This window comes from Maribacter sp. MS6 (assembly GCF_056839185.1).
In genome coordinates, this window is the sequence record NZ_CM166389.1 from 1 (window position 1) to 57505 (window position 57505).

60 protein-coding genes and 1 riboswitch (1 of these 61 cut by a window edge) are annotated in these 57505 nt (G+C 38.3%); of the genes, 32 read left to right on the forward strand and 28 right to left on the reverse strand.

The features are described 5' to 3' along the window. The 3 genes from dnaA to MS6x_RS00015 are packed head-to-tail and all read left to right on the forward strand — an operon-like array spanning position 1 to position 2615. On the forward strand, positions 1 to 1425 hold the full coding sequence (gene dnaA / locus MS6x_RS00005) for a chromosomal replication initiator protein DnaA (protein ID WP_482604526.1): 1425 nt from the start codon (positions 1 to 3) through the stop codon (positions 1423 to 1425). Between the two features lie 7 nt (positions 1426 to 1432). After that, on the forward strand, positions 1433 to 1882 hold the full coding sequence (locus tag MS6x_RS00010; RefSeq protein ID WP_482604528.1) for a low molecular weight protein-tyrosine-phosphatase: 450 nt from the start codon (positions 1433 to 1435) through the stop codon (positions 1880 to 1882). Between the two features lie 22 nt (positions 1883 to 1904). Beyond that, positions 1905 to 2615, forward strand: coding sequence for an SAM-dependent methyltransferase (locus MS6x_RS00015; RefSeq protein ID WP_482604530.1), 711 nt, complete (start codon positions 1905 to 1907; stop codon positions 2613 to 2615). Between the two features lie 52 nt (positions 2616 to 2667). Here MS6x_RS00015 and MS6x_RS00020 read toward each other — a convergent pair whose 3' ends face one another. The 4 genes from MS6x_RS00020 to dapF form a co-directional block, all read right to left on the reverse strand. Beyond that, on the reverse strand, positions 2668 to 3297 hold the full coding sequence (locus MS6x_RS00020) for a hypothetical protein (RefSeq protein ID WP_482604532.1): 630 nt from the start codon (positions 3295 to 3297) through the stop codon (positions 2668 to 2670). Between the two features lie 143 nt (positions 3298 to 3440). Further along, positions 3441 to 4484: an endolytic transglycosylase MltG gene (gene mltG, locus MS6x_RS00025; protein WP_482604534.1), complete on the reverse strand. Its 1044-nt coding sequence runs from the start codon at positions 4482 to 4484 to the stop codon at positions 3441 to 3443. Next, positions 4484 to 5008, reverse strand: coding sequence for a GNAT family N-acetyltransferase (locus tag MS6x_RS00030; protein WP_482604536.1), 525 nt, complete (start codon positions 5006 to 5008; stop codon positions 4484 to 4486). The genes mltG and MS6x_RS00030 overlap by 1 nt, the downstream gene beginning before the upstream one ends. After that, positions 4996 to 5778, reverse strand: coding sequence for a diaminopimelate epimerase (dapF, locus tag MS6x_RS00035; protein ID WP_482604538.1), 783 nt, complete (start codon positions 5776 to 5778; stop codon positions 4996 to 4998). Before dapF ends, MS6x_RS00030 begins: the two co-directional genes overlap by 13 nt. A gap of 131 nt (positions 5779 to 5909) precedes the next feature. On the opposite strand from dapF, the gene MS6x_RS00040 reads away from it, so the two are divergent. The 10 genes from MS6x_RS00040 to MS6x_RS00085 all read left to right on the forward strand — a co-directional run bounded on the left by MS6x_RS00040 (position 5910) and on the right by MS6x_RS00085 (position 17756). After that, positions 5910 to 7307, forward strand: a complete 1398-nt coding sequence (locus tag MS6x_RS00040; RefSeq protein ID WP_482604540.1) for a S1C family serine protease — start codon at positions 5910 to 5912, stop codon at positions 7305 to 7307. A 123-nt stretch (positions 7308 to 7430) separates the two neighbouring features. After that, a complete protein-coding gene (locus tag MS6x_RS00045) occupies positions 7431 to 8879 on the forward strand; it encodes a glyceraldehyde-3-phosphate dehydrogenase (RefSeq protein WP_482604541.1) in 1449 nt (482 codons plus the stop codon). Between the two features lie 140 nt (positions 8880 to 9019). Beyond that, positions 9020 to 9634, forward strand: a complete 615-nt coding sequence (locus tag MS6x_RS00050; protein WP_482604543.1) for a tRNA (guanine-N1)-methyltransferase — start codon at positions 9020 to 9022, stop codon at positions 9632 to 9634. Positions 9635 to 9669: 35 nt separating this feature from the next. Further along, a complete protein-coding gene (locus MS6x_RS00055) occupies positions 9670 to 10113 on the forward strand; it encodes a GNAT family N-acetyltransferase (protein WP_482604544.1) in 444 nt (147 codons plus the stop codon). 17 nt (positions 10114 to 10130) lie between these two features. Next, entirely contained in the window at positions 10131 to 10805 is a 675-nt protein-coding gene (gene trmD, locus MS6x_RS00060; RefSeq protein WP_482604546.1) for a tRNA (guanosine(37)-N1)-methyltransferase TrmD, read from the forward strand. Positions 10806 to 10948: 143 nt separating this feature from the next. Next, a complete protein-coding gene (gene rplS, locus MS6x_RS00065) occupies positions 10949 to 11299 on the forward strand; it encodes a 50S ribosomal protein L19 (RefSeq protein WP_482604548.1) in 351 nt (116 codons plus the stop codon). Between the two features lie 636 nt (positions 11300 to 11935). Next, entirely contained in the window at positions 11936 to 14155 is a 2220-nt protein-coding gene (locus MS6x_RS00070; RefSeq protein WP_482604550.1) for an NADP-dependent isocitrate dehydrogenase, read from the forward strand. A gap of 117 nt (positions 14156 to 14272) precedes the next feature. Further along, a complete protein-coding gene (locus MS6x_RS00075; RefSeq protein ID WP_482604552.1) occupies positions 14273 to 16648 on the forward strand; it encodes a TonB-dependent receptor in 2376 nt (791 codons plus the stop codon). 4 nt (positions 16649 to 16652) lie between these two features. Continuing rightward, positions 16653 to 17489 (forward strand): DUF4249 family protein, encoded by an 837-nt coding sequence (locus MS6x_RS00080; protein ID WP_482604554.1) that lies wholly within the window; start codon positions 16653 to 16655, stop codon positions 17487 to 17489. 33 nt (positions 17490 to 17522) lie between these two features. Beyond that, entirely contained in the window at positions 17523 to 17756 is a 234-nt protein-coding gene (locus tag MS6x_RS00085) for a DUF6095 family protein (protein ID WP_482604556.1), read from the forward strand. Here MS6x_RS00085 and MS6x_RS00090 read toward each other — a convergent pair. Then, positions 17753 to 18448, reverse strand: a complete 696-nt coding sequence (locus MS6x_RS00090) for a DUF4294 domain-containing protein (protein ID WP_482604558.1) — start codon at positions 18446 to 18448, stop codon at positions 17753 to 17755. The two genes, MS6x_RS00085 and MS6x_RS00090, sit on opposite strands and share 4 nt — an antisense overlap. 104 nt (positions 18449 to 18552) lie before the next feature. Here MS6x_RS00090 and MS6x_RS00095 point away from each other — a divergent pair, with 104 nt between their 5' ends. Beyond that, positions 18553 to 19641 carry a M42 family metallopeptidase gene (locus tag MS6x_RS00095; protein WP_482604560.1) on the forward strand — a complete coding sequence of 363 codons (1089 nt, stop codon included), beginning with the start codon at positions 18553 to 18555 and terminating at the stop codon, positions 19639 to 19641. A gap of 36 nt (positions 19642 to 19677) precedes the next feature. Continuing rightward, positions 19678 to 20226, forward strand: a complete 549-nt coding sequence (locus MS6x_RS00100; protein ID WP_482604562.1) for an NUDIX hydrolase — start codon at positions 19678 to 19680, stop codon at positions 20224 to 20226. Here MS6x_RS00100 and hisS read toward each other — a convergent pair. The 5 genes from hisS to rpsF form a co-directional block, all read right to left on the reverse strand. Beyond that, entirely contained in the window at positions 20221 to 21597 is a 1377-nt protein-coding gene (gene hisS, locus MS6x_RS00105) for a histidine--tRNA ligase (RefSeq protein WP_482604564.1), read from the reverse strand. The genes MS6x_RS00100 and hisS overlap by 6 nt on opposite strands. A 194-nt stretch (positions 21598 to 21791) precedes the next feature. After that, positions 21792 to 22265: a DUF6495 family protein gene (locus tag MS6x_RS00110; protein WP_482604566.1), complete on the reverse strand. Its 474-nt coding sequence runs from the start codon at positions 22263 to 22265 to the stop codon at positions 21792 to 21794. Between the two features lie 63 nt (positions 22266 to 22328). Then, positions 22329 to 22781 carry a 50S ribosomal protein L9 gene (gene rplI, locus MS6x_RS00115; RefSeq protein WP_482604568.1) on the reverse strand — a complete coding sequence of 151 codons (453 nt, stop codon included), beginning with the start codon at positions 22779 to 22781 and terminating at the stop codon, positions 22329 to 22331. Positions 22782 to 22795: 14 nt separating this feature from the next. Continuing rightward, positions 22796 to 23092 carry a 30S ribosomal protein S18 gene (rpsR, locus tag MS6x_RS00120; protein ID WP_027075749.1) on the reverse strand — a complete coding sequence of 99 codons (297 nt, stop codon included), beginning with the start codon at positions 23090 to 23092 and terminating at the stop codon, positions 22796 to 22798. 5 nt (positions 23093 to 23097) lie between these two features. Continuing rightward, entirely contained in the window at positions 23098 to 23442 is a 345-nt protein-coding gene (gene rpsF, locus MS6x_RS00125) for a 30S ribosomal protein S6 (protein ID WP_482604570.1), read from the reverse strand. A gap of 234 nt (positions 23443 to 23676) precedes the next feature. On the opposite strand from rpsF, the gene MS6x_RS00130 reads away from it, so the two are divergent. Beyond that, entirely contained in the window at positions 23677 to 24369 is a 693-nt protein-coding gene (locus MS6x_RS00130) for a LytR/AlgR family response regulator transcription factor (RefSeq protein ID WP_379934159.1), read from the forward strand. Positions 24370 to 24428: 59 nt separating this feature from the next. Here MS6x_RS00130 and priA read toward each other — a convergent pair whose 3' ends face one another. The 4 genes from priA to nadC are packed head-to-tail and all read right to left on the reverse strand — an operon-like array spanning position 24429 to position 29156. After that, on the reverse strand, positions 24429 to 26885 hold the full coding sequence (gene priA, locus MS6x_RS00135; protein ID WP_482604572.1) for a replication restart helicase PriA: 2457 nt from the start codon (positions 26883 to 26885) through the stop codon (positions 24429 to 24431). 1 nt (position 26886) lies between these two features. Then, positions 26887 to 27330 (reverse strand): DUF2147 domain-containing protein, encoded by a 444-nt coding sequence (locus MS6x_RS00140; RefSeq protein ID WP_482604573.1) that lies wholly within the window; start codon positions 27328 to 27330, stop codon positions 26887 to 26889. Continuing rightward, on the reverse strand, positions 27327 to 28298 hold the full coding sequence (locus tag MS6x_RS00145) for a YihY/virulence factor BrkB family protein (RefSeq protein ID WP_482604575.1): 972 nt from the start codon (positions 28296 to 28298) through the stop codon (positions 27327 to 27329). Before MS6x_RS00145 ends, MS6x_RS00140 begins: the two co-directional genes overlap by 4 nt. Continuing rightward, positions 28299 to 29156 (reverse strand): carboxylating nicotinate-nucleotide diphosphorylase, encoded by an 858-nt coding sequence (nadC, locus tag MS6x_RS00150; protein WP_482604577.1) that lies wholly within the window; start codon positions 29154 to 29156, stop codon positions 28299 to 28301. It lies immediately after the preceding gene. A gap of 155 nt (positions 29157 to 29311) precedes the next feature. Here nadC and rlmH point away from each other — a divergent pair, with 155 nt between their 5' ends. After that, entirely contained in the window at positions 29312 to 29785 is a 474-nt protein-coding gene (gene rlmH, locus MS6x_RS00155; protein ID WP_482604579.1) for a 23S rRNA (pseudouridine(1915)-N(3))-methyltransferase RlmH, read from the forward strand. An 88-nt stretch (positions 29786 to 29873) separates the two neighbouring features. On the opposite strand, the gene serA is transcribed toward rlmH, so the two are convergent. The 4 genes from serA to MS6x_RS00175 form a co-directional block, all read right to left on the reverse strand. Continuing rightward, on the reverse strand, positions 29874 to 31766 hold the full coding sequence (gene serA / locus MS6x_RS00160; protein ID WP_482604581.1) for a phosphoglycerate dehydrogenase: 1893 nt from the start codon (positions 31764 to 31766) through the stop codon (positions 29874 to 29876). 184 nt (positions 31767 to 31950) lie between these two features. Next, on the reverse strand, positions 31951 to 32664 hold the full coding sequence (locus MS6x_RS00165) for a DUF3307 domain-containing protein (RefSeq protein WP_482604583.1): 714 nt from the start codon (positions 32662 to 32664) through the stop codon (positions 31951 to 31953). A gap of 3 nt (positions 32665 to 32667) precedes the next feature. Further along, positions 32668 to 33273 carry a SatD family protein gene (locus MS6x_RS00170; RefSeq protein ID WP_482604585.1) on the reverse strand — a complete coding sequence of 202 codons (606 nt, stop codon included), beginning with the start codon at positions 33271 to 33273 and terminating at the stop codon, positions 32668 to 32670. An 86-nt stretch (positions 33274 to 33359) separates the two neighbouring features. Beyond that, on the reverse strand, positions 33360 to 33791 hold the full coding sequence (locus tag MS6x_RS00175; protein ID WP_482604587.1) for a methyltransferase family protein: 432 nt from the start codon (positions 33789 to 33791) through the stop codon (positions 33360 to 33362). An 81-nt stretch (positions 33792 to 33872) separates the two neighbouring features. Here MS6x_RS00175 and MS6x_RS00180 point away from each other — a divergent pair, with 81 nt between their 5' ends. The 6 genes from MS6x_RS00180 (at position 33873) to MS6x_RS00205 (ending at position 40536) form a co-directional block, all read left to right on the forward strand. After that, on the forward strand, positions 33873 to 34448 hold the full coding sequence (locus tag MS6x_RS00180; protein ID WP_482604589.1) for a non-canonical purine NTP diphosphatase: 576 nt from the start codon (positions 33873 to 33875) through the stop codon (positions 34446 to 34448). Continuing rightward, on the forward strand, positions 34448 to 35092 hold the full coding sequence (locus MS6x_RS00185) for a DUF4337 domain-containing protein (RefSeq protein ID WP_482604590.1): 645 nt from the start codon (positions 34448 to 34450) through the stop codon (positions 35090 to 35092). The genes MS6x_RS00180 and MS6x_RS00185 overlap by 1 nt, the downstream gene beginning before the upstream one ends. A gap of 158 nt (positions 35093 to 35250) precedes the next feature. After that, positions 35251 to 37062, forward strand: a complete 1812-nt coding sequence (locus tag MS6x_RS00190) for a DEAD/DEAH box helicase (RefSeq protein ID WP_482604592.1) — start codon at positions 35251 to 35253, stop codon at positions 37060 to 37062. 78 nt (positions 37063 to 37140) lie between these two features. Further along, positions 37141 to 37911, forward strand: coding sequence for a carboxypeptidase-like regulatory domain-containing protein (locus tag MS6x_RS00195; protein WP_482604594.1), 771 nt, complete (start codon positions 37141 to 37143; stop codon positions 37909 to 37911). Between the two features lie 51 nt (positions 37912 to 37962). After that, complete coding sequence (locus MS6x_RS00200) at positions 37963 to 39654, forward strand: alpha-amylase family glycosyl hydrolase (RefSeq protein ID WP_482604595.1); 1692 nt, start codon at positions 37963 to 37965, stop codon at positions 39652 to 39654. Positions 39655 to 39708: 54 nt separating this feature from the next. Continuing rightward, positions 39709 to 40536 carry a metallophosphoesterase gene (locus MS6x_RS00205; RefSeq protein WP_482604597.1) on the forward strand — a complete coding sequence of 276 codons (828 nt, stop codon included), beginning with the start codon at positions 39709 to 39711 and terminating at the stop codon, positions 40534 to 40536. A 297-nt stretch (positions 40537 to 40833) separates the two neighbouring features. Here the strand turns inward: MS6x_RS00205 and MS6x_RS00210 are convergent, their stop codons facing one another. Then, complete coding sequence (locus MS6x_RS00210; protein ID WP_482604599.1) at positions 40834 to 41490, reverse strand: TrmH family RNA methyltransferase; 657 nt, start codon at positions 41488 to 41490, stop codon at positions 40834 to 40836. 46 nt (positions 41491 to 41536) lie between these two features. Here MS6x_RS00210 and MS6x_RS00215 point away from each other — a divergent pair, with 46 nt between their 5' ends. From MS6x_RS00215 to purB, 3 genes are all read left to right on the forward strand, one after another. Then, entirely contained in the window at positions 41537 to 42235 is a 699-nt protein-coding gene (locus tag MS6x_RS00215; protein WP_482604600.1) for an SIR2 family NAD-dependent protein deacylase, read from the forward strand. 77 nt (positions 42236 to 42312) lie between these two features. Beyond that, positions 42313 to 42873 (forward strand): adenylosuccinate lyase, encoded by a 561-nt coding sequence (locus MS6x_RS00220; protein ID WP_482604602.1) that lies wholly within the window; start codon positions 42313 to 42315, stop codon positions 42871 to 42873. A 113-nt stretch (positions 42874 to 42986) separates the two neighbouring features. Beyond that, positions 42987 to 44330, forward strand: coding sequence for an adenylosuccinate lyase (purB, locus tag MS6x_RS00225; RefSeq protein ID WP_482604603.1), 1344 nt, complete (start codon positions 42987 to 42989; stop codon positions 44328 to 44330). Between the two features lie 99 nt (positions 44331 to 44429). Here purB and MS6x_RS00230 read toward each other — a convergent pair whose 3' ends face one another. From MS6x_RS00230 to MS6x_RS00260, 7 genes are all read right to left on the reverse strand, one after another. Further along, positions 44430 to 45239 carry a mechanosensitive ion channel family protein gene (locus tag MS6x_RS00230; protein WP_482604605.1) on the reverse strand — a complete coding sequence of 270 codons (810 nt, stop codon included), beginning with the start codon at positions 45237 to 45239 and terminating at the stop codon, positions 44430 to 44432. A gap of 155 nt (positions 45240 to 45394) precedes the next feature. After that, entirely contained in the window at positions 45395 to 45934 is a 540-nt protein-coding gene (locus MS6x_RS00235; RefSeq protein ID WP_482604607.1) for a DUF4252 domain-containing protein, read from the reverse strand. An 88-nt stretch (positions 45935 to 46022) separates the two neighbouring features. Then, positions 46023 to 46562 (reverse strand): DUF4252 domain-containing protein, encoded by a 540-nt coding sequence (locus tag MS6x_RS00240; RefSeq protein ID WP_482604609.1) that lies wholly within the window; start codon positions 46560 to 46562, stop codon positions 46023 to 46025. Positions 46563 to 46667: 105 nt separating this feature from the next. Continuing rightward, the gene (locus MS6x_RS00245; protein WP_482604611.1) at positions 46668 to 47222 is read right to left on the reverse strand and encodes a DUF4252 domain-containing protein; all 555 of its coding nucleotides are present in this window, start codon (positions 47220 to 47222) and stop codon (positions 46668 to 46670) included. Between the two features lie 13 nt (positions 47223 to 47235). Then, a complete protein-coding gene (locus tag MS6x_RS00250) occupies positions 47236 to 47427 on the reverse strand; it encodes a hypothetical protein (RefSeq protein WP_482604613.1) in 192 nt (63 codons plus the stop codon). 27 nt (positions 47428 to 47454) lie between these two features. Further along, positions 47455 to 47670 (reverse strand): hypothetical protein, encoded by a 216-nt coding sequence (locus tag MS6x_RS00255; RefSeq protein ID WP_482604615.1) that lies wholly within the window; start codon positions 47668 to 47670, stop codon positions 47455 to 47457. After that, positions 47657 to 48166: an RNA polymerase sigma factor gene (locus tag MS6x_RS00260; RefSeq protein ID WP_482604617.1), complete on the reverse strand. Its 510-nt coding sequence runs from the start codon at positions 48164 to 48166 to the stop codon at positions 47657 to 47659. Before MS6x_RS00260 ends, MS6x_RS00255 begins: the two co-directional genes overlap by 14 nt. Before the next feature lie 214 nt (positions 48167 to 48380). On the opposite strand from MS6x_RS00260, the gene MS6x_RS00265 reads away from it, so the two are divergent. Both MS6x_RS00265 and MS6x_RS00270 read left to right on the forward strand, forming a co-directional pair. Continuing rightward, entirely contained in the window at positions 48381 to 49922 is a 1542-nt protein-coding gene (locus tag MS6x_RS00265; protein ID WP_482604619.1) for a S41 family peptidase, read from the forward strand. 56 nt (positions 49923 to 49978) lie between these two features. Next, positions 49979 to 51436 carry a S41 family peptidase gene (locus MS6x_RS00270; RefSeq protein WP_482604621.1) on the forward strand — a complete coding sequence of 486 codons (1458 nt, stop codon included), beginning with the start codon at positions 49979 to 49981 and terminating at the stop codon, positions 51434 to 51436. A 70-nt stretch (positions 51437 to 51506) separates the two neighbouring features. On the opposite strand, the gene MS6x_RS00275 is transcribed toward MS6x_RS00270, so the two are convergent. Further along, complete coding sequence (locus MS6x_RS00275) at positions 51507 to 53393, reverse strand: TonB-dependent receptor plug domain-containing protein (RefSeq protein ID WP_482604622.1); 1887 nt, start codon at positions 53391 to 53393, stop codon at positions 51507 to 51509. Positions 53394 to 53458: 65 nt separating this feature from the next. Continuing rightward, positions 53459 to 53757, reverse strand: a riboswitch (cobalamin riboswitch). A gap of 35 nt (positions 53758 to 53792) precedes the next feature. Next, positions 53793 to 53918: a hypothetical protein gene (locus MS6x_RS00280; RefSeq protein WP_482604623.1), complete on the reverse strand. Its 126-nt coding sequence runs from the start codon at positions 53916 to 53918 to the stop codon at positions 53793 to 53795. Positions 53919 to 54022: 104 nt separating this feature from the next. Between MS6x_RS00280 and MS6x_RS00285 the strand changes: the two genes are divergently transcribed. The 4 genes from MS6x_RS00285 to MS6x_RS00300 all read left to right on the forward strand — a co-directional run. Further along, on the forward strand, positions 54023 to 55171 hold the full coding sequence (locus MS6x_RS00285) for an ABC transporter substrate-binding protein (protein ID WP_482604625.1): 1149 nt from the start codon (positions 54023 to 54025) through the stop codon (positions 55169 to 55171). Continuing rightward, positions 55168 to 56202 carry a FecCD family ABC transporter permease gene (locus tag MS6x_RS00290; protein WP_482604627.1) on the forward strand — a complete coding sequence of 345 codons (1035 nt, stop codon included), beginning with the start codon at positions 55168 to 55170 and terminating at the stop codon, positions 56200 to 56202. Before MS6x_RS00285 ends, MS6x_RS00290 begins: the two co-directional genes overlap by 4 nt. A 1-nt stretch (position 56203) precedes the next feature. Continuing rightward, complete coding sequence (locus MS6x_RS00295; protein ID WP_482604629.1) at positions 56204 to 56980, forward strand: ABC transporter ATP-binding protein; 777 nt, start codon at positions 56204 to 56206, stop codon at positions 56978 to 56980. A 164-nt stretch (positions 56981 to 57144) separates the two neighbouring features. Next, on the forward strand, positions 57145 to 57505 hold the 5' portion of the coding sequence (locus MS6x_RS00300; RefSeq protein WP_482604631.1) for a DNA recombination protein RmuC. 962 nt of this gene lie beyond the right edge of the window; only the first 361 of its 1323 coding nucleotides appear in the window; it begins with the start codon at positions 57145 to 57147; its stop codon lies off the right edge, out of view.

Below are 57505 nucleotides of genomic sequence, written 5' to 3' on the forward strand. Positions count from 1 at the left end.
ATGAATGTTACTGCTAATTCCGTCTGGAAAAATTGTATGGTATTTATACAGGATAATATCCAACCGCAGGCATTTAAAACTTGGTTCGAACCTATTAAACCAGTAAAGCTTACAGAAAATGCTCTGAGCATTCAAGTCCCGAGCAAGTTCTTTTATGAATGGTTAGAAGAACATTATGTTAAACTATTAAAAGTTGCCCTTACCAAGGAATTGGGTGAGTCGGCAAAATTGGTCTATATCATTCGTATGGAGAACACGTACGGAAATAAGGAGCCCTTTACTGAAAAAATCCCTAGTTCCAATCGTGGGAATATGGTACCACAAGAAATGGATGTTCCTGTTAAATCTAAAAATCCGGAACTACGCAATCCTTTTGTTATTCCGGGAATTAGAAATATTAAGATAGAATCGCAGCTAAACCCCAATTATAATTTTGATAATTTTTTAGAAGGAGATTCCAATAGGTTAGCGCGTTCTGCAGGTATGGCCGTTGCCAACAAACCAGGTGGTACATCTTTTAATCCATTATTGGTTTTTGGTGGAGTAGGTTTAGGAAAAACACATTTGGCCCACGCAATAGGTGTCGAAATAAAGGATAAATATCCTGAGAGAACAGTTCTTTATATTTCGGCAGAAAAATTCACACAACAGTATATAGAATCCGTTAAGAAGAATACACGGAATGATTTTATTCATTTCTACCAACTCATTGACGTACTTATCATTGATGACGTACAGTTCCTTTCGGGGAAGTCTGGCACCCAAGATGTTTTCTTTCATATTTTCAACCATTTGCACCAAAATGGTAAACAGGTCATCCTTACTTCTGACAAGGCACCTGTAGATATGCAGGATATTGAGCAGCGTTTATTGTCAAGATTCAAATGGGGACTCTCAGCTGAATTACAGACCCCTGATTACGAAACGCGTATTTCTATACTTAACAATAAGCTTTACCGGGATGGCGTGGAAATGCCAGAAGAAATTATAGAATACGTTGCAAAGCATATTAAGACAAATATTAGGGAATTAGAGGGTGCCATAATATCATTGATTGCACAATCTACGCTGAACAAGCGAGAAGTCACTATTGAACTTGCACAGCAAGTGGTAGAAAAATTTGTAAAAAATACCAAACGAGAAGTTTCCATCGATTACATTCAAAAAGTAGTTTCTGATTACTTTGAAATGGATGTAGCCACCTTACAGTCAAAAACAAGAAAGAGGCATATTGTACAAGCGAGACAATTGGCTATGTTTTTTGCAAAAAAATTCACCAAGGCGTCTTTGGCAAGTATAGGGTCGCAAATAGGTAAACGGGATCATGCTACGGTACTGCACGCTTGTAAAACAGTAGACAACCTAGCCGAAACCGATAAGCAGTTTCGAAAGTACATAGACGACCTTACTAAAAAATTCTCGTAAGAACTACATGAAAACAAAGGTGTTAATGGTATGCCTAGGAAACATCTGCAGGTCCCCATTGGCCGAAGGTATTCTCCAAAGTAAAGTTAATCCTGAAACCGTTTTTGTCGATTCTGCGGGAACCGCTAGTTATCATACGAACAAGCCACCCGACTCTAGATCCATTGATGTTGCCCTTACCCATGGTATAGATATTAGTGCGCAACGCTGCAGGAAATTCAACACTACGGATTTTGAGACGTTTGATCTCATATACGTTATGGACAAGGAAAATTACAATAACGTTCTGAAACTGAGCAGTATTAAAGCACAACGAAACAAAGTAAGGTTATTGTTGAGCGAAATAGATGGAAAGGACAATGAAGTTCCAGATCCTTATTACGGCGGGAAGGACGGATTTGAAAAAGTCTTTAAAATGATAGACAATGCCTGCGAACAAATAGTAAAACGATTGTAACACCTAGCTTATGCGTAATGAAATGAATAAGAAAGGAAAATTATATCTCATACCAACTACATTAGGTGATAGCCCCCCATTGGAAGTACTTCCTATTTCTATAAAAAGAGCTATTGAAAGTATAGACCATTTTGTAGTGGAGAATGAAAAAACAGCACGGCATTTTATTAAGAAAATGAGTCCAAGAAAATCTCAACCTTCCTTGCAATTATTTGTTTTAAACAAATTTACGGAGGCAGCGGAAATTCCCAGCTTTTTAGAACCATGCCTAAACGGATATGATATGGGAATTTTATCTGAAGCCGGATGCCCAGGAATTGCAGACCCTGGCGCAGCTGTCGTAACTCTTGCGCACCAAAAACATATACAGGTAGTTCCTTTGGTTGGCCCCTCCTCTATTGTACTCGCCCTAATGGCCAGTGGATTAAACGGACAGAACTTTGCATTCAATGGTTACCTACCCATAGATGCTACAGAAAGAAGAAAAGAAATAAAAAGATTGGAAAAAAAATCAAGGGACGAACAACAGTCACAAATTTTTATTGAAACCCCTTATAGAAACAACAAGCTACTAGAAGAACTTCATAAATCCCTTGCAGGAACTACGCATATTTGCGTAGCATGCGACCTTACCCTAAGTTCGGAGTTTATAAACACTAGAACTGCATCTGACTGGAAAAAGGAAAACGTAGATCTTCATAAGCGTCCGGCTATTTTTATTATACAAGCATAAAAAAAGCCTGACATTTGTTGTCAGGCTCATCCATGTAGTAGCTTTTATGTCCTTATATTCTTGGGTTTTTTACTGCCTCGATACTTGACATATCGTAACCGGAAAACAACTTCATATAAATGGCAATGTTAGTTCCATAATCATCCATCACATCATTTTTGCCAAAAGAACGTAAATACCGTTTCACATTACCCGCACCGGCTAAATGTGCCGCAGCCAACATACCAGATTCTGTAATCTCTATTCCACGTATTCGTTTACCTACGAATCTTTTTATATCCCTCCTTAGAATCCACTTGTTTCTAGCGATATTAATTTGGAAAACTTTCTCCTGTAAAACAGGATCTTTTAAAAACTGCTGGTCGTCTTTTACTCCCATAAGCTCTAAGGTACTCATGCCAAACTGATATTTGCCTAGATATCCAAAAGTATTTACCGCAAAGTAATTTCCTTTGGATTCCTTAAAGGCTAAAGCCTCTTTAAATCCAGTAAAATCAGTTCCCGCAAAGGGAGGCACTATTTCAATTTTAGTCATAGCAGTTTTGTCTTTGGGAAACAGAACTACAGTAGGTTGCTTTACTTTAAGTGGTTCAGGAACAGATACCTTAAAAGGACTAAATCCAAAACCGGATAAAATAAATGTCACGATAAGAGGACAACAAATAATTATCCATCTTTTCATATTACAGATTTCTTAAGACTTACAGCAAAAGGCTTGCTTAAATTTCCGAGGACAAAGTTAGACGGTAAAGTAATTTGTTATGGCAAGGTTATGTTAAAACTATACAGGAATAGTTAACATGTCTTAAAATTCCGACAATAAACCTATCTCTTAATTTTTTGGGCGTTTATCCATCGGACGTACTGCACTTTATTTCGGCTGTGCTGCGCCAAGTCTTTCGCAAACATATGATATCCAAAATTCTCTACATTGGCCACCATATAATAATAATTGTGCTTTTCGGGGTTCAAAACGCCATCTATGGCGCTAATATCTGGCATAGTTATAGGTCCGGGTGGCAATCCGGAGTATTTATATGTATTATAAGGGGATTCAACCTCTAAATCCTTATACAATACTCGTTTAATAATTGTATCATAGTTTCCGGTCTCCTTTTTTATAGCAAAAATGACCGTAGGGTCCGCCTGTAACAGCATTCCGGTTCTTAATCGGTTTAAGTACAATCCTGCTACTTTTGGTCTTTCATCAATTTTCGCAGTTTCCTTATGAACGATAGATGCCAAGGTTACTACCTCGCAAGGAGTTAAGTCTAAAGCTTTAGCCTTTAATTTTCGCTCATCGCTCCAAAATCGGTTATATTCCTTTACCATTCTTGATCTAAAATCCTCAGCACTGGTATTCCAGAAGAATTCATAACTGTTGGGCACGTATAGTGCTAGACCGGTTTCCAAGTTTAAGTTGTTCTCCGCTAAAAACTTCTTATCCGTAAAAGCATTGTGTAGGCTAATACTATCCGCTTCTATCTGAACAGAAATCCTTCCCGCAAGATCTGCCAAAGTCTCTTGATTGTTAAAAGCCACTTTTACCGGCAAATTACCTATCCTAAGGGCATTAATGATTTCATTATTATTCATTCCCTTGAGCAATCGGTACTTACCCCCTTTTATATTTTCAATATATCCCTTTTTGTCTGCTGCAAATTCAAAGACATCTAAATCCTGCACCAAAGGCTCAAGACCTTTCTTTACTTCGGCAAATGATGCATCAGTAGGAATATAAACAAAAGCTTCCTTCTCTTTAAACTCGGTATTCGGTGTGAAGAAAGTGCCATAGACCATGTATGAAAAAATACCCCCAACCACAAGACCGACCAAAACGATACCCAGTAAAATTTTCTTAAGACTCATTACTTATTGATTTTTTGAAATAGCACTTCGTTTTTATACTGTCCGTTACTACTAATCCAATCCCTTTTTACACCAACTTTTACAAAACCCAGCTTTTGGAACAAATAGGTAGCTCGTTGGTTTTCTTCCAGGATATTAGCGTATAGCTGTTTCAGCTCTAATGTCCTAAACGCATAATCACAAAGTAAGGTTATGGCCTCTGCTCCTATACCCTTGTTCCTATCCATGTCCTTTACGATAACAATTCCAACTCCGGCACGCTTATGTTTTGGGTCAAAATCAAATAAGTCGATTAAGCCCAAACTGTTCCCATCAGTTGCACAAATGACCAACCGGAGTTGTTTTACCTCATATATATCTCTGTGGGCATTCTCCAAGTAAAATTGTAATACACTTTTAGAATAAGGTGTAACCGTACCGCTTATCTCCCAAATTAGCGGGTTATTTTCCAATTCATATAAAAATTGTAAATCTTCCTTTTCTAAGGCTCTTAAAAATAAATTTTTCCCTTTTAGGAGTTCCATTGTACCTCACCTTTAAAGACCAATTTGGCCTCGCCGATTAAATAAACCTGCTCATAACCCTGATTGGTTGGCGCAAACGTAACCTTGAGCTTACCTCCCAAAGCATTCACGCGTACACTTGTGTTTTTGGTGGTTCCTACATGGTGCATCGCCAAAGCTACTGCGGTAACTCCCGTGCCACAAGAAAGCGTTTCATCTTCCACTCCTCGCTCGTAGGTGCGTACAAAAAACGTTTCGTCGTTAAGGGCTTCAACAAAATTAATATTACTCCCTGCCTGCCCATATAGACCATATCTCAATTTCGCACCTTCCTTTACCACATCAAACTCTGAAAGCTTTGGAACCATTTGAACGTGATGAGGAGAACCGGTGTTTAAAAACAATGCTCCTGGTTTCGCTTTGATTTCCGGAACATCTTGCATTTTAAGATGAACCATCATCCCGTCAATAGTTGCATGGTGCAACCCATCTATTGCCAAAAATGTGGTTTCTTTTTTAATTATTTTCAAATAGTGGGCAAAAGATACAATACAACGACCTCCGTTACCGCACATGGTGCTCTCATTTCCGTCAGAGTTATAGTATATCATTTTAAAATCCGATTTCTCACAATTCTCTAACAGAATTAGTCCGTCTGCACCTACGCCAAACTTTCGATCACATAAAAAGGCAATCAACTCCCTATCCCGACTGGGAAAAAATTCATCACGATTATCGATCATCACAAAATCGTTCCCCGTACCTTGATATTTTAAAAAGCTAATCTTCATTATGGCTTAATATTACCGCAAATATAGGGTTTTAAAAAAGTTTTTTAAGCAGTTAAATTGTCGTTAAAGGCATAGCATCACAGTTAAAATCAATTAATTTTACATAAAACTATATTAAATCTTAGAAACAGATGAAAAAAATTGGAAGCCTACTTTTGGTCTCGGTTTTTGCCGGGGCAATTACCTTGGGAGCTTATAAGCTTCTTTTTGAGAAACCGAATTATGCCATTGTAAACCAAGAAGCAGGTGGCTCACTGGTCAACACAAGTTTTACACCAACATCTGCCAAGGGTGCGGGGATAAACGAGGTCGATTTTACGAATGCAGCAGAAACTACGGTAAACGCTGTAGTACACGTTAAAAACGTAACTCTTAGCAAAGGGCCTACAAGCATGTTCGATTTTTTCTACGGGTCTGGTGGAAGCGTTACGCCACAGGTAGGTACCGGTTCTGGCGTTATAATTTCGCAAGATGGTTATATTGTTACCAATAACCATGTGATTGCGCGGGCAAGTCAATTACAAGTAACACTTAACAACAATAAAACATACGAGGCGGAGCTGATTGGTGCAGACCCAAATTCAGATATCGCTTTGATAAAAATAGAAACAGAAGAAAAATTACCCTACCTAGCCTTCGGTGATTCTGACAATGCCAAAATAGGTGAATGGGTGTTGGCCGTTGGTAACCCCTTTAATCTAACTTCTACGGTTACGGCGGGTATCGTAAGCGCGAAAGCAAGAAGTCTAGACACTAGGACCAATCAATCCTTTATCCAGACAGATGCCGCCGTAAATCCAGGCAACTCTGGTGGTGCTCTTGTAAATACCAATGGCGATCTTATAGGAATCAATACCGCAATCTCATCGCAAACGGGGTCTTACGTAGGTTATTCCTTTGCCGTACCAAGCAACATAGCTAAAAAGGTAGTGGATGACATTATGGAATATGGCAACGTGCAAAAAGGTTTTATCGGAATACGGCCAGCACCGGTAAATACCAAAGATGCATTAGAAAGAGGGATAAGTGATATTGAAGGGGTATATATAGAATATATTGAAGAAGAATCAGGAGCTTATGATGCCGAGCTGAAAGTGGGCGATATCATAAAAAAAGTAGATGAAATCAAGGTTTCTAAATTCCCTGATTTAACAGGTTATTTAGCAACTAAACGGCCTGGCGATACGGTTACAGTTTTGTTGGAAAGGGAAAATGAAACAATGTTGGTGCCCATCACACTTAAAAAACGACAAATGCTTATCGTTCCTGAAATGGGTATGGAGGTTAAAAACCTTACAGAGGAAGATAAGAAGAAGTTCAAAACCAAAAAAGGTGTGAAGATTACCGGAGTTCCAGAGCGTTACAGAGGTTATGGTTTAGCAGGTAAAATAATTCTGCAGGTCGATGATAAGGAAGTAAGCAATATTGATGATGCCTATACCGCCTTTGGCGCCATATCCAGATATGGAAAAACCGTTATTACCATGATCGGCGAAGATGGGGAACGAGAGCGACTCATCTTTCAATAAACAATATTCAGCTAGCTAAAAAAGCGCCTTCAAATGAAGGCGCTTTTTTTTTGAAATACCCATCAACTAAAAGACTGAAAATCTGTAGTTTTGCAACAGATTAAACAACCTATAGCCCATTTTATGTCACATAAGGTATCCTACGAAAAAGAATTGGCTTTCCAGGCAGACCGCCGAAAAGCAACAACCGAATTTATAAAATTGGTCAGCGACCTTTGGTATGACAAATCCATAGAAATAGTATTATTTAAAAATCAGGCAATCGATAAAAATGTAAGCGATATTATTCAATTACACGAGTATGCAGGAGAATTTGTACAAAAACCGATTTCAATCTTCGATTCAGTGGAACTATTGCGAGCAATAAACGATATTAAACTTCCGCCATCTAAACTTGATATTGGAAAGTTGACCTATGAATATCACGCAGATGACAATCATTTTAATAACGTAAAGGCATTTGTTCTAGACAAATTAAAAAATGCTGCAGATATCGCCAGTATAAAACCAAAGGATGTTGTCCTTTATGGTTTTGGTAGAATTGGTCGTTTGCTGGCTAGGGAACTGATGTCCAAAACTGGTAAAGGCAACCAACTAAGATTAAGGGCTATTGTGGTTAGGGGTGCATCGGACGCTAATGTTTTGGAAAAAAGGGCAAGTCTATTACGAACAGATTCTGTGCACGGCACATTTTCGGGAACAGTAAAGGCCGATGTTGAAAATAATGCCCTAATAATCAATGGCACAACAGTACACCTTATAAATTCCAATAATCCTGAAGATATAGATTATACGGCATTTGGAATATCAAATGCTTTAATTATTGATAATACGGGCGCCTTTAGAGATAAGCAGGCGCTTTCCAGGCATTTAATAGCAAAAGGTGCGTCTAAAGTATTGTTGACGGCACCAGGTAAGGAAATTCCAAATATTGTGCATGGGGTGAATCATAAGGAATATGATCCGGATTCTACCAAAATATTCTCAGCAGCTTCCTGCACTACAAATGCAATTACCCCCATCCTTAAAGTTATAGAGGATTCTTTTGAAATTGAAAAAGGACACTTGGAAACCATACATGCTTATACCAATGATCAAAATTTGGTAGATAATATGCATAGTAAATACAGAAGAGGAAGAGCGGCCGGTCTAAATATGGTCCTAACTGAAACCGGTGCTGGAGAAGCGGTATCAAAAGCGCTGCCTTCGTTAAAGGGAAAGCTTACTTCCAACGCAATTCGAGTTCCTGTACCCAACGGATCACTAGCTATTCTAAATTTAGATTTAAAGAATAAAACCTCTTTAAGCGGCGTAAATACCATATTAAAGAAATATGCCCTTGAGGGCGATTTGGTAGAACAAATACAATACTCGTTAAGCAAGGAACTGGTATCCACGGACATCGTAGGCACTTCTGCTCCTGCAATTTACGATAGTAAGGCAACCTTGGTTTCCGGTAACGGAAAAAACCTAATACTTTACATTTGGTATGATAATGAATATGGCTATTCGCATCAAGTGATGCGCTTGGCAAAATATATCTCTAAAGTCCGTAGATATACCTATTATTAAAAAAGAAGTGGTGAAAACATCCTATAAACATGATTTTTACGTACCTAATAAGCATCCTAGGCTTTGGATAAATTTTTTCTTTAATTAATATTAATAAATTACTTTAGTTAACTCTAAATTATACTTTAACACCATTACAAATGAAAATCCCTAGATTACCCTATTTTTTAATTTTCCTACTTACCGTAATTAGTAACTACGCTCAAGAAACTGAAGAAAAACTGTCGCTAGACTCTGGCCCAATTAGCAGTCAATTTGATTATGTTTCAAAAAGGTCAGGGAACTACCGCGCCGATGGGGTACGCTATGAGGTAGTGAAAGAAACTAACTTATACAAATTAAGAAAAAATGTATTGGACTCTCTGGCGGCGATTTCCAAGAAAACTGCTGAACTTAATGCAACCATATCCGAACATGAGACCACGATAACATCCCTTAATAAAAAGTTAGAGGAAACCACCGCTAGTTTAACTACTGTTAGCGCAGAGAAAGACAATATGTCGCTGCTCGGGGCACAAGTATCCAAAGGGACCTACAATATTATCCTATGGACTATCATTGGGATTTTGTTTTTATTTTTGGGACTGTTCATTTATAGGTTTAGAAACAGTAATATCCTAACACAAGAAGCCAAACAGAATCTTTCTGAGTTAGAATTGGAATATGAAGACCACCGAAGAAGGGCCTTAGAACGGGAGCAAAAAATCAGTAGACAACTGCAAGACGAACGAAACAAGCAAAAAAAAACAAAATAACGTAGCAACTCCCAAAACGGGAGTTGTTTATTTTTATGATAACTATAAAACAAGCCACAGAAAAAGAAGTAGATGATATCCTACCGCTATTCAATGCATATCGACTTTTTTACGGCCAACCTGTACAACGTGCGGAAGCTTTAAGTTTTATAAAAGATAGACTAATAAAGCAAGAGTCTATTATATTCATTACCTATCAAGATAACGTTCCTGTAGGGTTTACACAGTTATACCCTACGTTTTCATCGGTATCGTTAAAAGCAACTTTAATCCTAAATGACCTCTATGTTCACGAAGCATACCGCAATACAGGTGTCGCCAAAGCATTACTAAATAGAGCCAAAACCTACTGCAACCACAATAATTATAAAGGCCTCGCTTTGGAAACCGCAACGGATAACCCTGCCCAATATTTATATGAAAAATTGGGTTGGGAAAAAGATGTACATTGTTTTCATTACTTTTGGAGGGCTACATAAATAAGGTAAAACCAGCGATGAGAATAGATATCATAACCGTTCTTCCCGAACTGCTAAAAAGTCCGTTTGAGGCATCTATATTAAAAAGAGCTATTGAAAAAGACTTGGTAGAAGTCCATTTTCATAATATTAGGGATTACACGGACAAAAGCTACAACCAAGTAGATGATTACCAATTTGGAGGTGGCGCAGGAATGGTAATGATGATAGAACCTATAGACAAGTGTATCTCCAAATTAAAATCCGAACGGGACTATGATGAAATAATATATATGACACCCGATGGGGAGACACTCAACCAAAGAACGGCTAACAGGCTATCCCTACAAAAGAATATCATAATTCTTTGCGGACACTACAAAGGCGTAGACCAGCGTGTACGAGACACTTTTATTACAAGAGAGATATCTATAGGAGACTACGTGCTTTCAGGCGGGGAGCTAGGAGCTGCCGTTCTATGCGACACAATTATTAGATTAATACCTGGGGTATTGAATAACGAAACATCAGCATTAACGGATAGTTTTCAGGACGGCTTACTTGCGCCGCCAGTTTATACAAGGCCGGCGGACTATAAGGGGATGAAAGTGCCTGCAATCCTTTTAAGTGGTAATTTTGGAAAGATAGAAGCTTGGCGAGAGGAAAAGGCACAAGAACGTACAGAAAAATTACGACCAGACTTATTGGAATAGCCGACGTATTTTCATTGAATTCAAAAAATAGTGAGAAAATACTTGTAGATTCTAATTTTAGAATTATTTTTGCCCACTGTTAAATCAACCTCTGACGATAATCGTGCATGTTGTTTTGATTTAATTCCAATTTAAACTATACGATGGAATCATTAATTCAATTTGTTCAAGACGAATTTGTAGAAAAAAAAGATTTTCCTAAATTTTCAGCGGGTGATACAATTACTGTGTATTATGAAATTAAGGAAGGTGAAAAAACACGTACACAATTTTTTAAAGGTGTGGTGATACAAAGAAGAGGTTCTGGTTCAACAGAAACATTTACTATTAGAAAAATGTCAGGTACTGTAGGAGTAGAACGTATATTCCCGGTTAACCTGCCAGCATTGCAAAAGATAGAAATCAATAAAAAAGGTAAAGTACGCAGAGCTCGTATCTATTACTTTAGAGAATTGACAGGTAAAAAAGCAAGAATAAAAGAAGTACGTTCTTAAGTGATAACTTCAAAATACACCAAAAGCACCGACTCACTCAGTTGGTGCTTTTTTATGAACAAATGTTAACAACTGGTGTTGATATCATGTTCATTTTTAATAATCCAAAAACACTAGTACCCTCAATTATAATTTTGTAACTTTAAGATGTAGTCAAAATTATATCGACCTGCAAGGTGAAATATAATTTACTATTATATAGTTTACGTTCTTATATTGTTGTTCCATTACAAGTGTAGTTCCATGTTTTAAAAAACAACTACATTTTCGTGTGCGTTTTAGCTAAAAAGGCTGTCGCTTTTTTACTATTATGAATTTATAGGCATAGTATGCTTTATGTAAAGACAACAAAAAGAAATGCATAGTAGTCAACATAGGTTGTCCAACCAAGTGCGAATTGCATTTCAAACGTTGAATTAGTTAAGCAGATGCAATCAATGGTTGCCGTTTTAATGACAGTTAAAACAAACAAAGTCTGTAAACTACTTCTAAAAAGCCATATCAATGTACTCGTACAATGATATGGCTTTTGTTATGATACAACCTAGCTTAAAACCTATAACATTCGACGTTTTGGTATCTAACAAGCCTAGATAATATTGTATCTTTGCTCCGCTTGAAATAAAACCAATACGCATGTCCAAGATTTTTTATACAAAAACTGATGAGGCTCCAGCTTTGGCCACTGAATCTTTTTTACCAATAGTACAATCCTTTACAAGAACTTCCGGCATTGAAATTGAGACAAAAGATATCTCTTTAGCCGGGAGGATAGCCGCTATTTTCCCAGAATATTTAAATGATAGCCAGCGAGTAAGTAATGATTTAGACGAACTTGGAGATATGGCAAAAATGCCACAGGCAAATATTATAAAATTACCTAATATAAGTGCTTCTGTTCCCCAATTAAAAGAAGCTATAGCAGAATTACAATCTAAAGGTTACGCTTTGCCCAATTATCCGGATGACCCTACATCGGATGCTGAAAAAGAAGTTAGGGCCAAGTATGATAAGATAAAGGGAAGTGCCGTAAACCCGGTATTACGAGAAGGTAATTCCGATAGAAGGGCACCACGGGCGGTTAAGAATTATGCAAAGAAAAACCCCCACAAAATGGGTGCTTGGAGTTCAGATTCAAAAACCCATGTAGCCACCATGCAATATGGTGATTTTAAGGCCAACGAAAAATCCTTAACGCTAGGAGACGCAAAGGATATACAAATATCCCTCACTTCAAATCAGAATACCACTTCGGTTTTAAAAGAAAAAATAGCCTTACAAGCTGGAGAAATTATAGATGCCACTGTATTGAGCAAAAAAGCCCTGTTAGCTTTTCTAAGCAATGAGGTAAAAGATGCGAAAGCAAAAGGAGTACTATTTTCGGTACATATGAAAGCAACAATGATGAAGGTTTCGGACCCCATTATCTTTGGGTATGTGGTAGAAACTTTCCTAGCCCCCGTTTTTAAAAGCTATGCTAAAGTTTTTGATGAACTTGGCGTTAATCCCAATTACGGACTTGAAAACCTTTACAGTAAACTTGAAAAGCTTCCACAGAACCAGAAAACTGAAATAGAACAAGCTATTACGGCTACTTTGGAAAATGGACCCGATCTCGCCATGGTGAATTCAGAGAAGGGAATAACCAACCTTCATGTACCTAGCGATGTGATTATAGATGCATCTATGCCTGCTATGATACGTAATTCAGGTCAAATGTGGAATGCCGACGGAAAATCCCAGGATACAAAAGCAGTGATTCCTGATAGCAGTTACGCAGGTATCTATTCCGCTACCATCGATTTTTGTAAAGAACATGGCGCATTCGACCCCACTACTATGGGTACAGTGCCCAATGTGGGGCTTATGGCACAAAAAGCCGAAGAATACGGTTCACATGACAAGACTTTTGAAATAAACGAAAACGGTGTTGTTAAAGTACAAGATCTAGCTACAGGCGAAACGCTTATGGAACACACTGTTGAACGTGGTGACATTTGGCGTATGTGCCAAGTAAAGGACGCTCCAATCCAAGATTGGGTAAAACTTGCTGTATCTAGGGCTAGGGCCACTAAAACTCCCACGATTTTTTGGCTGGATGCCAATAGAGCACACGACGCAGAAGTTATTAAAAAAGTAAATACGTACTTGCCACAACATGATACAAGCGGACTAGACATAAGAATTCTTGCCCCTATTGAGGCTACCATGTTTACCTTAGCGCGTATGAAGGCTGGGAAGGATACTATTTCCGTTTCAGGAAACGTGCTTAGAGATTATTTAACGGATTTATTCCCCATATTGGAAGTAGGCACCAGTGCTAAAATGTTGTCTATTGTTCCGCTGATGAACGGTGGAGGATTATTTGAAACCGGAGCCGGAGGTTCCGCGCCTAAACATGTAGAGCAGTTTTTAGAAGAAGGCCACCTTAGATGGGATTCTTTAGGCGAATTTTTAGCTTTAGGCGTTTCCTTAGAATTTTATGGCGAAAAGAACGGGAATACAAAGGCAAAAGTTCTAGGAGATGCCCTTGATACGGCTACGGAAAAATTTCTTATTAATGATAAATCGCCGTCCAGAAAAGTAAATGAACTAGACACGAGAGGAAGTCATTTTTACTTGGCCATGTACTGGGCAGAAGCTTTGGCCAAACAAAATGAAGATACAGAACTAAAAACAACGTTCACCAAAGTTTTCTCCGAAATACAAAGTAAAGAAGAACAGATTTTGGACGAACTCATTAAGGCGCAGGGAACTTCACAGGATATTGGCGGATATTACAAACCCAATGTTGACTTGGCAGCTACAGCTATGCGACCAAGCGCAACATTCAATGCTATTTTAGAAACAATTTAAAAACAACTTTAAGCGGTACACAAAAGGTCTTCATGTTTGAGGGCCTTTTTTTGATTAAAAAATGTTAAGGTTTACAGCACCTGCTTATTTCTCGTTATTTTTAACAAAAAAGTTTTTATGAAGCAATTTTCAATAGTATCCATGATACTATTCTTCATTTTATCATCGCCAACAGTTGCACAACAAAAATATACCCTCAGTGGTACTATTATAGAAGAAAGCAGTAATGAAACACTCATTGGTGTGACTGTCGCCTTCCCTACATTGGGCACTGGAGTTGTAACCAATGAATATGGCTTTTATTCCATAACAGTTCCCGAAGGCGAGTATGAGGTATTAGTAAACTATTTAGGTTTCGAAGACATAGTCCGTTCTATCACCCTAAATTCCAATACGAAAATAGACTTTAAGCTTGTCGAGGCAGCAGAACAATTGGATGAGGTCGTTGTGACACAAGATGTGGAACGGATGGATATAAGAAAACCACAAATGAGCGTAAATAGCTTATCCGTAGAGACGATTAAAAAGATTCCTGTAATTCTAGGTGAGGCAGATATTATAAAATCGATTCTATTGCTACCTGGCGTTACGAATGCCGGTGAGGGCGCTTCTGGTTTTAATGTTAGGGGAGGTTCGGTAGATCAGAATCTAATTCTTTTGGATGAGGCTATTATTTTTAATTCCTCCCACCTGTTTGGATTCTTTTCCGTTTTTAATCCCGATGCCATTAAGGATATCAAACTATATAAAGGAGGGATTCCCGCCCGTTACGGTGGAAGGGTATCCTCTGTTCTCGATATTTTTCAAAAAGAAGGAAATAGTAAAGCGTTGAAGGTAAACGGTGGTATTGGCGCAGTAGCTAGTAGGCTTTTAATAGAAGGCCCCATAAAAAAGGATAAGGCAGCATTTTTAATAGGCGGCCGTGGTTCCTATGCACACTTGTTCCTTCCTTTATTCGATTTGGACAATACGGCATACTTCTACGACCTAAATACGAAAATCAGTTATAACATAAACGACAAGAACAGTATATTTCTCTCCGGTTATTTTGGGAGGGACGTATTTGGTATCAGTGAGAGTTTTGTAAACACCTACGGTAACGCTGTAGGTAACTTTAGATGGAACCATTTGTTTTCGGATAAATTATTCTCCAACTTATCCCTAATCTATTCCGATTATTATTACGGTTTAAAGCTGGATTTTGTTGGATTTAACTGGAATTCAGGTATCCAAAACTTCAATTTAAAATATGACCTTAAGCATTACCTGAACGATAAATTACAGGTAAATTATGGGGTGAACAACATCTATTATCAATTCAACCCAGGAAAGATAGAGCCCAGCAATAATACATCAGGCATACTAGAAGACCAGCTTACCCAGAAGTATGCCAATGAATTTGCAGCTTATGTAGATATAGAACATAGGGTAACAGATAATCTTAGCTTGGGATATGGACTTCGGTTTAGCAACTTCATGAGACTGGGTCAAGAACAACTCAACGTTTATGAGAATGACAACCCTGTCCGTTTTGATCCCGTGTTATCGATTTACCAAGAAGCAGACCCTATTGAAGTAATAAATCCAGGGAGGGATAGCAATTTAGCAACGTTTAACAACTTTGAGCCACGACTTTCCATGTCGTATACGTTTAACTCCAATAGTTCCGTAAAAGCTAGCTATACCCGCTTAGCTCAATACCTCCATCTACTTTCCAATACCAACTCCCCTACTCCCTTGGACGTATGGACACCTAGTGGGCCTTTTATAGAACCACAACTGTTAGACCAGTACGCTCTTGGTTATTTTAAAAACATAGACAACGGCACCTATTCTTTTGAGACTGAAGTTTTTTATAAAGATGTACAAAATAGAATAGATTATATAGATGGTGCAAACCTCATTGCCAATGATGCTATTGAGCAAGTTATTTTGAATGGGGAAGCTCGTGCCTATGGATTAGAAGTATTGTTTCGGAAAAATGAAGGTAGATTACAAGGTTGGTTGGCCTATACCCTATCTAAATCCGAGCAGCGGACACCGGGCAGAACAGCTATGGAAACCGGTATTAACTTTGGAGAATGGTATAACACTCCTTATGATAAACCGCATGACCTTTCATTATTTGCGAGTTACGATCTTAATGAAAAATGGAGTATCAATAGTAACTTTGTCTACCAGACTGGCCAGCCTACCAACTTTCCTATCGGACAATTTGAATTTCAAGGTTTAACGGTTCCCTATTTTGGTTTAAGAAATGAGCAGCGGCTACCCGACTACCATAGAATAGATGTATCTGCGACCTTAAGGCCAAAAAAGAACAAAAAAAGGAAAATGCAAGGAGAGTGGGTATTTAGTATTTATAACCTTTACAACAGAAGAAACGCTGCCTCTATTAATTTTCGTAGAAATCAGGACACTGGCGCAAATGAAGCAGTGAGAACCTCCATTTTTGGACTCGTTCCGGCAGTAACCTATAATTTTAAATTTTAAAAAGATGCAAAAATACATAGTCATACTCGCCAGCTTGTTTATTTTTATTAGCTGTGAAGATGTAATCGATGTGGAACTAGATACGGAACCACCCCGCTTAAATATTGATGCCATCATTCGCTTAGACACCAGCGAAAGCACAACAACAGCAACCGTCAAGGTGGGACTGAGTAGTTCATTTTTCGAAGAAAACCAAGCCATTACCGTTGATCGAATAAGTATTGAGAACGCTGATTATGAAGGAATTGATATGGCGGCCCAAAATATTTTAGTTTTTAACGAGACGGAAACCGGTGTTTATCAGGCATCCAAGAATACTGATTTCTTTACTTCGGGAGAACTTGTAATGACTATAAACTACAACGATGCTATTTTTTTAGCTAAAACTTCATTTGCACCTTCAGTTCCCTTTGATAGTCTTGTGCAGGGAGATGGCGTACTATTTTCTGGTGACGAAACCGAAATAGTGGTTTCATTTACCGATATTCCGGACCAAGAAAATTTTTATATTTTCGATTTTGACTTCAATGAATATCTCGTTTCGGAAGATGAATTTTATCCAGGTCAACGGTTTGAGTTCTCTTACTTTTATGATGATGTTGAGCCAGGCACAACAATAGATATAAGTATTTTGGGTGCAGATGAAGGTTTTTATAACTATATGAATCAGCTTATTGTTCAATCGGGAGGAAACCAGGGGCCTTTCCAAACTCCTTTGGGAACCGTGAGAGGAAATTTTACAAATGTAACAACAACAAACCAAATAGATCGTAACTTAAACTTTGCTTTGGGCTATTTTGCGGTAGTCCAAGAGTTTAAGGAAAATATAACCATAGAATAAAGTGTATTCCTAATTAATGCTTATGTATATACAATGAAAACCGATAAAGAAATTTTAGTACAAGGCCTAAAGAGGTTGGCCTACACAGTAATGCTTATGTTTTTGGCACCTATAGTACTATGGCAAGCCTTCAAGAATCAGGAGCACCCTTTTTATTGGCCGGTTCTCATTGTTGGTATTATACTCGCTATTGCAGCCGTTACCATGGGTTTTAAGGGTATTTCTACGATTATGGAATCTCTTTTTGGTAAAAAGAAAAAGCATTAGTTGTTTGGAATTTTCCTTATTGGCTTTTTCCATTTGTTGGATAGGTCGGCATAATTATAGTCCAACACACTTTCTTGTCGTTCCAATTTTCCAGAAGAAAAGGCGCGCTGCAGAATATCCTCTATCAGATAGTCTTCTTCTACCAAATCTGGATGAAACTCTTCTTTTATGCTAATTTTGAACATTTTGGCCGTTGTATTGTACCAAAATGCCCGCCAACCATTCCTTAGCTCCTTTACGAGGTCAAAAGAGGTAGTTCCTGTTTGTCTATAAATGAGCTTTACGAGAATCTGCCCTTCGGTTCTGGTCAGTTTTTTTAATTCTTCTGAAAATTCACCTTCTATGTACCGCTGTACTTCTCTAGTATACTTTCGTCGTTTTCGAGGTTTTTTAATTGATTTAAGACTATCGTTTAGTTCAACCAAACGTTCGGCCGCTAACTTGGCGTAGGGATAAACTTTATGTGTTTTTCTTCTTAGAATATAATACCGTAATTTATCCTTGTACGTATCAAATTTCAATTTTCCGAAGACAAAAGTTTCCTGTAAGTCAATAGAACTCCTAAAAACAGAATCACCAGCAACAATAATAAGCTTTTCGGATACTGAGTCCAACACCTGCTCTGGTACTTGAGCCTCAGTCTCTAAAATTCCTAAGAATAGAAATAAATAAAAGATACGTCTATACTTCATGGCAACATAACTACAAATGTCTTGCCAAAATTAACGATAAATAGAGCAGCATAGTATTCAAAAACAAGTGAATATTGTTAAGTTTGTATGCAAATAAACTAGACATGTCAAAAAAAAATATTATCACTAAAAAATCTCTTGATTTTTTTGAAAAATACCTAAATAACGCTTCACCTACGGGATACGAATGGGAAGGTCAAAAAATATGGATGGACTACCTAAAGCCCTATGTAGACACCTTCATCACAGATACTTATGGCACAGCAGTTGGTGTTATTAATCCTGATGCCAAATACAAAGTAGTAATTGAAGGACATTCAGATGAAATATCCTGGTACGTTAATTATATCACTGATAACGGCTTACTTTATGTAATCAGAAACGGTGGTAGCGATCATCAAATTGCACCTTCTAAATGGGTGAACATACATACTAAAAATGGTATCGTAAAAGGCGTTTTTGGATGGCCGGCAATACATACCAGAAAAAATGAAAAGGAGCAACCGCCTAAATTGGATAATATTTTTATTGATATAGGGGCTAAGGACAAGGAGGAAGTAGAGAAAATGGGGGTTCATGTAGGCTGTGTAATAACCTATCCAGATGAATTTCAAGTATTGAACAAGGATAAGTTTGTATGTAGGGCGATAGATAACAGGGCCGGTGGTTTTATGATCGCAGAAGTGGCAAGATTACTGCACGAAAATAAAAAAACGCTGCCTTTTGGACTGTATATCACCAACTCCGTTCAAGAGGAAATTGGGTTGCGAGGCGCTGAAATGATTACCCAAACGATAAAGCCTAACCTTGCCATTATAACGGATGTTTGCCATGATACCACTACGCCTATGATAGAAAAGAAAACACAGGGACACACAGAATTAGGTGCAGGACCAGTGATTTCGTATGCTCCGGCAGTACAGAATAAACTAAGAGAGCGTATTTTGGAAACAGCAGAAGCCAACAAGATTCCTTTTCAACGCATGGCAGCCTCCAGAGCAACAGGTACGGATACAGATGCCTTTGCTTACAGCAACGGTGGCGTTGCATCCGCATTGATATCGCTGCCTTTACGTTATATGCATACAACAGTAGAAACGGTTCATAAAGACGATGTTGAAAACGTAATCCGGTTGATCTATGAAACACTCTTAACAATAAATGAGGGAGAAACCTTCAGTTATTTTGACTAACCCAAACCAAAGCCCTTCTAAAAGGGCTTTTTTTATATGGATGAACTCATAGACATTTTAGATGCTAACGGAAATCCTACCGGAACATCGGAACTAAAATCCAAAGCCCACCGTCTTGGACTTTTTCATGCCACGGTACATATTTGGATGTATACAAATACGGGTATAATCCTATTGCAACAACGAGGACAAAACAAGGATACCTATCCCCTACTTTGGGATGTCTCTGTAGCCGGTCATATAGTTGCTGGAGAAAAAGAAGAATTAGCCGCGATTCGGGAAATCAAGGAAGAAATTGGACTTACCATACAAGAGGAAGCCTTAGAAAAAATTGGTGTTTATAAATCGATGCAAAAACATCATGTCACCTTAATGGATAATGAGTTTCATCATACGTATTTATGCGAACTTAAAGTTCCGCTGAGCCATCTTAAAAAACAAGAAAGTGAAGTGGCCAATATAAAACTACTGGCTTTAGTCGATTTTGAACGGGAATTGGACAGCGATAAATCGGCTAAGCGCTATGTGCCCCATATTCATGGATACTATCAAGAAATTATAGCCACCATTAAATCAAAACTATAGGTCCGCTACAAAGGAGTCGACTTCGTTGATTTTGAATGTTTTCTGTTCCCCAGTTTCCATATTTTTAGCTACAAAAGTGCGATTGCTTAACTCTTCCGCACCCATAAGTATCACATAGGGTACTTTGCGATTGTTCGCATATTTAAACTGTTTCTGAATTTTAGCGTTCGATGGATAAACGTCAGACTTAATTCCTGCTTTACGGAGTTCTGTTGTTAATTTCAAAGCTGCTAGAGATTCTTTTTCTCCAAAATTAAGGCAAAGTACATCCAAGGATTTTTCTAGGGATTCTGGAAACAGATTCAGTTCCTCAAGTACCAAGTAGATGCGATCCAAGCCAAAGGAGATTCCAACACCGCTAACATCCTTGAGTCCAAAAATACCGGTAAGGTCGTCATAGCGGCCTCCACCGCCAATGGAGCCCATCTGAACTCCTGCTGGAGCAGAAACCTCAAAAATAGCTCCCGTGTAATAATTAAGTCCTCGTGCCAAGGTAACATCAATTGCTAAGGTTGCAGATTGCAAGCCTAAGACTGCGACACTCTCGATAATATAACGTAGCTCTTCCACACCTTTCCTTCCTTCTTCAGAATCCTGTAATAGCGTATCAAGGCTTGCTAATTGCTCCGTATTGGTCCCAGTAAGTGTAAATAAGGGGGCAGCCTTTTCAATGGCAGTAGCAGAAATGCCTTTTTCCCGCATTTCTTTTTTTACCCCTTCCTCGCCTATTTTATCTAATTTATCCAAAGCTACCGTAAAATCTACCAACAAATGTTTGGCGCCTATGACATCCGCAATTCCAGATAATACTTTACGATTGTTCAGCTTAATGGTAACACCTTCTAGTCCTAAATTGGTAAAAACGGCGTCGTACAACTGCACTAGTTCTACTTCCTGTAAAAGGGAATCCGAACCCACCACATCTGCATCACATTGAAAAAACTCTCTAAACCTTCCTTTTTGGGGTCTGTCCGCTCGCCACACAGGCTGAATCTGATATCTCTTGAAAGGAAAATCGATTTCGTTCTGGTGCATTACCACATATCGGGCAAAGGGTACCGTTAGATCATAGCGTAGTGCTTTTTCTGTAATCTTTGGTGCTAATGAGCTAGAATTTTTAGAGCTGTAGGTAACATCATCGACTTTACTGATAAAATCCCCGGAATTCAAGATTTTAAAAATCAAACGGTCCCCCTCCTCGCCATACTTGCCTAATAATGTATCTGAATTTTCAAACGACGGGGTTTCAATAGGCAAAAATCCAAAGGTTTGAAAATGATTTTTAACGATATCGAAGATATAGTTACGCTTGCTTATTTCTTGGGGAGTAAAATCCCGGGTTCCTTTTGGTATGGAGGGTTTCTGTGCCATTCGTTCATTTTATCGTTTGTAGCAGGAAAGCGTATACGTCTAGTACCACGAACAAAATTTGTATAATTATCTTAACAAAGATACTCCTCCCCTCTGTCCCCTGCAAAAGTGAAGAAATTTTGTTTTGAAGGAATTAAGATGATTTGGCAACATCAGTTTCCCTTTTGGGGAATTAGAATCCAATAGGGCAGCTATCATGCATCCATCATAGATTCGAACCATAGGTACAATTCTCCTTTGGTAATTACGGCACCTTGTTTAATTAATTGAAACTTATCCAAGTTCTTATCGTCAGCGTAGGCCTTGGCCGCTGTCATGTATTCCACAAAATCCGATTGCCAATTTTTTTTGAACCAGTTAAACCCAATTTCCGTAGTCAAATCAATTTTTGGATTCATCACCTTTACGGCAATGAGTTTCATTTCTTTATCCGTCAATTCAAACAAGTGCATCTGTTGTTCAGAGATATTTTCCAAATACATCACCTTGCTGAGTACGCCTTCCCAAATAAGGTCGCTAAACACATCTACTTCGTCTTCGGCTACTTCTGGGGTATCTTTCTTAATTTTTGCCCACTCATCTCCTGTAATGGACTGGGTAGCCAAAAAGTTAATGAATTCTGGTTCTAATTCTTCCAGTTGTTCTTTTGTAAGTCTTGTATACTTCATAATCATTAAAACAAAATAAGCCCTTCAGAAAACTGAAAGGCTTATGATTCAAAATATTGAAAATTACTTCTGCTCAGCGATTACTTCAAAAGGGAAGTCTACTACTACCTCTCTGTGTAATCTAATCTGTGCGTTATAAGGGCCAGTTCTTTTAACGGAACCACCTTGTATATTAATAAACTTTTTATCAATATCGTGACCTTGTTTTGCAATAGCTTCTGCTAAGTCGGAAACGGTTACCGATCCAAACAATTTGTCACCTGCACCTGTTTTTGCCGCTATTTTAAGTTCCAATTCCTTTAAGGCATCGGCAATCTTGTTAGCAGCATCAACTACTTTCTTTTCCTTGTGCGCTCTTTGTTTCAAATTCTCCGCTAAAACCTTTTTAGCTGAGGATGTTGCCATTGTAGCCAAGCCGTTAGGGATTAGGTAATTTCTACCATAACCATTCTTCACACTTACTACGTCGTCTTTAAAACCTAAGTTTTGTACGTCTTCTTTTAATATAAGCTCCATGATTCTTTCGTCTTTTATTTTAGTAAATCACCAACGTATGGCATTAATGCCAAATGACGTGCTCTTTTAACAGCCTGTGCTACTTTTCGTTGAAACTTCAAAGAAGTTCCTGTAAGCCTTCTAGGTAGTAATTTACCTTGCTCGTTTACCAATTTCATAAGAAAGTCTGCATCCTTGTAATCAACATATTTGATTCCGGATTTTTTAAACCTACAGTATTTCTTTTTGGTGTTGGTTTCAATATTTAATGGAGTTAAATACCTGATTTCCCCATCTTTCTTTCCTTTTGCCTGTTGTTGTAGTGTTGACATAGTACTTAAGCTTTAGCGGTTTTGTTGTTTCTTGCTCTTCTTCTTTCTGCCCATGATACAGCATGTTTGTCCAGTTTAACGGTCAAAAAGCGCATAACACGTTCATCTCTCCTAAACTCTTGTTCATAAGGTAGTACTACCTGACCAAGGTCGATGAATTCGAACAAGTGGTAAAAACCACTTTTTTTGTTTTGGATGGGATAAGCCAATTTCTTTAGGCCCCAATTTTCTTTGGAGACCATTTTGGCTCCATTCTTAATTAAGAAATCTTCAAATTTCTTAACTGTTTCCTCTATCTGTACATCAGATAGAACGGGATTCAAAATGAAAACAGTTTCGTAATGGTTCATATTTATAAATTTTGTTTTAAGGAGTGCAAAAATAGCCATTATTTTAAAATAAGTATAAGAAAAGATAAAAATCTTCGTTATAGCATGGAAGAATATATAAATTGAACAAACCAAATCTTAATCTATTGTCATCGCCATTTACACAATTAACACTACATTGTTTACATCTTTTGTTGCAGTTAGTCGCTATTTTTCGGTACTTTGTCGATGATTTAACCCCACAAATCAGCCCTTATGAAGTTAAGAAGTATTATCGTTGACGACTCGTCCATGCAAAGGATGGCCGTCGCAAAGTTGGTGAACAACCATCCCAACTTAGCCATGGTAGCCGAGTACAGCAACGCTATTGAAGCTAAGAACGGTATTAAAAACAACGAGATAGATCTTATTTTTCTTGATGTTGAAATGCCAATTATCACAGGATTTGACCTACTTGAATCCCTAGATAACAGTCCTCAGGTAATTTTGATTACCGGTAAGCCCGATTATGCCCTTAGAGCATTTGAGTATGACGTGACAGATTATTTGCATAAGCCAATTACCATGGCACGTTTTGATGCCTCCGTTAAAAGAGCGGTAGCAAAATATGAACAGGCGAACAGAGTTCTCGAAGACGAAGAACATATCTTTGTAAAGAGTAATCTAAAGAAAAGAAAGGTAATCTTAAACGATATCAAGTGGATAGAAGCCTTAGGAGACTATATTAAATTGGTAACCGACGAAGCCAATATCGTAATCTTATCAACAATGAAGTCTTTTGAAAAACAACTTCCGGAAGATAAGTTTTTGAGAATACATAAATCCTATATAGTAAACTTGGAGAAAGTTGAAAAGTTCAACAGCAAAAACGTTGAAGTTAGTGGGCGTTCCATACCCCTTAGTAGAAATAAAAAAACAGAATTGGCGGAAGCCCTTAGTAACGTATAGTTTTTATATGATATAAAATTACTTTAAAAAGAAAACCGCCAATTGGCGGTTTTCTTTTTTTAGATGTGGTCCACATTGTAAATAACCCGCACACTCCTATACATAGCTATTGCATTAAAAGACTTTTCTATTCTTTTTATATACAGCTTTGTTTTGGCAGCCGATTCCTTCTTATCCATCTTAACCAGTACATGCTTTAGATATTGATTACGTATTCTAGCCACTGGTGGGTATTCTGGCCCTAAGACGTTACCACCAAAATTAGTTTTCAATGCACTACTGAACCAATCTGCCGCTTCGTTAAGCACATTGTAATTCTTATGCTTAAATGTAATTTTGATAATTCTATTCGCAGGTGGATACTTGAATTGCTCCCTTTCGTAAACTTGTTCGGAAAACATATTCTCGTATTCCCCCGTGGTCACTTGTTTTAGAATTTGATGAAAAGGATTGTAGGTTTGTATAATGACTTTGCCTCGCTTTTTGGTGCGCCCTGCCCTACCCGCTACTTGGGTTAATAATTGAAAACTCCGTTCGTGTGCCCTATAATCTGGAAAATTTAGGAGTGCATCGGCGTTCATGACTCCTACTAAGCTCACGTTCCTAAAATCCAAACCCTTGGTCAGCATCTGCGTGCCAATCAAAATATCCAATTCTTGTTGTTCAAAACGGGTAATGATTTTTTCATAGGCATGTTTCCCTCGGGTCGTATCTAGATCCATACGATCTACTTTTGCCTTGGGAAATAACTTAATTACTTCCTGTTCTATCTGCTGTGTTCCAAAACCTTTGGTATCCAGATCAGGACTACCGCAGGCCAAACAACTTTCTGGCAATGCGGAATGATGGCCACAGTAATGGCACCGCAGTTGTTTTCTAAATTGATGATAGGTAAGGCTTACGTCACAATTTGGACATTGTGGGGTATGACCACAGGTTAAACACTCTAGAACAGGAGCGTAGCCCCTCCTGTTTTGAAAGAGGATAATCTGTTCTCCTGCTTCCAGGGCATCTGTCATTTCTTCTAGCAAACGTTCTGAAAAATGGCCCTTCATTCGTTTCTTTCGTTGTGCCTCTTTGATGTCTACCAGTTCCATATCTGGCATTAGCACATTGCCGAAGCGTCTTGTGATCTCGGCATAACCGTACTTTCCTATTTTTACGTTATGATAACTCTCCACACTCGGCGTCGCAGAACCAAGTAAAACATGAGACGCATGAAGACTACCAAGAACAATAGCGGCGTCCCGAGCATGGTAGCGCGGAGCGGGGTCAAACTGTTTGAAGGAACCTTCATGTTCCTCATCTACCAATAACAGCCCTAAATTCGAAAAGGGAAGGAACATGGCCGATCTTGCCCCGATAACGATTTGTGCTTTATTTTTTGCCGCTAACACATTGTTCCAGACCTCTACCCGTTCCTGTACGTTATACTTGGAATGATAAATCGCGATTTTTTCGCCAAAATACTCTTGTAATCTCGATATCAACTGTGTGGTCAACGCAATTTCCGGTAACAAATAGAGCACCTGTTTGTTTTGTTCTAGGCACTTCTCCATTAACTTAACGTATACTTCTGTTTTTCCGGAAGAAGTAACACCCTTTAATAAGGTAACCTTATTTGCGTCAAAGGCCGTTTGGATATCGGCAAGCGCCTGCTCTTGATATTCATTCAATTCCTTTGCCGCTGATACCTCTTTGCTGCCATCAAAATCTACACGATCAACCCTTATACTGTACTCTTCTAGTATTTCCTTATCTACCAAAGCTTTGATTACCGCCTTGGAACTATTGCTAGCCGTTTCAAGTTCCTTAGTTGAAATTGGCTTCTTGCTCGTAGCCTGTAACTGGAACAAGGATAATACCACCTGACTCTGTTTGGGCGCACGGGTTAAAGATTCAAGTAGATTTTCCAAGGCCTCGTCAGACGAATGTGTAATTCCTAAACGAAGGTACTTAACCAATTTGGGCCTGTACTGTTCAAAAACTTCCTCCTTGAGTTTGATTATGTTTTTTTTGAGCAGTCTATTTAAGATAGGGACTACGTTCTTACGGTCTACAATGGCGGCGACTTCATGCACCTTTAATACCGATTGATGCTGTAAAGCTTCGAACACCAAAAATTCATCGTCCTTTAAATCTTCCTCATTTACCTCTGCCTCCCTATTCCGCAATACCAATGTTTCGCTTTCTAAAAGAAAAGCACTGGGCAGTGCACTGCGTACAACCTCCCCCAAAGTACACATATAGTAATCTGCGATCCATTGCCAATGTTTTAGTTGAATTGGCGTAACAATAGGCGTATCGTCCAGTATTTGATGAATTTCTTTGGCTTCATATACTTCTGGAGCAGTTGTATGAATGCCGAGTACAATCCCAGTATAGATTTTGGATTTACCAAATGGTACCGAAACCCGCATACCTAGTTGAAGCAATTGCACCTCTTCGGCGGAAACACTATATGTAAAATGTCTTTCTAGAGGAATAGGTAGAACAACGTTGATAAAATGGGCCATACTAATTTTCTTGTACGCGGAGCCATGTTTGTGTACGATAGATGAAGGCGAGATAGCCCCTTACCTTCAGTTCATTGGGGTTTTCATCGTTCAACCATATCTTGCAACGGAAGGTCATGCCCTGTTCGGGATCGAACAAACGTTTGCCTTTCCATTCCCCATCTTCCTGTTTTTCTGCAGCAGTTATAATCTCCATACCAACTACCGGCTTATCCTTTAACTCATCTTCGCACTTTGTACAAATAGAATCTTCTTTTCCTGGTTCCAAAATTTTTTCAACATAACCGTACATTAATCCGTCTTTCTCATAAATATTGATGATTCCCTTTGGATTCCCCGTACGGTCGTCTATTGTTTTCCATTTGCCAAAAACAGATTGGGCAGAAAGCGATTGACCGAAACAAATTAAACAAATTAGCACTGCAAACTTTGAGGGATATTTCATTCTTCTTTTTTAGTAATTTTTCTAAGGGAATTCAATGAAGCGTTCAATTCAAAACCAAGCAATAAAATATTTGAATTCAGCCAAATATAGACTAACAAAATCAACAGTCCACCTAAGGCACCATACAATTCATTATACCTAGCAAATTTATCTACATAAACACCGAAAAGATACGAAGTAACCACAAAAAGAATGGTTGTCATTAAGGCGCCAACGGAAAAGAAGTGGGCGTGTTTGCCTTCTCTCGTCCCAAAATAATATAACACGGCTGTGGTAAAATAAGAGAGTACTACAAAAAACAGCACCTTGGCTATCTGCACTCCCGTCCTATCTCCGTCTTCCATAACATAACCACCAAGTCTGGACTGGAACTCGTCTAAATATACCAGCACATAGACTTCAAAATAGATGAACATAACAAAGCCAAGGATAATTAAAATCGCCAAAATAAGACCTACCATAAGCGCAAAAAGATACTGTCTAAAGAAGTTTCGGTTCAGGTTTATATGGTAGGATGTTTCAAAACCACCAAAAATAGCATTTACACCGTTTGCCGCTAAAAATATGGATAGGATAAAGGCCGATGACAATAAGCCTCCACGTTTCTGATCTTTTATTTGCTGAAAAACCTCTCCAAAGTACTCTCCTGTGGCCGTAGGCAGAAAGGATTCCAGGAATAACTGAAACTGCCCTTCAAAATCCGCATTTTGTATACTCACATATTCAAAGAGATAGGGCACCAAGGTCACCATAAAAATCAGTAAGGGAAATAGAGCCAAAAAAAGACTAAAGGCAATGGCACTAGCCCTAGTAGATAAAGTACCTTGAATAATACCCACGATATACATTTCGGCAAGGTCATAGATAGAAAGTCCCTCAAACCCGGGCAGCCGTATCCTTTTCAGCAACCGAACAAACCAGTTGACAATGGGTATCTTTTCTAATCGTTGCTCTATTTCTAGGGACATTTATACCGCTTTTAGGCTTAGGTCCATATTGTAGACCGAGTGGGTTAATGCACCTGATGATATATAATCTACACCACATTCTGCATACTGGCGTATCGTATCTTCGGTAATACCTCCAGAAGACTCGGTTAGACAGGTATCCCCAATCAAGCTTACCGCTTCTCTAGTATCCGCATAGTTGAAATTATCGATTAGAATGCGATATACCCCGTCTGTATTGAGAATTTCCCTGATTTCCTCCAAGCTTCTCGCTTCTACAATAATTTTTAGATCTCTATTAGTGTCCTTTAAATACTTTTTTGTCTTTTCTATAGCCTTGGTGATACCGCCTGCAAAATCTATGTGATTGTCCTTCAACATAATCATATCATACAATGCAAATCTGTGGTTTTCTCCTCCTCCGATTTTTACTGCCCATTTCTCCAAGGCCCTTAAACCAGGAGTCGTTTTTCGCGTATCTAAAATTTTTGTGCCCGTACCTTCCAGCAATCCCACAAAAAAATTGGTTTTTGTGGCAATGGCACTCATGCGTTGCATGGCATTAAGCACCAATCGCTCTGCTTTTAGTATGCTTTGCGAGCTTCCAGATACATAAAATGCGATATCCCCATAGCTGACACTGCTCCCATCTTCAATAAGGGTTTCAATAGCTAGGTTACTATCTACATAGGCAAAAACAGCTTTTGCAAATTCTACCCCTGCTAGAATACCCTCATCTTTTACCAATAGCTTCGCCCTTCCTTTGGCTTCTTTTGGTATACATGCCAATGAACTATGGTCGCCATCACCCACATCTTCTCTGATCGCATTGGTGATAATTCCCTTTATTTCTTCCTTAAATTGTGCTTCTGAAATCATTTACTTCTATTGCCTTTTGCTAAAATACGAATCCATTTTGGGAATTTGATTTACTTTTGATGATGCAGCATACACATTTAATTATAAATTAAAGAGGAAAAACAGCTTAAACTAATGACTAACAATTGTTTAGGCACTTTTGGAAACTAAAAAATATGACAATAAAACTATTGGCTATTGGCAAAACAGATAGTACAGAATTACAACAGCTCATCAACATATACGAAAAGCGTTTAGCGCACTATGTGAATTTTTCCATGGTCCTTATACCTGATTTAAAAAAGACCAAAAATCTTTCTGAACAGCAACAGAAAGAAAAGGAAGGCGAACTGATTTTAAAACAGCTTGCTCCAACGGATATCCTTGTTTTACTGGATGAAAACGGGAAACAATTCAATTCTATGGATTTCTCATCATATCTACAAAAGAAAATGAATTCTGGTATTAAACAACTGGTATTTGTAATCGGAGGACCTTATGGTTTTAGCGAAGCCGTTTATCGCATGGCATCCGGAAAAATAAGTCTTTCGAAAATGACATTTTCACACCAAATGGTACGCCTTTTTATGGTAGAGCAAGTTTACAGGGCTTTTACTATCCTTAAGAATGAACCTTATCATCATCAGTAAAAATAAAAAGAGTATCTCCTATGCAAGAGTAGAAAGTACCTATCGTAACCGTACCTAAATTGCAAAATAAAATAATCGAACTTTTACCTTAATAAAGCACTCGAAACTTAATGGTATTATCGACCTTTTTAAGTGCTTTAATTACATCTTTATTGTACTCCTTATCCAAATCTGTAATAACATACCCAACATCACTATCTGTAGATAAGTATTGACTTGAGATATTTAATTCATATTCTGCCAGTACCTTATTTATTTTGGCCATGATCCCGGGCATATTCTTGTGAATGTGCAAGAATCGATGCGACTTATTTTGTTTTGGAAGCCGAATGTTGGGGAAGTTGACGGCATCTACCGTATTTCCAGAATTAATATAGTCCATTATTTTGTTGGGGACAAAGTCTGCGATATCCCTTTGTGCCTCCTCTGTACTACCGCCTACATGCGGTGTTAATATAACATTGGGAAGGCCTTGAAGTTTGGTTTTAAAATTACCGTTACTTCTTGGCTCCTCTGGATATACATCTACTGCCGCCCCTGCTAATTGTCCGCTTTTTAAGGCTACCACAAGGGCATCTATATCAACAATAAAGCCTCTGGAAAGGTTTACCAACATGGCTCCTTTTTTCATCTGGTTGATTTCCCGTTCCCCAATAAAGTTTTTATTTGCTGGATTATCGTCTATATGTAAGGTGACCACATCGGAAATATTTAATAGATCCTCCAAGCTATTACATTTCTTTGCATTACCTAGGGCTAAACTATCCTCTACATCGTAATAATAAACGCGCATTCCAATAGCCTCCGCCAAAACCGATAACTGTTTTCCAATATTACCATACCCAACGATTCCTAAATTCTTACCACGTACCTCTCTAGAACCTGCAGCTGTCTTTTGCCACTGTCCATTATGAAGCTCTGTACTTCTAGCAAATACGCTACGCATTAGCATAATGATTTCACCTATGGCCAATTCCACTACAGACCTTGTATTGCTATAGGGTGCATTAAAGACCACAATGCCTTTTTTCTTGGCATATTCCAATTCTATTTGCGTGGTGCCTATACAGAATGCACCTACAACCAATAATTTATCGGCTGCATCCAATACTTTTTGACTTACATGGGTTTTAGAGCGAATACCTAATACGTGAACACCTTTGATTTTTTCTACCAGCTCCTCTTCCGGCAAACTATGCGTTACCAATTCTACCGAGAACCCATCTTCGGACAGGTTTTCGAATGCGGCAGTGTGAACATTTTCCAATAAAAGGACTTTGATTCTGTTCTTGGGGTAAGATATATTTCTTGGCAAATCGTTTAAGTATAAAAATTCATCTAAATTGGGAGTCACATGATCTGCATTGTCCGCAGCTTTGTCCCTATGTACATTTTCCGTGTAGGCAAAAAATTTGTCTGCAATCCCTGCCTCTCTCATTACGTAATCGCTGTAACCGTCTCCTATTACTTGAACCTCTCCTGCAAGATTCATATCTTTTAGACATTGTATTTTTCCATTGTGTTGTGACAGTACATTGTTCTCGTCGAACCCTACAATATTACCAGTGACGTCAAACTTAAAGGTATTGGCATACACCCTGTCCGATGGGATATTGTATTCCTTAACAATTGGGTCTATAAACTCTTTAAATCCGCAGGAAATCACATAAATATCATCTGCATATTTTTCAAAAAAGTCTTTATTCGAAGCTATAGATTTTGAAATTTTTTGTCGTAGTTCGGAAACCAGGTGCTCTAAATCGTTTTTATGGGCATTCAATAACTTAATCCTACTTTCCAAAGACTCGGTAAACGAAATATCTCCGTCAATACCAAGGTTCGTAATTCTTTGAATTTCAGCTATTATTTCGTCTTTGTTGGATTTTCCTTGTAATGTAAGTTCTGCCAGAACATCAAGGGCCTCTACCCTAGTCAAGGTACTATCAAAATCAAAAACATATTTTCTTCCTGTTGCGATCATTGTTTTGTATCCCTAAAATATCAACAATTTTGTTTTATAAATGAATAGACTGAAACCCAAATATGCGACAAAAGTAAAAATTATATCCCTCGAAGTACATCTTAAACGAGAAATAACACAAAAAGTGATGTGTTTAATTAAAATTAAATAAAATGACACTGTTGATTACATAATCCTCATAAAATCAACCTATAACTTGTATATGATTCAAATACCATATCCCAGCAAGAATCGCCAGACCAAAACTTACCAACGTACCTATTAGAATATACTCCGTAAGTTTTCTGCTGTTACTTTCTTTTAAATCATTAAATCGAAAAACCGATTTGGCCGTTATCAGAAGTCCGATTGCATCCCAACGTCCTAACAAAATAAATACAAGCACAAATAAACGTTCAATAATCCCAATATACTTACCCGCATTTGGGAGTGATTTATGGTCTGTGTTTATTTGCCCCGACATTGGCTCCAAAAGCTTTCCCATGATAATTGCAGATGGGAAAGTTACAAACGCTACTGCCAAAATTAAGGGCCAATCTAAATTTTCAAAAAACACTATAAAATGAGTGGGTAGTTCTGCGTAATAAGAACAAACATAAAGCACTGCTACATGTAAAAGCTGGTCTACAAAAAAAGGTATGGTTTTGTTTTTAAACCATGGGTCGGAGTACAGTTTAGCCAAATCTATGAGTAAATGCGATAAGCTTAAGATTACGGCTATTTTCCAAAGACCTAAATTCCATAAAAACAATAGATATAACGCAAAGTGAAGAAACACATGAAGGTACAGGTATTTAGATTTTGCCTTGTTTGCTTCTTTATGAATCACCCATTTTAAGGGTTGTAACATAAAATCCCCAATCAGATGGGCTAACAACAATTTTACAAAAATTACCATAGGCTACACTTCTCCGATTATATTTTTATAATACGCTAAAAGATCCAAGACCAGGTCTAAGCGCGCTCTCTTTATTCGTTGACTTACCGCAGATTGTTTTATACCGAGTTGCTTAGCAATTTCCTTTTGTGAAGTTTCTGGGTTGTCCAACACTAGATGGGCGATTTCTGCCGACACCACACTCCAGTTATCCATAAAATCCAAAGCCAAACGTAACATGAGGTTTAGGGTAAGGTCATGTGATTCGCTACCTGTTGCAATACTTAAATTTACCTTACTTTCTTTTAGGGATTCAAATTTACGACCAGAGCGTTGATGCGCAGTACCATTAGACTCGCTTACACCTGTTCCAATATAGGTTTCTAGGCCTATTCCGATTCCCATCCTCACATCCAGTCCCTTTACCGATTTTAGTAAAGCCTTTATTTGTATGGCGGATAATAGTGCACTTTCACTAGTGACCTTTAACTGAAATTCATCACCTCTATATATTTCCCACTGCATAGGAGCGGGTCCAAAACGGTTGAAGTAATTCTTTAAACTCCCTATCCATTCAGAGGACGGATGACTTTCAGAATTAATGATATCTCCTGTAATAATTGCAATCATAATAATTAACTATTATGCTAATATATAAAAAATAAGCTAAATGAGTAATATTTAAAAATATAAGTCTAAGAACAAATAAAAGCAAGTTAAAACCATCTTCTGGTCCTCGTAAGATAGTGTGTATAGGTTTTGCCGAATTTACCTAACAACAACCGTTCTTCTGGAATAATCTGAAAACGATTCATATAGCCTACAAAACCAGCAGCGATCAACGTATTAAATGCGTTTCCAAAATACAGCCCTATGGCAAGAAGAACTAATAACAAGGCCAGATACATGGGATTCCTTGAAAAGGTATACAAACCATTGGTCACCAACCTAGAGGCTTTATTTGGTTTTTGGGGATTCACAGTGGTTTTTGATATAACGAACTGAAAAAGACTTATCAAACCAATCGCAACGGCCAATCCTAAGAGAACCTTTGCCAACAGCAACCTTCCAAAGAATTCAAAAAAACCAAATGGCAGCAGTAAACTCAATAGATACATGCACAAAGCAAAAAGTAAAAAAACAATCACGGGGGGCAATTTTAACTCCATACCATAAAATTACTATTTTTGAACATATAAGCTCAGCTATTGGGCTCTAAATTATTTTCGATGAAGTTGGTGTTTGCAACCCACAATCAAAACAAATTAAAAGAAATACAAGCACTGGTCCCTGCTGGTATACAGCTCGTTTCATTAAAAGATATTGGCTGTGTTGAACCTATTGCAGAAACTGAATCTACTCTACAAGGGAACGCAAAATTAAAAGCGGATTACATTACAGCACACTATAACCTTCCATGTTTTGCAGACGACACGGGCCTTATTGTAAATGCACTTAACGGAGCGCCCGGAGTGTTTTCGGCAAGGTATGCCGGTACAAAAAATGATGCCGATGCCAATATGGATAAAGTGTTAAGGAAGCTAAGCGCCGAAAACGATAGGTCCGCAAGCTTTAAAACGGTTATTGCATTAAACCTTACCAATAAAACCATGTTCTTTGAAGGTGAGGTTACCGGAAGCATCCTCACAACTAAACAAGGACAAAAAGGATTCGGATACGACCCTATATTTAAACCAGATGGCTATGATCGTACTTTTGCAGAACTACCCTTAGCAACAAAAAATAATATAAGCCATAGAGGAAGAGCTTTCACAAAACTCATCGCGTACCTAAAAACACTATAATGCTAACATCTAAAAAAAATAACGATACAGTAGAAGTATCCGTAGCCTCTGAACGGGCAGAAGCAATTGGTGGCGTTCTCATTGCCTTTTTTGCAGCATTAATGGCCATAGCCCAACTGGTAAATGGCGAACTGGAAGAAGAGATGATGATTGCCCATAACAGAGTTGTCAACTATTCTAGTTGGTACCAATCTAAAAGCATTAAGGAAAGCCTTAAGGAAAGTGAGTTCGACTATCTCACCGCATTATTGGAAAGTGGTATGGTCTTGGAAGAAAACGAGTCCGTAATAAAGGAAAAAATACAGGGAGTAAAACAGAGTATTGAAAAGTATGCTTCAGAAAAAATAGAGATTTTAATAGGTTCAAATCAGGTAGGGGAAAAAAACTGGGCACAGGATTTAGATGGAGAAATGGGAAAAATTACAGGTGTAAAAGAGTGGGAAGCACTAGCGGAAGAATACGATACCGCAACCGCAAAATTTGACCTTGCAATGCTTTTTTTTCAAATCAGTATCGTTTTGGGCGCGGTCTGCATCATTATATACGATAACCCCAAATTGCAGAAGACCTTTATTGTTCTCATGATTGTGTCCGGTATCATCGGCGTTATAATGTCCCTTTATGGATACACTTTGGCACCATAAAACCAACATCTATAATAAATTATCCCATCTCATTAATTAGCGGTACCTTTGCCGCCAAATTAACGCCGCTGGTATAGCAAGTGTTGCACTGAGTCTCAAAGGTTATATACGATAATCGCTCTAAGCAACATTCTTATTTGCGATTAAGTATATAGTTTATGACAAAGTTTGAAGCACTGGGACTCCAAAAGTCCTTATTAGATGCTGTTGCGGACATGGGTTTTGAAACCCCATCCGAAGTACAGGAAAAAGCAATCCCAATTTTATTGGAAAGTGAAACCGATTTGGTAGCACTTGCACAAACAGGAACCGGTAAAACGGCCGCCTTTGGTTTTCCATTAATTCAAAAAATAGATAGAAATAGCAGAACCACGCAGGGATTAATACTATCCCCTACCCGAGAGCTATGTTTACAGATTACTAAAGAAATGCAATCGTATTCCAAATACGAACGTAATATAAATGTGGTAGCCATCTATGGCGGCGCCAGCATTACCGAACAGGCAAGGCAGATTAAACGGGGAGCACAAATAATTGTGGCTACTCCAGGTCGTATGAAAGATATGATCAACCGTAGATTGGTAGATATCTCTAAAATAGATTACTGTATCTTAGATGAGGCCGATGAAATGCTGAATATGGGCTTTATGGAAGATATTAAGGATATCCTTTCCAATACCCCAAATGAGAAATCTACTTGGTTGTTTTCTGCAACGATGCCAAAAGAGGTATCGATTATCGCAAAAAAATTCATGAACGCTCCCCAAGAGATTACAGTAGGTGCTAAAAATTCCGGTGCTTCTACCGTACAACATGAATATTATGTTGTTGGTGGCAGAGATCGTTATCCGGCACTTAAAAGATTGGCAGACACCAATCCCGATATCTTCTCCGTTATTTTTTGTCGTACAAAAAGAGATACCCAAAAGGTAGCTGAAAAACTAATAGAAGATGGATACAGTGCAGGGGCACTACACGGTGATCTTAGCCAGAATCAGCGTGATCTAGTCATGAACTCCTTTCGCAAGAAGCAAATTCAGATGTTGGTTGCCACAGACGTTGCCGCAAGGGGTATAGATGTAGATGACATCACCCACGTAATTAATTACCAATTACCAGACGAGATAGAAACCTACACCCACCGAAGCGGTAGAACCGGACGTGCAGGAAAATCAGGTATTTCCATGGTGATTATCACCAAGAGCGAGTTGCGCAAAATTAAAGCAATCGAAAAAAAGATAAACCAGCCGTTTGTTTCCAAAAAAATTCCATCAGGAATGGAAATATGCGAAATTCAGCTGTACCACTTAACCAATAGCATTAAGGATACAGAAGTAAATCCTGAGGTAGATAGTTTCCTACCTGCCATTAACGATGTATTGGAAGGCATTGATCGTGAGGAACTAATTAAAAAAATAATCTCGGTAGAGTTTACGCGCTTCTATAATTATTACAATAAGACAAAGGATTTGAATTCGTCTTCCGACAGGGACAGTAATTACGAACGAGGAGGAAATATACCCAAGAGTGGTTCCGTTAGATATTTTGTAAATGTTGGCGAGAAAGATGGTTATGATTGGATGTCCTTAAAAGATTTTATTAGAGATACTGTAGGACTGGGCCAAGAAGATATTTTCAAAGTCGATGTAAAAGAGAGCTTCTCCTTTTTTAATACCGATGCAGAAGTAACCGAAAAAATCCTTTCTACGTTTACCGAATTTAAGGTAGACGGTAGGTTTGTTAATGTAGAAGTATCCAAAAGCCCCGGAGGTGGCGGTGGTGGACGAAGAAGCTACGGAGGTGGCGGAGGTTCTTTTAAAGGTAAGCGCAAAGGGGGGAAAACAGGTTTCAGGGACCGTAAGGGCGGTAGTGACGACAACAGTCGAGGCAAACGAAGAGAACGTAGCGGCTCTACAAGTCCAAATTCCGGAAAAAGAAGGAGCCAAAAAAGGAAAGGGGACTTCTTTTAGTTAATTGTATATTAAAAAATACGCTTCGGCGTATTTTTTTGTTTTGTTTGCATACTTAAAGGAACAAAAACATTCTTAATGGGGAGACTTTTAGCATTTTTTCTAATTTTTGTTACTATCACTGGTTTTGCTCAGGATGATATGGACAACAGTAGTATAAGTGCCATTGTGGTAAACGCCCAGTCAGATGTTCGCATGGAAAGCGTACATGTTGTGAATCTAAACCAAGTAAAGGGCACCATCACCAACGAACGAGGGGAATTTTCAATTACCGCTGCGGTCAATGATACACTATACCTTTCCTTTCTAGGTTTTAAGCCCCAAAAAATTCGGGTAACAAACGACATGTTTAAGTTTAAGGATACCAAAATTGCACTCACAGAACTTGCATATGCATTGGAAGAAGTTATCGTAAGGCCCTATCAACTCACCGGCTATTTAGAAATAGATGTTAAAAATCTACCTATAAATAATGCCTACCAATATAGCATATCAGGCTTGTCGGTAGCGTATGAAGGTGGTAATAAAAATCCGAGTGCAGTAACCAAAGTGCTTGGGGCAATTCTTAATCCTGCCGACCTGTTGCGTAACCTTTTCGGCAAAAAACCTGCGCAAATGCGAAAGCTGCGGCAAATGAAGGAAGACGAGGAGATTAGAAATTTACTGGCTTCAAAATTTGACCGTGAACTTCTAACGGAATTCCTACAATTGGAAAAAGTAGATATTCAAGACATCCTTAACAACTGCAACTATTCAAAGTCCTTTATCCTAACAGCTAACGATCTTCAAATATTGGATGCCATAAGCAGTTGCTATGAAGAATACAAAGTATTAAATCGGAAAAAATAAAATTTTTCGTTTCCATCTGCATTTTATAGCTTTAGCGGAAATAGAACACCTATGAAACGCCTACTTGTCCTACTTAACCTCATTCTAATTATTTCTTCCTGTAAAAGTGATAAAAAGGAACAATTAAAAGAAGCGATAGTTACTACGGACGCACTTTCAGTGACAGAGAAAAAAGTCCCTTTCGTATGGGACGGTGCCAACATTTATTTTTTGCTTACAGATAGATTCAACAACGGCAACCCAGAAAACGATATCAATTTTGAGCGTAACAACCCAACTGGAAAACTAAGAGGTTTCATGGGTGGCGATCTTCAGGGCATTACCCAAAAAATTGAAGATGGTTATTTTACCGATTTAGGAATAAATGCGATTTGGTTTACACCAGTGGTAGAACAAATACATGGCGATACAGATGAAACCACTGGAAATACATATGGGTATCATGGCTATTGGGCAAGCGACTGGACTGCAATGGACCCAAATTTTGGAACAAAAGAAGACTTAGGAACTTTAGTAGAAACAGCACATGCAAATGGGATTCGAATATTACTGGATGTAGTGCTGAACCACACCGGACCAGTTACTACCAAAGATCCAGTTTGGCCTCAGGAATGGGTTATTACGGAACCTACATGTGAGTTTACCACCTATGAAAACACGACCAATTGCACTTTGGTAGACAACCTGCCGGATATCCTAACTTCATCAAATGAAGCAGTTAAACTACCAGATGCGCTGTTGGCAAAATGGAAAAAAGAAGGAAGGCTTAGCGAGGAGTTAGATGAGCTACAATTATTTTTTGACCGTACCGGTTATCCAAGAGCACCACGTTTCTACATCATTAAATGGCTAACGGATTATATTCATGAGTTTGGGGTAGACGGTTTTAGGGTAGACACCGTAAAACATGTAAACGAAAATGCATGGGCAGAGCTATACAAAGAGGCCGACTATGCGTTTGAAACCTGGAAAAACAAACATCCAAAAAAAGTGCTGGACAATACAACGTTTTATATGGTTGGGGAAGTTTACAACTATGGTATTTCAGGTGGACGTGAGTTTGATTTTGGTGATAAAAAGGTAGATTATTTTGACCATGGCTTCCATAGCCTTATCAATTTTGAATTGAAGAACGACGCACTAAATAGCTATGACCAGATATTTTCAAAATATAGTAAACTGCTGCATACGAAATTAAAAGACAAAAGTGTGGTGAACTACTTGACCTCCCATGACGACGGACAACCCTTTGATCAAGAACGAAATGATCCCGTTAAAGCAGCCAATATATTACTACTAACCCCAGGAGCATCTCAAGTCTACTATGGGGATGAAACTGCTAGAAGCCTCGTTATAGATAGTACACAAGGTGATGCTACGCTGCGTTCTTTTATGAACTGGGAAGAATTAAAGAGCTCTACAACCACCAAATCCACCTTGGAGCACTGGCAAAAAGTGGGAACATTTAGAAATAATCACCTTGCCATCGGTGCTGGAAAACATGAGCGATTGTCAAAAAAGCCTTATGTGTTTAGCAGAACTTATATCAAAGATGATTATAAGGATAAAGTTGTGGTTGGTCTGGACCTGCCCAAAGGAAAAAAATCGCTTTCGGTAAAAGGCTTCTTTGGCGACGGCACTACCCTGTATGACACCTATTCCAATACGGAAGTTATCGTAACGAATGGAAAAGTAAGCTTAGAAAACGATTTTGATATTGCCTTGTTGGAAGTAATGGAATAAGGCTTATAAGGCGGCTTTTTGAAGCTATTATTGGTCCAAGTATGTAAATGAAATATGGGAATTGGGAGAAGGTCCTTTATTAGAAGAATGATACTAGGGCTTACAGGATTGGTAGGGCTTACTGCATTGGATGCCTTTTGGTTTGAAAAATATATCATCGATTGGACAGAATTTGATTTATCTGAAAATAGTAAGGAACCAATATTGGTAATTCAACTTTCTGACATTCACCTGAACGAAGTTAATTTCTCGCTTAAAAATATAGCTGAAAAGATTAATTCATTGAATCCCGATATTTTGCTCTTTACAGGTGACACCGTTGCAAGAAGTCGCTATTTTGTGAATCTAGAGAATTTATTGACCCTATTTGATGACAAAATCCTAAAGATTGTCATTTTGGGCAACAAGGAATATTCAAGTAAAATTCCTTTACCGGATTTTGAACGTATTTTCAAAAATCACAATGGTATTCTTTTGGTAAACGAAAATTATATCTATACCAAAAACGACAGGTCAATCAACATACTCGGCATAGATGATTTTATTGGAGGACAAGCAGATTTTTCTAAGGCAGTTACAACTATAGCTAACAAAAAATTAAATACCATTATTTTAGCTCATTGCCCAGCTTATAAAAATAATATCGATGTCCTTAATCAAAAAGAAAAAGTGAATATTAAAGCCATTATATCTGGACATACACATGGTGGGCAAATCACTTTTTTCGGAAAGAAAATATATACTCCTGGTGGAAGCGGGCCATACTTAAAAGGATGGTATGAAAATAATGAATCAAAAATGTATGTCTCAAGAGGTATTGGCACTACCATTCTACCGATACGTTTTTTTGCCCGGGCAGAAGTGTCTATATTTCATGTATAGGAAAGATTTGGCTAATGGAAAAATACTTTCATACAATTGACTTTATCCTATTTTTTCCTAGGCATAAAGCCATTTCAAGCGGCTATGTCTGTTTATCATTTTAAATAGCACTATTTTTTAAATTCCCATTCCAACCCACTAACTGGTTCTTAGCAATTGAAGAGTTCCCATAGAAGGCAATAGGCCTATCCCGTAGCTTACAATTGAAGGAATAAGCATAAATCTGCTTGAAAGATATTAACCGCGCTCTTAAAATTGTATTTTAACATAAGTTATAGCCGAAGCACTTTTAGGAAATCATTTTTGCTTATGATAACGTGCGACTATTTGGTCAATACTTTTAATCGATTTTTTTGTCCATTCTAGGCGCTTTAGCTGCTTCTCCTGCTCAGTGAGTTGCCAAGCTATATCGGTCTGCATCAATTTGGTGTTCAAATCTTGAAGAATAATGGCAGCTGCCACGGAAATATTTAGGCTTTCCGTAAATCCTTTCATGGGGATTTTAAGAAATCCGTCTGCTTGCTCAAGGACCTCTGGGGTTAACCCATCGCGCTCGGTTCCAAAAAATAATGCTATTTTTTCATCAATCTTAAAATCAGGCAACACAACAGAATCGTTATGGGGAGTTGTAGCTATGATTTTATATCCCTTTAATTTTAAAGCGTTAATACAATCAGATGTGTTTTTATATCGATGCACATCTACCCATTGTTGGGCACCCATGGCAATATTTTTATCCAGTTCGTTGGCATTTCGGTTTTGAATCAAGTGCGCCTCTTGAATACCAAAAACATCACAACTACGGATTACTGCACTGGTATTGTGCATTTGATATACATCTTCCAACGCAACTGTAATATGTTTGGTTCTATTGGCAAGAACATTAATAAAGCGTTGTCGACGTTCTTCAGAAATAAAATCCTCTAAATAGTTTAAAAGTTTTGTTTCATCCATTAAACCAAGATAATAAAAAGTATATTTTTAACACAAAAACGTACACATGAAGCGGATTGTAGTTTTGACGGGAGCAGGTGTTAGTGCCGAAAGTGGTCTAAAAACCTTTAGGGATTCCAACGGCTTGTGGGAAGGACACGATGTTATGGAGGTAGCAACCCCAGAAGGTTTTGCAAGAAATCCTGCCCTTGTTTTAGAGTTTTACAACCAAAGACGAAAACAACTGTTTCAGGTAATGCCCAATGCGGCGCATAAGGCGCTATATTCTTTAGAATCCAAATTTAAGGTTGATATTGTAACCCAAAATGTAGACGATTTGCACGAAAGGGCAGGCAGTACAAATGTAGTCCACCTACACGGAGAACTGTTAAAGGCCCGTAGTACAGCTGCTCGCAGTAAAATACAACCATGGACAAAAGATATTGTTTTAGGCGATGTTTGTGATAACGGATACCAGATGAGACCTCATATTGTTTGGTTTGGAGAAGCGGTGCCTATGTTGGACAAGGCTATCCAAATCACAGAACAAGCGGATATTCTAATGATTATAGGTACTTCTATGCAAGTATACCCAGCAGCAAGTTTGATCGATTTCGTGGGAAGCGAGGTTCCAGTTTATTTTATCGACCCTAAACCTTCTATATCCGAAAAAAGTAGAAATAATTTAACTATTATCTCCTCCAGTGCCACAGATGGAGTTCCAAAATTGGTAGATTCGTTTCTTACCAAGGAAAGCAAATACTAAGCTACTTTTTTGATTGAAATAAAAAAACTACATGGTTCGATTATCGTACGGATAGCAAAACGGCAACAAAACCCAGAATGACGGAACAAGAATTATATACAAAATTGGAGTATACGGATCATAGTAGGGAAAAACGTGGTAAAATGGCTGCAATTATAGTTCAAGATCCTAGCTTAATATTACACCTAGTATCTATCATCTCACGAGTAAATGATGAAATGAGTTGCCGTGCCTCTTGGATTTTGGAAAGTGTGGTGCGAAAAGACAAGGAGCTTCTCTATCCGTACTTGGACAAGTTTATGCCACTTTTAGTAACTGTGAAATTAGATTCGGCTATACGTCCTCTAGCTAAAATTTGTGAACTGCTGATTATTTCTTTTTATTCCAAAATACCCAACAAAAGTCAACAATACCTTAATAAAAAGCATTTAGAACATATAACTGCGGTGTGCTTTGATTGGTTGATTGGGAATCATAAGGTAGCTGCCAAAGCATATTCCATGACCACTTTGTACCTGTTGGGAACTACATATGATTGGATACATCCAGAGCTAAAAATACTATTGGTACAAAACTATAGTATGGGCAGTGCCGCGTATAAAGCCAGAGCCAGGATGGTCTTAAAAAAAATAAAGTGATACTCCTTACGTATTAAAACCGGCTTAATTCATAAAGTCTTCTTCTCCATACTTTTAAACGGCGTCTGTAATAAGTATCTTTGTCTGCTTAAATACAAACCAATCCTCAGCGTATGTCCCTTAACGAATTAAATGCCATATCCCCTATAGACGGTCGTTACAGAAACAAAGTAGCAACGTTAGCTCCTTACTTTTCCGAAGAAGCCCTTATTAAATATAGGGTGCGGGTAGAAATAGAATATTTTATCGCATTATGTGAAATTCCTTTACCACAGCTATCCACTTTTGATCGGTCAAAATTTAGTGCCTTACGAGAAATCTATACCAATTTTGACACAAGGGATGCGCAGGATATAAAGGACATTGAAAAAACGACCAACCACGATGTCAAGGCTGTAGAATATTTCATTAAAAAAGCGTTTGACACCCTTGGTCTGGCCTCCTTTAAAGAGTTTATCCATTTTGGACTTACCTCACAGGATATTAACAATACGGCCATCCCACTTTCTATTAAGGAAGCAATGAACGATGTATACGTACCTCAATATTTTCAGGTACTGGAAAAATTAGAGCAATTGACAATAGATTGGGCTGACATTCCAATGCTTGCAAGGACGCACGGACAACCGGCTTCCCCTACCCGACTTGGAAAAGAAATTTCTGTCTTTGTATCGCGTTTAAAGGAACAGTTTAACTTGTTGAACGATATACCCAGTGCCGCTAAATTTGGAGGGGCGACAGGGAATTTTAATGCGCATAAAGTAGCTTATCCGAAAATTGACTGGAAGGTGTTCGGAAGTGGTTTTGTGCAAGAAAAGTTAGGCTTGCAACATTCGTTCCCAACAACACAAATTGAGCATTACGATCACATGGCAGCTCTTTTTGACACCCTAAAACGTATCAATACCATCATCTTGGATCTAGACCGGGATTTTTGGTCATACGTATCCATGGATTATTTTAAACAACGAATAAAAGCAGGGGAAGTAGGTTCATCGGCAATGCCCCACAAAGTGAATCCTATCGATTTTGAAAACTCGGAAGGAAATATAGGTATGGCAAATGCTATTTTTGAACACTTATCCGCCAAGTTACCCGTATCTAGACTGCAGCGTGATTTAACCGATAGCACGGTACTAAGAAACGTAGGTGTTCCTTTTGCGCACACCCTTATTGCTTTTCAATCTACTTTAAAAGGCCTGAACAAATTACTATTGAACAAAGAAAAATTTGAGCAGGACCTAGAAAATAATTGGGCGGTAGTCGCAGAAGCCATTCAGACCATATTAAGGCGAGAAGGCTACCCTAATCCTTACGAAGCATTGAAAGGACTTACCCGTACTAATAATAAAATAAATCAAAACGCGATTGCAAACTTCATAGATACGCTCGAGGTCTCCGATGCGATAAAAACCGAACTAAAACAGATAACGCCTAGTAATTATACCGGTATTTAATCAAATATCAGATGTGTATGGTAGGTAGTATTGCCGCTGTACCCAATAAAAAAAGACCGCTAATTGGCGGTCTTTTGTATTAAATATGAAGGATACTTCCTATTTGTTGATCTGTACTTCGTGTGGGTAAGGGATTTCTATTCCTGCTTTATCCAAGGCTAGCTTACTATTTTCATAGGTGGCAAAATATACATCCCAGTAGTGTTCTGGCTTACAGTAAGGACGCACTGCAAAGTTCACAGAACTATCTGCCAATTCCATAACATTTACAGATGGTGCCGGATCTTTCAAAACCAATTCGTTTGAGGTAAGGACTTCCATTAAAACATCTTTTGTCTTTTTAATATCCTCATCATATCCCACCCCTATAACGGTATCTACCCTAATTTTGCCTTCAGCGGTGTAATTTGTAATGTTTCCGTTGGCCATGGCCCCGTTAGGAACAATCACTAATTTATTATCTGGAGAAACTAACTTCGTAGTAAAAATTTCTATTTCTTTTACCACACCAAGTGAATCCTGTGCTTCTATTAAATCACCGATTTTATAGGGCTTGAAAATAATAATAAGAACGCCCCCTGCAAAATTGGACAAAGAACCTTGTAATGCCAAACCAATAGCCAAACCAGCAGCAGCTATCACTGCCGCAAAACTAGTAGTTTCTACACCTAACGTAGATATTACGGTTATAATCAAGAAAATAGTCAATGCCCATTTCGCCAAATTCAATAAAAATTTCTGAAGTGATTTATCGTAATCTTGACTGGACATGCCTTTGCGCAGTACTTGTATCAACTTCTTAATGACCCATGAACCTATTAGATAAATTAGAACTGCACCAATTAATCGTGGTCCAAATTCTATAACAAATTCAATAATCTTTTCTGTCCATAATTCAACATTTTCCATAATTAGTTTCCGTGTTTAAAGGTTAGTAGTTCTTTAATTATAAGACACGAATATATTTAGAAGGTCACATTAAACAAAATAACCTCAATAGATAGCACAAAAAAAACCTGTTAAACGATGCGTTTAACAGGTTTCGACAACTCTAAATTGTAGTACTAGCTTTTAAAGAATTCACCCAAATCACCTAAACCTTCTCCATTGAAATCCGATTTTTCAAGTGCTTGTAATAACTGGGCAAAATGCGCAGGATTCATATCCTTACCTAAAACGCGCACCAAAGCGAATCCTTTTTCTTTATTGTCACCAAAAATAATAACCTCGTCAATAGCATCATCAGCTCCTTTAAACTGTATACTGGCGCTACCAAAGCCTGTATTCATTTTCATTAGCTCCTCATAATCATCATTTGCAAGAATAGCTTTTACCTTAGTTTTCTCTAGCTTGTAAGCAGCAGCATTATTCAAAGTTTTTTTAAAAGCTAAAACATTTAATTTTTTAAGTGATTCGTATGCAATTTGCTGCTCTTGATCTAATTCTACGGCGTCTAGGTTCAATATACTCGTAGGAATATCAAACGCTAAGAAATTCGGGTTTTCCGTATTATCAATATAATATTCCTGAAGGCTCTGTTGTGAAGAACAGGAGGACAGTACAAGAACTCCTATTAGTAGTAAGCTTCTAATTAATTTTCGCATTATCTTTTTCTTTATAGTTATTACATCAAAGAAACCCATGGTCATAAGTTTTAACTTATAACCATGGATAATTCTTTAGAGCTATTTATTATTTGCCGGCATCCTTTAATTCTTTTGGCAGATTCATTTTATTCGTAAGGGTTCCAATTTTGTTCAAATCAATATCCCCGGTTAAACTTACCAATACCGTTTCCAACTTTCGTCCGTGATTTCCGATTTTCGCGTTTTCTAAACCGGAAACGAACATTAAAAGTTCTGATACATGATCTTTCTTTTTACCATCACGAACGTAAAACTTTACGTTTACATCTTTATCCTTAACGCGCATTAACTCCTCTAGTTTAGAAGATTTAAGATATTTAGTAACGGTTTTGGCCATATCTGCAGATACTGCTGTATCCTCGGTCATAAAAACCTTTACACCATTAAGACCACTGGCCACTTCCATAAATTCCTTTGCTTCGGGATCATCACTCATCTCGCCAATATTGGAAACTAATTCTATAAGGCCTTTATTAATGATGACGGAGCCTACATTATCCATATCCTCGTATTTATCGAAAATGGATTGTGAAAAACCAAATATTGGAATTAAGGCAATTGCAATTACTACTGTTAATTTTTTCATGATTGTTGTTTTTAATTCCCTCCCGTTAATTTTTGGGAAGAATGATTTATAGATTGATGAATTAATATACTCGTTTTAGTCGCGCGCTCATATGCTGCGCAAGCTTTACTTATTTTTTTTAGATGCTTTACCTAACTGATCTCCACCGGGAAGGTCCATCTTATCGGTTAATTTAGAAACAGATTTTAAATTGATGTCCCCTGTTAAGGAAAGCAATACAGTTTCTATTTTTCTACCGTTGATATCTATGTCCTTATCTTTCATTCCCGTTACGAACATCAAGAGTTCCTTTACATGATCTGAGTCTTTGCCTTCCTTAACATAGAACTTTACGTTTGAACCTCCGTCTCGTATCCGCATCAGTTCCTCAAATGAGGAAGTTTTTAAACGATTGGTAACCCACCCATCAACATCTTTGGTTATGGATGCATCCTCTGTGGTAATCACCTTGAAACTGGAAATAGAGTTTACTAGATCAAAAAACTCCTGTGCCTCGGGGTCGTCTGAATTTACGCTCATTTTAGCCAACATCTGGAACATTTTTGGTTGCATGGCTACAAAGGTTACTTTGTCGTCATCCTCATATTTTTCAAAAATATCCTGCCCTCGCGAAGCGAAAGGAGCACTTGCCACTAGTAATATTAATAGTATCTTTTTCATGTTTGATTTTTTATTATTTGTTTAAAAATTTATTTGTGCTCTTTTCAAATTCTTCCAAATGGGTCAATTTCTCGGTTCCTTTGTTAAAGTTCATAGCTAACAAAGCGAAGGCCTCTTGTGCAGAAGCAATTTCTTCTGCCGTATATACCTCTTCTAAACGTTCAGGTCCTGTATTAGTGGTCGTGGTAAAGTAAAACCCTAGCATAAAGAGTACTACTGCCGCTAGCGATGCCTATTTGTATATATTTCTTTTAGGCCGTGGCGCTACTTGTTTTGTATAGCGCTCTTCTTTGGCTTCGGAGAAATACCGAAACATGGGCTCATATTGTTCTAAATGTGCCGCTACATCACCGCTTAGAAAATAATCTCTCAAGGTATTTTCCTCGGCTGCCGTAGTAGTGGCCTCGAAATACTTGGCCAATAATTTTTCTATGTTATCCAATTCCATAACTATGTTTTTCTGTTAACTTCTCCCGTATTGTTTTTCTAGCCCTTGACAATGCCACTCTAATAGCAGTGGGTTTCATATCTAACAAGGCTTCAATTTCATCATATTCGTACTGCTCCACATCTCGTAACTGCACCACCATCTTTTGTTGCTCGGGCAATTCATCCATAATCCGTTGAACCCAGTTAATGCTATCCTTTGCCTCTACTTGTCTTTGTAACGAACTACTTTCATCCGTATAATTACTATGTACTAATTTTAGGTTACCCGCTTGTTTGGACTTTAATCTATCCAAACAAAAGTTTTTGGTCATTGTCATGGCAAAAGCTTCCACACTTTTATACCCCTCCATCTTATTTTTTTTCGACCATAGTTTCATCAAGATCTCCTGAGTCGCATCTTCCGCTTCCTCGTTGGAAACCAAAAGACGTTTGGCCAATCGGTATAATTTATCCTTAAAAGGCATGACCACACTTAAAAATTCCGATTGTTTCATGGTTGTTAGTTGTTGTACGACGTATCTAATGGTCTACAAAAGGAAGACGAAGTTCAACGAATTTTGTTACAATTAATTTTTATTTCTTCAAGATGTACCTAAATTTATCATCCTTACACCAATTATTTACGTAAATAGAATGCAGTAGAGCTTTTATTTATTTGAAGAACTGCCTGTTCGGAACGATTATTGAAAAAGAAAAAATTAAAAAACTATGAAAAAGTACGTATTCGCATTCCTCGGCATTGCCTTGGCCCTTAACTCATGTAAAAAAAATGATGACGGACCCGTTATTGACAACACGCAAGAAGAAGAACAAGTACAGCCAACCAACAATGTAGCAGATTATCCTTCCCAGAACTTTATGTGGCAAGCGATGAACGCATTTTACTTCTGGCAAGAAGATGTAGCCGATTTGGCAGATGATCGTTTTGATTCAGAGGAAAGTTATGCAGATTTTTTAGCAAACGAAGAAGACCCGGGGGCTTTTTTCTATCAAATTTGTAATAATCATATTCGTTTGACGGGTGAAGATATCGCTGTAGACCGCTTTTCTGTTGCGGTAGAGAATTACAAAGATTTAGTAAATAGCTTACAAGGTGTTTCCAAAAGCAATGGTGTTGAATTTCAATTATATCTCTTTAGGGATAGCGAGGATGTTTACGGAGTAGTTACTTATATCGCAAATGAGTCGGATGCTTCGTCTAAAGACATTAATAGAGGTGATATTTTCGTTGGCGTAAACGGTCAAACCTTAAATCTAGATAATTACATTGATCTTCTCTTTGGAGATGATGACAGCTATACTTTGGTAATGGCCGAAATTGAAAATGGGACAGTAACCGAAAACGGTAAAGAAGTACCACTAACAAAAGTGGTTAATTTTGCCGAAAATCCTATATTAATAAGTAAAGTAATTGAGCAACAAGGCATAAAGGTAGGTTATATCATGTACAATGGTTTCTTGGCCGCATACGATGAAGAATTAAATGCTGTTTTTGGCACATTCAAATCTGAAGGGATTACCGAATTGATTTTAGATTTTAGATATAATGGTGGTGGACGTGTTAGTACTGCAGTCCAAATTGCAAGCGCTGTTTACGGGACCAACACGAATGACCTTTTTATAAAGGCTAGGTATAACAGTAAAATTCAAGCTGGTTTAACGGCAGCTCAAGTAGAAACAAATTTTTCAAATAGCACATTAGAGGGAACACCAATAAACTCGTTGAACTTACAGCGCGTTCATGTTATCACTACAGATGCTACTGCATCGGCTAGCGAGCTTGTCATCAATGGTTTGGCACCCTATGTAAATGTTGTTCAAATTGGAACAACAACAAGCGGTAAAAATGAGTTTTCCATCACGTTCGTGGACGATGAAGAAAATAGTTTTTTCTACGACGAGGACCGTGAAGGGAACATCAACCCTAATAATCAGTGGGGCATTCAACCCTTGCTTGGTAGAAACGAAAATGCAGATGGGTTTTCAGATTTTACTTCCGGTTTAGTCCCTAGATTTGAACTTGAGGAAGATATCACCAATCTAGGTACATTGGGAGAGCCGACGGAACCACTATTAGCCTTAGCATTAAGTCAAATAACAGGTGAGAGCGCCAAGTTAAACCTAACCCCTGGTATGGTAGCCTCATCATTTGCGACTTCCTACCAATTTAAGGCAAACAATAATCTATCCCTTATGGACGGTTTGGTTAAAATGGATATTGAAACCACAGGAGCTAAGAACTTTAGATAATTTTTTCTGTTGTTTTGAGTTCTAAACAAGAACTAGATTATACAATAGCGCCGCTTATGAAAAGAATTATTTATTTACTTGGTTTGGTTCTTGTTTTTTCCTGTTCCAAAGATGATGATTTTTCCATTCCGGGAACGGTAAACCCGAATCCGGATGCAGGTGTAGAAGTCCAGGATTTCATGTGGAAAGCAATGAACTATTGGTACTTCTGGCAGGACGACGTTCCAGATTTAGCCGACGATCGCTTTACAAATACCCCGGATGGAATAGAAGCGTATACCAATTTTTTAGCTTCAGAGGAAAATCCCGGAGATTTTTTTGATACTAAATTGTTGTTCACCGAGGATCGGTTTAGCTTCTATAACGAAGATTATCGAGTGTTAACGCAATCCCTAGCGGGCGTATCAAGAAGTAATGGTCTGGAATTTGGTCTAGTTCGTTTTCAGACCGGTCAAAACCTATTTGGTTATGTGCGCTACATTGTTCCTGGTTCAAACGCGGAAACAAAAGATATCCAACGAGGAGAATTATTTACTGGGGTTGATGGGCAAACCTTAACTCTCAATAATTATGTTCAATTACTCTTTGGAGAAAACAACGACTACACCCTTAATATGGCCGAATTTGTTGATGGAGAAATAGCGCCTAACGACAAAGAAGTTGCACTTACCAAGGAAGAAGCCCTATCGGAAAACCCCGTATTCATTTCCAAATCATTTCTCATCAACGGCGAGAACATTGGTTATATCATGTATAATCAATTTACGAATGAATACGATGACGAGCTCTATACTGCGATTGAAGATTTAAAAACTGCAGGGATTACCAACCTTGTGTTGGACTTGAGGTATAACCCAGGTGGTTCGGTAAACACAACACGTCTACTTGCTAGTATGATCTACGATACCAATACGGATAATCTTTTTCTAAGAAAACGTTACAACGACAAACTTCAACCAGAATTTAGCAAGGACCAATTAGAAGTATATTTTACAGATAAAGTGGGTAACAGAACTATCAATTCATTGAATCTGGACAAGGTATATGTTTTAACCAGTGCTAGTTCTGCTTCTGCCAGTGAGTTATTGATAAACTCGCTAGAACCGTATATGAATGTTATTCAGATTGGTGACGTTACCCGGGGTAAAAACGAGTTTTCTACTACATTGGTAGATGATCGAGATAATTCCTATTTATACACGCCTTCTCGGGTTAATCAAATCAATTCAAAAGTGCAATGGGCCATACAGCCGTTATTAGGTCGTAATGAGAACGCAGAAGGCTTTTCAGACTTTACCGATGGCCTAATTCCCGATGTTCAGTTAAAAGAAGATTTGGAAAACCTAGGGATTTTAGGCGACCAAAACGAACCTTTGTTAGCAAGGGCCATACAAGAAATTACAAATACTACGGCTAAAAGGGATTTCACTGTAAAACGCCCTGCAGATGTTATTAGTAGTTCAAAGCTGTTTAGTCCGCTGAGTTACCGAATGGTAGATGATACGCATTATTAGTGATAAAGCTAGAGGTACAAAAGGAGCATATTTTAAATGCTCCTTTTTTTATTGTTCAGCACCTTGGAAACTAAAGTTTTAAATTCATACCTATTCTAATATTTCTACCTCTCGTAGTAAAATCAGTTACTTCAACATAATCGGTATTCAAGAGATTGTCTAGTGATAGGAAAAAACTAAAGCTATTGGATAATTCATGTTTTACGTATAGATTCACCAAGGAAAATGGATCTAAATCTACTGCCTCAAAAGTTGCAAAATCTATATCACCTCTTTCGGATACGTATTGGTATGCGATACTTCCATAGGTTTTTGCGCCAAAGTTGTAACCAAGGTTTAGGTTCAGTTTGTTTTTGGGAATTCTAAGTGCGAGTCCGGAATCTGCATTGGTATTGGTATAATTCGCAATAATACTCATATTGGTAATTGGTTTTGCCTGTAGTTCCACTTCTACTCCATTAAAGTTCAATGTTTCGGTGAGATTCTGGTATTGACTTTCAAACGTTTCGGGGTTTACCGTTACAAAATCGATGCGACCTTCTTCTCGTCTGTCAAAGTAAAGTACACTAACTCGGAATTTAGCGGATGGCCTATACTCCACTCCTCCTTCTAACGTGGTATTTTCTTCTGGCACCAAATTGGGATTAGGACCAAAGGGACCGAATAGCTGCGATAAGTTGGGCGCAATAAAAGAAGTAGCATAAGAGCCCAAGAACTTTAAATAGCCCGCTTTAGATTTAAGGACATAAGAAGGGTTCAAGTTATAAATGAGATTACTGCCATATTCGCTGTGATTATTCAAACGTGCTCCAGCGTTTATGTTTAGACCAAAATCACTTACATACACTGCATTCGCGTAGGGATCTAAACTAGTGGCTTGCTGTTCTCCCGCAAACTGTGTTGTGTTGTCAATGACATTTAGCCCGGCAATAGTATAAAAGCGTTCGTTAAACGTATATTTATTAAATACATCCAGCACAACGGATTCCGAATCAAAAGACGTAGGAAAGTTCGATACAAATTCTCGCGTTATTTGGTTAAAAGCGGCATTTACGGTAATGCTCCCCTTCCCATATTGGTAAACGGAAGAAAGGCCAAATCTAGACTGCTCGCTGTTAAAAGTAAAATCGGCATCTTCTACAGGAAAGCCGTTATCAAAATCGGAATTCAATTTATTATAAAAAGCCGATGCGGTAATGCTGAACCTTTTCGAAAATTCATAACCCAGTTTCATATTTCCGTCAATTCTAGATAACGCATCTTTCTCTGTTCCTATGGCGGCGGAAAGTCCGTCTGTAAATTGATGCCCACCAGATGCCAAAATAGAAAGCTTGTTTTGTTTTGCCTTTATGGTTACGGTATTAGTAAAATCGGATATGGTATAGGATTGTTCGCTTTGGCTTTGGTTTGTACCCATGCTGGAAGCCACATCCAAGGATAAACCATTTACCGTAGCTGTTTTCGTAGTAATATTGATGACCGCTGTTGCCGCTGCCGTTCCATAAAGCGTGCTTGCAGCACCCTTTAAAATTTCGATACTTTCTATTTGTTCGGTATTAAGCAATCGCAAATCATATTCGGCATTTACGTTCGATGGGTCGGACACCTGAATCCCATCGATAATGACCAGCACTTGACGGTTATTACCCCCTCGGGTAAATACACTTACATTCTGTCCGGCAAAACTTCTGGTTCCGTTGACTTCGATACCACTTTTCGTATTGATGAGTTCAGCCACTGAGCGGCCCTGATTTAGAGCAAGTTCTTCCGCAGTAATTTTAATCACCGTTTTACCGGAATTCTCCCGTTTCAATTCAAATCGGGAATCACTTACCACCACTTCATCCAATTGTTGGACGGTAACCGTGTCATTTTTAACTTGCTTACTTGATTGTTGTGCGTTGACATGTATACTTAGCCCACAAAGGACAAAGGCGCCATAAATTACTTTTTTCATTAAAATGAAATTACTCGGAAAATCCCATAGGTATCCCTACGTAAACTTTTATCCCGAAAGTTTAACTTGATTGTTTGAATTTGGCAGGTCTCCTGGCTTGTTCAATTACGTACAGCCTTCCCATCCTATATTTTTTGAGACAGTGGCTAAGTAGAATACGTAACCCTCTTATACAAAGAGGTGCCAAACAATCTTTGGCATAAACTTACAGTTGCGGGAACAGCTCCGGAATTTTTAAAGCTGTGTTGAAAATCGAAAGACGACACTATTGAATTCGTACTTCCAAACTAAAACTAGATACTTTAAAGCACCGGATTCCCTTTTAATTGACGCAGTTATGCTGATCTATTTCAGTACACACAATAACTTTGTCAAACCTAAATTCACGGTGAAAGTAACTTAATTCTCTATGTTATCGTCTTTTTTCTTGGTCATTTTAACCGCTAGCCAAATAAAGCCAATTACAAAATGTAATAGAATAACCCCGGCAATGATGTAAATAAGCGTGTTAGAATCGCTTCTCATACTTTTTATTTTAAACAAAAGTATCGTAACTACAATCCAACAAAAATGACTTTTGTTACTTTGCAGTTGAAAAAAAGGATTTTCCTTGTACTAACACTATCAATTTGAAACCTATTATCCCTATAATTCTTGCGCTATACGTTTTAACCTCGGTTTCATGTAAAGAAGATAAAAAACCGCTGCCTACCCCTATTGAAAAAATACAAACTACAATAACCCACGCTACGGGATTACGCATAGATAATACAGGTGCATTTCCCGTCGTTACCGTAACCAATCCTTGGCCCAATGCCGAACACCATTTTACGTACGCCTTTATTCCGAAAACACAATTACAAGCAAACTCAGATGCTAAGCAAGATTATGATGCCATAATTGGCACGCCGATAGCAAATCTTGTCGTTACCTCCACTACGCATATTCCAGCCTTGGAAGCCTTGAACGGTTTAAACATCTTAACAGGTTTTCCAGATACAAAGTACATTTCCTCGATGCCGGCCAGACAATTGATTTCCGAAGGAAATATAAAGGAGCTGGGAAATAACGAGTCTTTAAATACCGAAATGGTGCTGGAAATGCAGCCCGATGTTATCGTAGGTTTTGCGATGGACAATAACAATGCAACCTATGACCTGCTTCAAAAGGCGGGTATACCTATTTTATTTAATGGCGACTGGACCGAACAAACTCCGTTGGGAAAAGCGGAATGGATAAAATTTTTTGGTGTACTGTTAGATAGGCAAGAACAAGCGGAACAACTATTCAACAAAATTGAAAGCGACTACAAACGGATAAAGCAACTCGCTAAAACAGCAAGCGTTACCCCAACCGTTCTTAGCGGTGCATTATATAAGGACGTTTGGTACTTACCCGCGGGCGAAAGCTGGGCCGCACAATTTATACAAGATGCCAACGCACAATACCTCTGGTCCGACACCAAAGGAACTGGAAGCCTATCCTTAAGTTTGGAGTCGGTCTTGGAAAAAGGACAAAAAGCCGATTTTTGGGTGTCGCCCTCACAGTTTAAAGGCTACGAAGAAATGTCCGCATCCAATGTCCATTATACGGAATTTGATGCGTTTAAAACTAAAAGCATACACACCTATTCCGCTACCATGGGACCAACAGGCGGACTTCTATTCTTTGAATTAGGTCCACAAAGACCTGATTTGATCTTACAGGATTTGGTCCATATTTTTCATCCAGAGGTATTACCCAACTATGAACCCTTCTTTTTTAAGCCCCTGCAATGAGTTTTGGAAAAACGTCATATCAACTTTGGTTTATAGCGCTTATGTTAGCCCTATTAGTCGCTCTCCTGCTCAATATCAGTTCTGGGAGTGTAGCTATCCCCTTTGATGCCACACTAAAGGCCTTGTACGGAGGAGAACTAGACATACCCTCGTGGAAATACATTATTTTGGACTATCGTTTACCCAAATCCATAACGGCAATTTTGGTCGGCGGCGGACTCGCCGTTAGCGGCCTTCTGATGCAAACACTGTTTCGAAATCCGTTAGCGGGCCCTTTCGTATTGGGCATAAGCTCAGGCGCCAGTTTGGGAGCAGCATTGCTACTGATGGGCGGTTCTTTAGTTTCGGGCTTTGTACTATTTGATTTAGTTAACGATGTTTCTTTGGCCATAGCCTCAAGCACAGGTAGTTTTTTGGTTCTTGCCGTGGTGATGTTGGTGGCACACCGTGTCCGTGATACCATGGCCTTATTGATTATTGGGCTCATGTTCGGTAGCATCACCGCCGCAGTCGTAAGCGTATTGGCCTATTTTTCCGATGCGGAGCAATTACAGCGTTTTATTTTTTGGTCCTATGGATCAGTGGGTAGTTTGTCTTGGTCACAAGTACTATTGTTATCGGGTATCGTAGTCATGGGACTCATCATCAGTGTACTGTCCCTAAAAAGTCTCAACTCTTTTTTATTGGGTGAAAACTATGCTAAAAGCTTGGGCGTAGGCCTTAAAAAATCTAGATTATTGATTATCATTGCAACCGGCCTATTGGCAGGTGGTATCACTGCCTTTGCGGGCCCAATTGCTTTTGTAGGGCTTGCAGTGCCCCATTTAACCCGTCAACTGTTTAAAACAATGGACCATCGTATTTTACTGCCCGCTGTTTTTTTATATGGTGCCATTCTAATACTTCTCTGCGATACGATTGCACAATTGCCCAACTCCGCTAGCGTCCTACCAATTAATGCCATTACATCTATTATAGGCGCACCTGTTGTCATTTGGCTCTTGATCAGAAAACAAAAAATGATTTTTTGATATGGAAAAAACCGAGACGACCATTGCGGTACAAGAGTTGGCCATTGGGTACAAATCCGGGGCAATCGCCAATACTATAAATTTCAACCTTCAAAAAGGAGAACTGTGTGCCATTGTTGGCATCAATGGTATTGGAAAGTCCACGCTTTTACGCACTTTAGGAAACGTACAGTCAAAACTATCCGGAAGCATTATAATTGACAAGGTGGCCATAGAAAACTATTCATCGCTGCAGTTAGCCGCCCAGCTTAGCGTGGTGCTTACAGAGCCTGTTGCCTCAAAGAACCTAAGTGTTCTAGAGTTAATTTCCCTAGGTCGATTACCGTATACGAATTGGTTGGGTTCCCTAAACCAAAAGGATAAAACCTATATTCAAAGCTGTATACAACAGTTAGACCTGCAACATTTACAGCACAAACATTGCCATGAACTAAGTGATGGTCAGCTCCAACGTGTACTCATTGCGCGTGCTATGGCGCAGGATACGCCTTTAATCTTATTGGATGAGCCTACCTCCCATCTAGATCTCTATCATAAAGTACAGATTTTAAAGCTATTGAAAGAATTGGCAAAAGCTCATCATAAAACGGTGCTATTTACGACCCATGAAATTGATTTGGCCATTCAATTGAGCGATAAAATATTGATTTTAGATGGTGCTCAAAATCCCTTTGGCCAACCGTGCGAGCTTATTGAAAATGGTGCCTTTGAAACACTTTTTCCTACGGATATGATTCAATTTGATGCCAAAACAGGTACGTTTAAAATCAAGAAATAACTTTTTTATAAAGCAACTATAGTGTACATCATGGCAATTGCATTAGACCTTTACCTAAACGGTCTTCATTTTCATTCGTAAGGTGCTCCCTATAAGTGTACAAGTTATCGTGTCTGCATCATGGAAAACACAAAACCACTATCTTTAGGGCATTAATATAAGCTATGAGTACTGAAGTTGTCTATCTCATCATTGCCCTGGTATCCATTGGTCTAGGTATCGTTTTAGGTATCTATATCCAAAGGCTACGAGAACGTGCTGCCCAAGCCATTTGGAAGGAGAGGCAGCAACAATGGAACATAATAAGGGAAGACTTTAAAAACAGACTAACGGTAGCCGATGAATCCCACAAACAGGCACAGTTGGAAAAAGAATTACTAGGACAGAAAGTAGTACGCTTAGAAGGTATCAACGATAATTTAAATCGCCTGAATGCAGAGCAAAAACTGGAAACCACTAAGTTACAGGAAAAATTTACCAAGGAGTTCGAGAATTTAGCCCACAAAATATTAGAACAGAACAGTT

Excerpts from the sequence above, each read along its gene's own strand:
- rlmH (WP_482604579.1), top strand. The coding sequence starts at position 29,312 with ATGACAATAAAACTATTGGCTATTGGCAAAACAGATAGTACAGAATTA.
- MS6x_RS00245 (WP_482604611.1), bottom strand. The coding sequence starts at position 47,222 with ATGAAAAAGATACTATTAATATTACTAGTGGCAAGTGCTCCTTTCGCT.
- mltG (WP_482604534.1), bottom strand. The coding sequence starts at position 4,484 with ATGAGTCTTAAGAAAATTTTACTGGGTATCGTTTTGGTCGGTCTTGTG.
- hisS (WP_482604564.1), bottom strand. The coding sequence starts at position 21,597 with ATGGCACAGAAACCCTCCATACCAAAAGGAACCCGGGATTTTACTCCC.
- rplI (WP_482604568.1), bottom strand. The coding sequence starts at position 22,781 with ATGGAGCTTATATTAAAAGAAGACGTACAAAACTTAGGTTTTAAAGAC.
- MS6x_RS00085 (WP_482604556.1), top strand. The coding sequence starts at position 17,523 with ATGAAAACCGATAAAGAAATTTTAGTACAAGGCCTAAAGAGGTTGGCC.
- MS6x_RS00045 (WP_482604541.1), top strand. The coding sequence starts at position 7,431 with ATGTCACATAAGGTATCCTACGAAAAAGAATTGGCTTTCCAGGCAGAC.
- dnaA (WP_482604526.1), top strand. The coding sequence starts at position 1 with ATGAATGTTACTGCTAATTCCGTCTGGAAAAATTGTATGGTATTTATA.
- MS6x_RS00290 (WP_482604627.1), top strand. The coding sequence starts at position 55,168 with ATGAGTTTTGGAAAAACGTCATATCAACTTTGGTTTATAGCGCTTATG.
- priA (WP_482604572.1), bottom strand. The coding sequence starts at position 26,885 with ATGGCCCATTTTATCAACGTTGTTCTACCTATTCCTCTAGAAAGACAT.
- MS6x_RS00275 (WP_482604622.1), bottom strand. The coding sequence starts at position 53,393 with ATGAAAAAAGTAATTTATGGCGCCTTTGTCCTTTGTGGGCTAAGTATA.
- MS6x_RS00185 (WP_482604590.1), top strand. The coding sequence starts at position 34,448 with ATGCTAACATCTAAAAAAAATAACGATACAGTAGAAGTATCCGTAGCC.
- MS6x_RS00265 (WP_482604619.1), top strand. The coding sequence starts at position 48,381 with ATGAAAAAGTACGTATTCGCATTCCTCGGCATTGCCTTGGCCCTTAAC.
- MS6x_RS00140 (WP_482604573.1), bottom strand. The coding sequence starts at position 27,330 with ATGAAATATCCCTCAAAGTTTGCAGTGCTAATTTGTTTAATTTGTTTC.
- MS6x_RS00050 (WP_482604543.1), top strand. The coding sequence starts at position 9,020 with ATGAAAATCCCTAGATTACCCTATTTTTTAATTTTCCTACTTACCGTA.
- MS6x_RS00220 (WP_482604602.1), top strand. The coding sequence starts at position 42,313 with ATGACGGAACAAGAATTATATACAAAATTGGAGTATACGGATCATAGT.
- purB (WP_482604603.1), top strand. The coding sequence starts at position 42,987 with ATGTCCCTTAACGAATTAAATGCCATATCCCCTATAGACGGTCGTTAC.
- MS6x_RS00075 (WP_482604552.1), top strand. The coding sequence starts at position 14,273 with ATGAAGCAATTTTCAATAGTATCCATGATACTATTCTTCATTTTATCA.
- MS6x_RS00165 (WP_482604583.1), bottom strand. The coding sequence starts at position 32,664 with ATGGTAATTTTTGTAAAATTGTTGTTAGCCCATCTGATTGGGGATTTT.
- MS6x_RS00100 (WP_482604562.1), top strand. The coding sequence starts at position 19,678 with ATGGATGAACTCATAGACATTTTAGATGCTAACGGAAATCCTACCGGA.
- nadC (WP_482604577.1), bottom strand. The coding sequence starts at position 29,156 with ATGATTTCAGAAGCACAATTTAAGGAAGAAATAAAGGGAATTATCACC.
- rplS (WP_482604548.1), top strand. The coding sequence starts at position 10,949 with ATGGAATCATTAATTCAATTTGTTCAAGACGAATTTGTAGAAAAAAAA.
- rpsF (WP_482604570.1), bottom strand. The coding sequence starts at position 23,442 with ATGAACCATTACGAAACTGTTTTCATTTTGAATCCCGTTCTATCTGAT.
- MS6x_RS00180 (WP_482604589.1), top strand. The coding sequence starts at position 33,873 with ATGAAGTTGGTGTTTGCAACCCACAATCAAAACAAATTAAAAGAAATA.
- MS6x_RS00030 (WP_482604536.1), bottom strand. The coding sequence starts at position 5,008 with ATGGAACTCCTAAAAGGGAAAAATTTATTTTTAAGAGCCTTAGAAAAG.
- MS6x_RS00235 (WP_482604607.1), bottom strand. The coding sequence starts at position 45,934 with ATGCGAAAATTAATTAGAAGCTTACTACTAATAGGAGTTCTTGTACTG.
- MS6x_RS00095 (WP_482604560.1), top strand. The coding sequence starts at position 18,553 with ATGTCAAAAAAAAATATTATCACTAAAAAATCTCTTGATTTTTTTGAA.
- MS6x_RS00110 (WP_482604566.1), bottom strand. The coding sequence starts at position 22,265 with ATGAAGTATACAAGACTTACAAAAGAACAACTGGAAGAATTAGAACCA.
- MS6x_RS00250 (WP_482604613.1), bottom strand. The coding sequence starts at position 47,427 with ATGCTAGGGTTTTACTTTACCACGACCACTAATACAGGACCTGAACGT.
- MS6x_RS00215 (WP_482604600.1), top strand. The coding sequence starts at position 41,537 with ATGAAGCGGATTGTAGTTTTGACGGGAGCAGGTGTTAGTGCCGAAAGT.
- dapF (WP_482604538.1), bottom strand. The coding sequence starts at position 5,778 with ATGAAGATTAGCTTTTTAAAATATCAAGGTACGGGGAACGATTTTGTG.
- MS6x_RS00230 (WP_482604605.1), bottom strand. The coding sequence starts at position 45,239 with ATGGAAAATGTTGAATTATGGACAGAAAAGATTATTGAATTTGTTATA.
- MS6x_RS00055 (WP_482604544.1), top strand. The coding sequence starts at position 9,670 with ATGATAACTATAAAACAAGCCACAGAAAAAGAAGTAGATGATATCCTA.
- MS6x_RS00040 (WP_482604540.1), top strand. The coding sequence starts at position 5,910 with ATGAAAAAAATTGGAAGCCTACTTTTGGTCTCGGTTTTTGCCGGGGCA.
- rpsR (WP_027075749.1), bottom strand. The coding sequence starts at position 23,092 with ATGTCAACACTACAACAACAGGCAAAAGGAAAGAAAGATGGGGAAATC.
- MS6x_RS00015 (WP_482604530.1), top strand. The coding sequence starts at position 1,905 with ATGAATAAGAAAGGAAAATTATATCTCATACCAACTACATTAGGTGAT.
- MS6x_RS00190 (WP_482604592.1), top strand. The coding sequence starts at position 35,251 with ATGACAAAGTTTGAAGCACTGGGACTCCAAAAGTCCTTATTAGATGCT.
- serA (WP_482604581.1), bottom strand. The coding sequence starts at position 31,766 with ATGATCGCAACAGGAAGAAAATATGTTTTTGATTTTGATAGTACCTTG.
- MS6x_RS00020 (WP_482604532.1), bottom strand. The coding sequence starts at position 3,297 with ATGAAAAGATGGATAATTATTTGTTGTCCTCTTATCGTGACATTTATT.
- trmD (WP_482604546.1), top strand. The coding sequence starts at position 10,131 with ATGAGAATAGATATCATAACCGTTCTTCCCGAACTGCTAAAAAGTCCG.
- MS6x_RS00090 (WP_482604558.1), bottom strand. The coding sequence starts at position 18,448 with ATGAAGTATAGACGTATCTTTTATTTATTTCTATTCTTAGGAATTTTA.
- MS6x_RS00255 (WP_482604615.1), bottom strand. The coding sequence starts at position 47,670 with ATGGAATTGGATAACATAGAAAAATTATTGGCCAAGTATTTCGAGGCC.
- MS6x_RS00070 (WP_482604550.1), top strand. The coding sequence starts at position 11,936 with ATGTCCAAGATTTTTTATACAAAAACTGATGAGGCTCCAGCTTTGGCC.
- MS6x_RS00010 (WP_482604528.1), top strand. The coding sequence starts at position 1,433 with ATGAAAACAAAGGTGTTAATGGTATGCCTAGGAAACATCTGCAGGTCC.
- MS6x_RS00210 (WP_482604599.1), bottom strand. The coding sequence starts at position 41,490 with ATGGATGAAACAAAACTTTTAAACTATTTAGAGGATTTTATTTCTGAA.
- MS6x_RS00200 (WP_482604595.1), top strand. The coding sequence starts at position 37,963 with ATGAAACGCCTACTTGTCCTACTTAACCTCATTCTAATTATTTCTTCC.
- MS6x_RS00240 (WP_482604609.1), bottom strand. The coding sequence starts at position 46,562 with ATGAAAAAATTAACAGTAGTAATTGCAATTGCCTTAATTCCAATATTT.
- MS6x_RS00130 (WP_379934159.1), top strand. The coding sequence starts at position 23,677 with ATGAAGTTAAGAAGTATTATCGTTGACGACTCGTCCATGCAAAGGATG.
- MS6x_RS00280 (WP_482604623.1), bottom strand. The coding sequence starts at position 53,918 with ATGAGAAGCGATTCTAACACGCTTATTTACATCATTGCCGGGGTTATT.
- MS6x_RS00260 (WP_482604617.1), bottom strand. The coding sequence starts at position 48,166 with ATGAAACAATCGGAATTTTTAAGTGTGGTCATGCCTTTTAAGGATAAA.
- MS6x_RS00170 (WP_482604585.1), bottom strand. The coding sequence starts at position 33,273 with ATGATTGCAATTATTACAGGAGATATCATTAATTCTGAAAGTCATCCG.
- MS6x_RS00295 (WP_482604629.1), top strand. The coding sequence starts at position 56,204 with ATGGAAAAAACCGAGACGACCATTGCGGTACAAGAGTTGGCCATTGGG.
- MS6x_RS00145 (WP_482604575.1), bottom strand. The coding sequence starts at position 28,298 with ATGTCCCTAGAAATAGAGCAACGATTAGAAAAGATACCCATTGTCAAC.
- MS6x_RS00195 (WP_482604594.1), top strand. The coding sequence starts at position 37,141 with ATGGGGAGACTTTTAGCATTTTTTCTAATTTTTGTTACTATCACTGGT.
- MS6x_RS00080 (WP_482604554.1), top strand. The coding sequence starts at position 16,653 with ATGCAAAAATACATAGTCATACTCGCCAGCTTGTTTATTTTTATTAGC.
- MS6x_RS00270 (WP_482604621.1), top strand. The coding sequence starts at position 49,979 with ATGAAAAGAATTATTTATTTACTTGGTTTGGTTCTTGTTTTTTCCTGT.
- MS6x_RS00205 (WP_482604597.1), top strand. The coding sequence starts at position 39,709 with ATGGGAATTGGGAGAAGGTCCTTTATTAGAAGAATGATACTAGGGCTT.